Raw genomic sequence first — 57,671 nt, 5'->3', positions numbered from 1 at the left:
AGTAGATTCCGATTGCTAAAATATTTGTAGAAATTCATTTGAATTTCCTAAGCACTTTGTGCATATCTTATTTCATACTCAATGAAAANNGAAGTCAGCTCAAAACACTGCTTTGAGGTTGCAGATAAAACTGACGAAGTCAGTAACCATATATACGGTAAGGCGACGCTGACGTGGTTTGAAGAGATTTTCGAAGAGTATCAATCCATTATGAAAGTTTTGCCTCTTTCTTACCCTCTATACAAAAAAAGCCTATCACACAAGCTCTAAAGCTGGATATGATAGGTTTTTATATTTTTCTTAACGTACTGTGCGGATACGCATTGTGTTTGTGCGAACAGCTTCTCCTACTGGTACACCAGCAACGATAACGATATCATCGCCTGACTCAACGAGACCTGCTTCTACCGCTTTACGTTCAGCGATTTCGAACATATCGTCAGTTGATGATGGAGCATCTGTCAACATTGGGATAACACCCCAGTTCAACATCAAGCCACGTTCTGTCAATTCATCAAATGTCAATGCCAAGATGTCAGCATTTGGACGGTATTTAGAGATCAAACGTGCAGTGTGACCTGTCTTAGTAAGAGTTACAACCAATTTAATGTCCATTGAGTTAGTCGCATCTTTAACAGCAGAAGCCATTACTTCTGTCTTAGAGTTACGCTCAAATGAATCTGAATCCAAACGTCCGTATTCATTAAGAAGAGTTTGAGCGTTCTTGTCGATTGTAGCCATTGTAGTTACTGACTCGAGTGGGTATTTACCGTTTGCAGACTCACCTGATAGCATTGTAGCGTCAGTTCCGTCGATAACAGCGTTGAATACGTCTGATACTTCTGAACGAGTTGCACGTGGTTTTTCAGTCATTGTTTCAAGCATGTTTGTTGCAGTGATAACAACTTTACCTGCAGCATTGACTTTCTTGATAATCATTTTTTGGTAAACTGGAACCATTTCGAACGGTACTTCGATACCCATATCACCACGAGCAATCATGATACCATCAGCTGCTTCGATGATTTCATCCAAGTTATCGATACCTTGTTGGTTTTCGATTTTAGCGAACAATTGAACATGTCCGTTTCCAGTTTCTTCACAGATTGCACGAACTTCGTTCACGTCTTTTGCAGTACGTACGAATGAAATCGCGATGAAGTTGATACCTTGTTCAAGACCGAAACGGATATCGTCGTTATCGCGTTCAGCAAGAGCTGGGAAAGGAATTTTAGTGTTAGGGATGTTCACACCTTTTTGTTTAGCAATTACGCCATCATTTTCAACTTCAACTTCAAACTCACGAGTTGCGTCATCTTTAGCAACCACACGAAGACCAAGTTTACCATCGTCAACCAACACTTGACGACCAACTTCAACATCATCATAGATATCAAGAGCACCAGCAACGTTTAATGCAATCACTTCACGAGTTGATTTGATTCCTTGTTTAGTTGCAACACGGATTTTCTCACCAGTTTTGTATGAATACTCTTTAGCTTCACCTTCGAACAATTCTGTACGGATTTCAGGTCCTTTTGTATCAAGAAGGAAACCAACTTTTTTACCTGCAAGTTTTTCAGCAAGTTTAACAGTTGCCATACGCTCACCTTGTTCTTGGTGGTCACCGTGTGAGAAGTTGAAACGGAATGTGTTAGCACCAGCTTCAATCAATTTAGCAATGTTTTTAGCTGAAGCTTCAACATCAAGTTTTTCACCCCAGTATCCGTCATCACCGAATTTTTTACCACCACGGATTTCTACCGCAGGACCCAAAGTTGCAACGATTTTTACACGTTTGTTCATGATTTTTTGTGACTCCTTTATATATATGACCTTTTGGTCTTATTAACTAAATTATGAATTATGACAAGCAATTGTTCAATTGTGACAGGTCAAGATCAGCTTTGTGTGGATTATTTACAATAATCTTACCGTCTGCTGCCAAACTAAATAATGCTCCTTCTTCTGCAGTACCAAGAATTGGGTTTTCAACCATTTTTTCGTTACGAATACCTACCGCAACACCACCGATACCCTTTTTAAGAAGTTTAACGGCATGGGCACCCATACGTGACGCCAATACACGGTCACGCGCAGTTGGAGAACCACCACGTTGAATATGTCCAAGTTCTGTCACACGAAGATCGGTCGTATCTCCAGCTTCTTTTAGTTTTTGAGCAAATTCATCTGCTGACATCACACCCTCTGCCAAAACAATGATATTGTGTCTTTTACCACATTCATAGCCCGCTTTGATGCTTGCTACGATATCTTCAATCTTAAAGTCTTCTTCAGGGATGATGATTTCATCAGCACCAGTTGCGATACCCGCCCAAAGAGCGATATCACCAGCGTTACGCCCCATAACTTCGATGACAAAAGTACGACGGTGACTTAATGATGTATCACGAATCTTATCGATAGCGTCCATAGCAGTAGTAACCGCTGTGTCAAAACCGATTGTGAAGTCAGTACCAACGATATCGTTATCAATTGTACCTGGAAGACCGATAGCTGGGAAACCATGCTCAGTCAAACGCATAGCACCGTGGTAAGATCCGTCACCACCGATAACAACTACACCTTCAATGCCGTGTTTTTTCAATTGCTCAATCCCTTTAAGTTGCCCTTCAAGTTGAGCGAACTCTGGGTAACGAGCTGAGTGAAGGAAAGTACCACCACGAGAAATGATGTTTCCTACTGAAGCCGCATTTAAGGGATGAATTTCACCGGCAACCATACCAGCATATCCGTCATAGATACCAAACACTTCCATTCCTTCTGAAATTGCTTGACGAACAACTGCACGGATAGCAGCGTTCATACCAGGGGCGTCTCCACCACTAGTCAAAACAGCAATACGTTTCATATTGGTTTATGCTCCTTTTTCTTTTAACATTCTTCTTGATTATACCACATTTGATTTTAAAATTCTTCTATTTTCCGTATTTTTAGCGATAAATCGTTTTCATAACGATTTCATTCAATTTCGCTTCTAATTCATTGGATTTAGCTACAAAATGATGAGGGGAAACGATTGTTTTCTGTTCTTCTTCATACCTGATAATGACTGGGATTGGGCCCTTATACTGGTCTAAAATACGTGAAATTTCTTGATCCGAATCATGATTCTTCACCTGTATCCAAAAGCGTTCAGCAACTGCTTCTCTTATTTCTTGTGCAATCATTTGCAGACGGCCATCACGTGACTGGATTTTTCCTTTTATATAGTAGAAGGCTCCCTCTTTTATTTCCTGCCCAATCTGACGATATAAGTCTGAAAAGAGAGTAACATCCAATTTTTTTTTACTATCATCTACCTGTAAGAAAGCCATGTTTTCGCCCTTTTTGGTACGAATTACTTTTATTTTCTGAACTTCAACCAAAATAATAGCGTAGCTATTTTCTGACAAATTCCCAATTGGAGTAATCGGGTAAATAGCCTTATTTGCAATAGCTTGTAGGGGATGTTTGCTGACACCTATCCCTAAAAGCTCTTGTTCCATATAGAATTTTTCTTGTTCCGTCCAATCTTCCGATTCCTGCCAACTATAAATAGTATCTCCAAACAAACTTCCTAACTCTTTTACAAATTCAAATAGATTAACTAAATTATTGAATACTTTTTGACGATTTTTTTCAAATAAATCGAAAAGACCAACTTTTACCAAAGGTTCTAGCAGAGGAAGTTTCAGATAATTTTCAGGTAATTTAGCTATAAAATCTTCAATGTTAGAATAGGGTCTGTTTTCAAGAATCCATAGAGCCAGATCATTGCTGACTCCCTTAATCGATTTCAATCCTAGATAGATAGCCTTGTTGTCAATTTTATCGTGATAGGGAATGGTGTTGATGGACAGAGGCACCACTTCAAAGCCTGCTTCAAGTGCATCTATTAAGTAATCACTGTTGGCAGAATTCAACATGACCTGATAAAAAATGGCTGGGTAATGCGTTTTGAAATAAGCCAACTGGAAGGCCAAGGCTGAGTAGGCATAGGCATGTGACCTGTTAAAACCATAACCTGCAAACTTCTCCATGACATCAAAGACCTGCTCTGCCTTTTCCACAGTATGACCAGCATCTAATGAACCTTGAATAAAGGAAGCTCTCATCTCATGCATGGCAGAAGCATCCTTTTTCCCCATAGCTCGACGCAAAATATCGGCCTTCCCAAGACTAAATCCAGCAAATCGCTGGGCAACCTGCATAACCTGCTCCTGATAGAGCATAATGCCATAAGTTGGAGCCAAAATATCCTCCAGAGCTGGATCTAGAACAGTCACTTCTTCCTGCCCATGCTTTCTTGCCACAAAATTATTGATATAGTCACTAGCACCCGGTCGATTTAGAGAAGTAGTCGCGACGACATCTTCAAAACAGACAGGCTGAACACGTTTTAGCAGGCGAATAGCACCAGGTTGCTCAAATTGAAAAATACCTTTTGTATTGCCAGAAGCAAAAAGAGCTAACGTTTCTTTGTCTTCCAAATCAATTTCTTCTATTTTTAGATGAATACCTTCTGTTTCAGCAAGCAACTCTTGCATCTTCTGGACAAAGGTCAAATTTCGTAATCCCAGAAAGTCCATTTTCAAAAGTCCGCTAGCCTCAACTCCATGAGCATCATACTGAGTCAGTGGAATTTCATCACCGTGCTTTAGGGGGATGTAGTTGGTCAAATCTTGGTCACTAATTACAACACCAGCCGCATGGACAGAGGTTTGTCTTGGATAACCCTCTATCTTGCAAGCAATCTCAAAGGCTTTTTGGTATTCTAACTTACTATTAATTTGCTGACGAAACTGGAGGTTACCCTCATAAGCCGACTTGAGATTGTCACGAAAACTGATTTTCTTGGTAATTGCAGATAATTCATACTCTGGCACACCAAAACGTTTCAAGACATCTCGAAGAGCTTGCTTGGCCCCAAAGGTTGAAAAAGTAACGATTTGAGCCGCATGTTTACTACCATATTTATTGCCAACATACCTGATAAAATCTGGACGATAAATATCTGGGATATCAATATCAATATCAGGCATGGTATAGCGTTCACGATTAAGAAAGCGTTCAAAAATCAGATTTTTCTCTACTGGGTCAATCCCTGTGATGTCTAAGGCATAGGAAACCAAGCTACCTACTGCAGAACCCCGTCCCATTCCCATATAATAGCCATTCGAACGTCCAAAACGCAACAAATCCCAGACAACCAAGAAATAATCATCAAAGCCCATATCATGAATAACAGCCAATTCTTGGTTTAGACGTTCTTGATATTCTTTACTAGTCAACCCCTTCTGAACAAGCCCCAGTTCAGCACGCTCTCTCAACTCCTCTACTGCTGGTCTAGCTGGGTTAAAACGAGGCAGTTTCAGACTCGTATCCAAGTCGTAAGAAATGCCTGAAATCAGCTTTTCTAAATTGTCCAAGGCTTGCGGAAAACGTTCTAGGAATAATTTCTCTAAAGAACTTGCTGATATAAAGACATCTTGTCGTGAACGCAAGGGAACTTCTCTAAGTGGTAGATTTTCTTTAATCGCTGTTAAGACTTGCAAAACTTCTCTATCCCTACTTTCAAAAGCGTTGACCCGATAAAGGGGCAAAATAGGATGATGAAATTCGCTTGTCAGTGTTTCTGGATAAACTCCAATATAGTAATCACAGCCTAGTTCTAACGACTCCAGTCCATCAAAATAAGGCATAATGACCGCAATATCCTCCAGATACTGGGACAGGACTGACCAACTTTTCTCACCCTGCATCTTTGCTGTTGAAAGCTTCATCAACTGCTGATAGCCCACACTAGATAGAGCTAAAAAGCGCAAATTCACTTCCTGAGCATCCACAAATACAGTCATTTCAAGCCCTAGTAAAGGATGAATACCGTATTTTTTTGTAATCTCTAGAAAGTCGAAAGCACCGTAAAGATTATCAATATCCATCATGGCCAGATGAGTGTAGCCGTATTCTTTAGCTGCTCTCACATACTTGTCAATTGAAATGACGCTCTCCATAAAACTATAGACTGTTTTTGTATCTAGTTGTGCGATCAATTTACAATTCTCCTCTATCCTTCTCACTATATTATACCATTTTCAAAAAGAGAAAGAAAAGAACCTGAGATATGAAATCTCAAGTTCTTTGACTATTTGAATGAAAAACTGTATCTAAAGAGATTCGAAATTATTTTTCATCTTCTTTTTTCTTACGAGCTACCAATCCAAATCCACCCAAGGCTCCTAGAAGTCCAAATGTTGCTAAATCAGCATGATTTTTTGTACCAGTATTTGGAAGTTCATTTTGACCATTCATATACTGTGGTGTAGCAGGCTCTGCTGGTTGTTCTGGTGTCACTAGAGCTACTGGTTGTTCAGGAGTCTCAGGTGACACTGGAACAGGATTTGGTGCAGGATTAGGCTCTGGCTGAGGTGCTGGAGCTGGTTGTGGAATCGGAGTTGGAGTTGGACCTGGGTAAGGTCTTGGTTCCGGTTGTGATGCTGGTTTTGGTTTTGGCTCCGGTTTTGGTTCTGGCTTGAGTTTTGTATATTCCACAATCACTGTCACATCTTTTGTTGTTGGTGTAATTTGTACCGCATCCACTTTTGCTTTATTTGGAGCATTATAGTTTTTAACACTTGGAGATTCTACTGCATCCCAGCTTACTTCACTCCATTTTCCTTCAGTTATTGCTCCTGTAACTTTGTTTCTCACATTTGTTCGTGTGATGGTTGCTGTTTGTTTAACAGTTCTTGCAACTTCTTTTGTCTTATCCGCTGCATCTACATACTTGATAGTACGTGTAACTGTGTTACTTTCAACTATATTTTCTGTTCCTTGCGTATACTCAATTACTTCTGTCACATTTTCTGTTGTTGGTGTAATCTCTACTGCTTCCACTTTTGCTTTATTTGGTGCGTTATAGTTCTCAATTAATGGTGATTTCACCTCTATCCACGTTTGTTCTTTAACTACCCAAGCCTGATTTTCATCAGTCGTATCTACTATACCATCATTATTTGTATCATAACCTAGTATACTATTTGTAAGTGGATCCAATAACTTAGTTCTAGTTACAATTGCTTCTTGTGTAACAGCAGGCGCTTCTTGAATCAACTGTTGTGTATCTTGATCTTTATACTGAATTTTACGAATTACTTTCCTGTCTTCTGTCTTAGCTATATTTTCTAATACTTGTACAGTACGGACTATTGGAACTGCATATGCTCCTTGATTCGTAGTTATTTCAGTTGGTAACTTTCCATCAATTCCTTTAGTATCTAAAGCAGCATACGTATAAAAAATCTTCAATTCTTTATTTAAGTACTCTGGCTTGTTTAATGAAGCTTTTAAATCATCTAAACTTAAATTACGTTCTTTTATCACACCATTTTCAGTAATCATGGCACGAACATGTGTCTTATCCACACCAATTTTATCACCAGAACTTGTCATTCCTTTATCTTCTAATTCAAACGAATTACTTCCTAATTTATTAACAAATTCTGTATCTAGTATTGTCTTTCTAAGTTTAACAGCTGTTGATAAATCTCCAAAGCTCTTAAAGTAAGGACGAGTAGTTTCAATTTGGAATACTGATTTAGCTGGAGAAAATAATTGTTCTTTATTTGCACTATTATACATATAGTATTCAACATTCGTTACATGTGAAGATTCATCTAAACGTGTTTTCTCATCAGATAAATAATTATTATAATTAGAAATATTATTAGTAGTAATTGTCGCTGGATCTAAGTCTGACATACGATAAAGTCCTGTCAACTGAATTTGACCACCTACTCCTAAATTAATTCCAGTTGCTTGTTTTTCATAATTCTCAAGATTAGAATTAATATCATTCATAAAATGTGTAATCAAACGATTTCTCAAATCTTGGAAAGTATAACTACTCCAAAAAGATTTTACCGTTCCACCATTATTGACTTTTTCAAATATTTTTTGACTACCAACAACAGACTTTCCTCCTAAAAATCCCTCTCCAAGATTATCGAATCCAGCCTCTGTAATCCCTAATTTTGTAGTAGTATTAATATAAAATTCATCCGAACTTGTTTTTTCTATATTAGATTTTTCATTCATTTGTTTCCCAGAAGCAGATGTTGCCGTGAGATGAGCACGAGCTCCAGTTAAATAAGATCCATACCGATCTGGACTTCCACCTCTCATTGTTAACCATACATCATTTCTTTCTGTATTATAACGTGTTGGTATTACAAAATTATTTTTATTAGCAGGATCTAAAATATACTGGTCAACTGTACTATCTTCCCCATAACCTAAAAGATTATTCATCACTTCTAAGTCAGATACTGAACCTCTTGTCCAACCACTTCCCCAGTTTTTATCAACTTTTTTCCAAATATTTGGTTGTTCCCCAACTGCTAATCTTGAAAAAAGATTTGGAACTTTTACAGCATGTTTTTGTCCATTTTTTTGATAATAAATAATCTCATAAGGTAGTTCAAAGGTTGTCTGTTGTCCAGTTTTCTCAGTTGCATTTGCAGCATTCCCTCTTTTATCGGTTACTTTATGATGATAGGAATAACGATCTTCAGGAGAATACCCAAATTTCTTCCAAAATTCTAATACCGTAGTATCCTCTGAAAGATCATCTCCATAAGTATTCTTTAATCGTGTAAATTGATTGGCATTAACAATGTCTTTAACTTTTTTAGTTAAAGTTTCTCCCAAATTTATAGATGGATCGTTATAATAGTTTTTACCCGTTACTAAATAATGAGGAGTCGATTGAGTAACCGGTAATTCTTCACTAGCAATACTTGTTGGAGTTTCCTCGTCAGTTACAGAACGTTTTTTTCTTACTAGTTGCTTATTATCTTCTTCCAATTTATTTTTTGGTAATTGTGTTCCTTCTTCTCGAACTTCTTGTGTAGAGGATTCTCCTATATTTTTATGACTATTCTCTTGTAACTTTAACTCTTTATGATTTTGTTGTTCCAAAGCTGTTGATAAGTTATTTTCTTCTTTTACATTAGAATTTTCATTTGAAATCTTGCTTGCACTCTCAGAAGTAGAATTTTCTGCACTAGTTGTTATTTTAACTTCATCCGCTACTACAGGTGTTTCTATTCTACCAATACAGAACTGCCCTATCACAACAGAAACAATTCCTACACTCAACTTACGAATTGAATGCCTTTTCATTTTTTCTAACCTCATATTATCTCCTCCAATTCAGTACTTAGTAAAACATTAAATCAAAAGATTATCTGTTCACGTGTCTTTTTGCTTTATACATAGTTATCGCTTTCTATTTTTATTTTTGTAATCAATTGCATACAATTATACAGTATATATTATACTCCTCTCCTCCCTTAAAAGTCAATGAAATCAGCTTCTATTACTCATTTTTTTAAGCTTACGTAACTTCTCAAACATCTCACACTTAATTCCACCATAAAAATCCGTTTTAGACTAATTTCCACTTTGGTCAGGCAAGTGGAAGTTACTTTGAGAAGTTACCAGAAAAATTTCATCAGCGTACTAATTTACTTTTTATTCATTTGTGTTTTTGTCATTATTTTTTATATTTATACTATATTATATATAAAATAGAAAACATACAATATAAATCTCCTAGAATTTTTATATTATACCTATTATATCTATTGTTACACTGTTCTCTATGTTGAATTTAGTACTTTATTCATTTTTATTGGATTATTTCCTTTTGCAGTTAACAATTCCCTTTCTGCTTTTTTTTTGATATAATAACCTTAACTATCATTCTATATGGAGGTTCTATGCGTTTTAATCAATATAGTTATATCACTTTTCCAAAAGAAAATATCTTATCTGAACTAAAAAAATATGGCTTTGATTTACAAAACACAGCCAATCCCAAGGAATTACTGGAAACTTTTTTACGTCGCTTATTTTTCACTTATGAGAACACCGACTATCCACTCTCCTGCTTAGCTATAGATAAAGAAACTAACATATTAACTTTTTTCAAATCTGACAAAGACTTGACAGCAGATATTTTTTATACTGTCGCCTTTCAACTTTTAGGCTTTTCTTATTTGGTTGACTTCGAAGATAGTGAAGCGTTTCGTAAGGAGACTGGATTTCCTATTGTATACGGTGACATGATTGAAAATCTCTATCAGTTACTCAATACTCGCACCAAAAAGGGGAATACCCTGATTGATCAGCTGGTAAGCGACGGTCTTATCCCTGAGGATAATGGCTATCACTACTTTAACGGCAAGAGTTTGGCTACTTTTTCTAGCCATGATGTCATTCGTGAAGTCGTTTACGTTGAGTCTCGTGTCGATACTGACCAAAAAGGCTTACCAGATCTAGTCAAGGTCAGCATTATTCGTCCTCGTTATGATGGACAAATCCCTGCTATCATGACAGCCAGCCCTTATCATCAGGGAACAAATGACAAGGCAAGCGATAAGGCTCTCTACAAGATGGAGGCCGAGCTTGAGGTTAAACCTGCTCATAAGATTGAACTAGAGGAACCTCAACTCAATCTCGTCCAACCTCAAGGCCAAGCTGAGCTTGTGTCAGAAGCTGAGGAAAAGCTAAGTCACATCAACTCTAGCTATACACTCAACGACTACTTCCTTCCACGAGGTTTTGCCAATCTCTATGTGTCAGGTGTTGGTACCAAAGACTCTACTGGTTTCATGACTAATGGCGACTACCAACAAATTGAGGCTTATAAAAATGTCATCGACTGGCTTAATGGTCGTTGTCGTGCCTTCACTGACCATACACGTCAGCGTCAAGTCAAAGCTAACTGGTCAAATGGAAAAGTTGCCACAACTGGACTTTCCTATCTTGGAACCATGTCCAATGGGCTTGCGACTACAGGTGTCGATGGTTTAGAGGTTATCATTGCTGAGGCTGGCATTTCTTCATGGTACAACTACTACCGTGAAAACGGTCTGGTGACTAGCCCAGGTGGTTATCCAGGTGAGGACTTTGACTCCCTTGCTGAACTAACCTACTCTCGTAATCTCTTGGCTGGCGACTATATCCGTGGCAATGAAGCTCACCAAGCTGACTTAGAAAAAGTAAAAGAGCAACTGGATCGCAAGACCGGCGACTATAACCAGTTTTGGCATGATCGCAACTACCTGCTCAATGCCCATAAGGTAAAATCAGAGGTTGTCTTTACCCACGGTTCACAGGATTGGAATGTCAAACCACTTCATGTTTACCAGATGTTCCATGCCCTTCCTGCTCACATAAACAAGCATCTCTTTTTCCACAATGGCGCCCATGTGTACATGAACAACTGGCAGTCCATTGACTTCCGTGAATCCATGAATGCCTTATTAACCAAGAAATTATTGGGACAAGATACAGATTTTCAACTTCCGACCGTTATCTGGCAGGACAATACTGCTCCTCAGACTTGGTTATCTCTTGATAACTTTGGTGAGCAAGAAAACTTTGAAACCTTCTCACTCGGTCAAGAAGAACAGGTCATTCAAAACCAGTACTCAGATAAGGATTTTGAACGTTATGGTAAGACCTACCAGACCTTCAATACGGAACTCTATCAAGGGAAAACAAATCAAATTACTATTGACCTTCCTGCGACTAAGGATCTTCACTTGAACGGTCGTGCCCAACTTAATCTTCGTATCAAATCCAGTACAAATAAGGGGCTCTTATCTGCCCAACTGCTAGAATTTGGACAGAAGAAATACCTACAACCTTATCCAGCTATTATCAGTGCTAAAACCATTGATAATGGACGCTACCACATGTTGGAAAATCTCTGTGAATTACCATTTAGACCAAATGCACAACGAGTCATGACAAAAGGTTACCTTAATTTACAAAATAGAAATGATTTACTGTTAGTAGAGGATGTTACTGCAGATGAATGGATGGATGTGCAATTTGAACTGCAACCTACTATTTATAAGCTAAAAGAAGGAGATACTCTTCGTTTAGTCCTCTATACGACTGACTTTGAAATCACCATCCGTGACAATACCGACTACCACCTGACTGTCGACCTCTCTCAGTCCACGCTTACCATACCTTGCTAAAAGGAGTTACATTATTATGAATAAATCAGAACACCGCCACCAACTCATACGCGCTCTTGTCGCAAAAAACAAGATTCATACACAGGCTGAATTGCAGTCCCTTCTTGCTGAGAACGACATTCAAGTGACCCAGGCAACCCTCTCACGCGACATCAAAAATATGAACCTATCAAAAGATAACGCTTATTATGTTCTTAATAATGGTTCCATCTCAAAATGGGAAAAACGTTTGGAAAACTATATGGAAGATGCCCTCATCATGTTGCGACCTATTCAGCACCAAGTCCTACTCAAAACTCTTCCTGGTCTAGCACAATCGTTCGCTACAATTATTGATGCTCTTGATTTCCAATATATTATCGCAACCCTTTGTGGCGATGATGTCTGTCTCATCATCTGCGAAGATGCAGAAGCTGCTCAAAAGTGCTTTGAAGAACTGAAAAAATTCGCCCCACCATTTTTCTTTGAAGAATAATAAATGACTACAACTAACAATTATGCTTTAAAAAAAACTGGTAGAAAGTCTTTAACATCAGAAAACGCATAGTATCAAGTGTTGAAAACCCTTGATACTATGCGTTTTGCTTTATCCTAGGAAGATTTATACTCTTCGAAAATCTCTTCAATCTCCGTCAACATCGCCTTGCCGTGGGTATGGTTACTGACTTCGTCAGTTTCATCTACAACCTCAAAACAGTGTTTTGAGCAGCCTGCAGCTAGTTTCCTAGTTTGATCTTTGATTTTCATTGAGTATTAATAGACTTGTTTGGTATTTTGAAAACTATATCGTATAGGTGTCGTCATGGATCCTTTTAGCTGATTTAAGGATACGAAAGCACAATACTATGACTCAATTGAAATGTTAAAATTCAATTTCTGACCACCTAATCCTGCTTCAAATAGTTATCGAACAAGTTTTATGATAGCTACCTTGTTAGGATGCTCTTATTTTTTATCAGACAAAACAAAAGGATTAAGGAAGTGAATTTCCTTAATCCAATAGTCTCTTAAGCCTGACGTTGTCCGAAATCTGCAATCATCTGCTCCATTTCTTGTCGACTCGGAGTTGTCAGCATATAAAGGTAATCTCCTTGAAGTTCCGCAAAGGCCTCTGGCATGATTTTTTTAACCTTGAACTGCTGACTGTATTTGGCAAGCAAGTCCTCTTCTGAATAGACATAGTGAGCATTTGCACGACGTGATGTAGCCAAACAATACTGAGGTTCAAACTCTGACGCTGGGAACTCTTCTCCTGCGACTATAGCTGCGTAGCCACGATAGAGGTCCAAGGAATGAGCAAAATTATAAACATCGATAGTGAAACCACCTGCAGGACGGTTATTGTACTCGATGGCAATGTAATCATCCCCTTCACGGAAGAACTCAATATGGAAGAACCGTTCTTTCATACCAAATTCCTTGACAATTGCCTCACCATATTTACGTAATTTGGGATCCATATCCTTGAGCACGTAATAAGAATTGTCCATCTTATAAATCATGAGATCAAGCGGTGTATAGGCGTAGTCAAATGTTGTTGAGAAGACAATCTTTCCATCCTTGTCCACGAGCCCGTCAAAGGTACAGATTTCACTAGAAGTAACAAATTTTTCAAAGAAATAAACGGTCGAATGGTCCCATTCTTGCTTGAAGTGATTGATATCGTCTTCTGTTTCAAGCTTAAAGGTCGCGGCTGCTCCCACTCCATTGTCAGGTTTGGCAATCATTGGAAGGCCGATTTCGTTCACTGCTTTATCAACATCTGCTTCCGTCTTGATAACAGCTCCAGGGACCACGGGGACACCTGCTTTTTTGAAAAGTTTCTTCATTTCAGACTTAAATTTCGTCTTTTTGAGATCCTCTGGTTTGGCACCAAAAACATTGAATTGCTCACGAAGACTTGCATCTAACTCAAGCCAGTATTCATTATGAGACTCAATGCGATCAATTGGACCATGTTTATAGAAAAGGAAAGCAACTGCTCTCTTGACTTCATCTATATTTTCAAGATTATCTACACGGAAATACTCGGTCAGGCTATTGCGCAAGGACTCATCCAATTGCTCGTAAGGCTCCTGACCAATTCCCAAGACCGTGATGCCTTTATTGGCTAGCTCAATTGTAAACTGTTGAAAATTTTGTGGATAGTAGGGAGAAATAACAAGGTAATTCATAGGTAACTCCTTTTATAAATAGAGATTTCCAAGGAAATAAGGCATTTGTCTGCGCCACCATTCCCAGTCGTGGGCGACATCGTGTCCCCATTCAGCAAACCAGGCTGGAATTTGTTTCTGGTCAAAGGCTTCTTTGAGCTTGTAGAAAGATGGTAGACCGTCTTGTTCCCAAGCACCAAGACCCGTACACAGCACAATCTCTGCCTGACGATAACGGTCAATAAACCAGCCGTCGTTCTGGTTCCAGATATAATCTACTGGCGAGTTTTGGTAAATAGCATCGTCATTGTAGTAATCGCCGACAAAGAAACGTGCGTCGTAAACGCCACTGAGAGCTATCACCTTGGTAAAGACATCTGGATGCTGAAGGAAGAAATTGAGTGCATGGTAGGCGCCCATTGAGCAACCTGTCGTCATCATTCCATCAAACCAACCCGTCTTGTGCTTAATAAAAGGAATGGCCTCCTCAATCACATAGCGCTCATAGGCGCGATGCATCTCCGCTTGGTCGTGACCGTTTTTCCAAGTGGCCAACCAGCTCTCACTGTCTACACTGGATAGGGTAAAGAACTGAACACGGCCTTCCTCGATAAAGGAGGCACAGGCATCAATCATGCCAAAATCATAGTATTCGTTGTGACTACCACCTGATGAAGCAAAGACCACAACTGGAATCCCAGCATGTCCATAACGGTTGAGGTACATTTCACGGTTGAGATGGCCACTCCAGTGGCTAAGATGTTCAATATGCATATTTTCTCCTTTCTTACTTTACCAGTTTTCTGCAAAAAAACTCAGACAGTCTGGTAAATTCTCCGACCAAGGGATTTCACTATGGATGGCACCAGACTGAACTTTTAAGACAAGATTGCCCAAGTGTACCCCACCTGCTATCAAATCATGGTAATAGCGAAGAGACGAATCGATATATGCTTGTTTGATATTACCAGCCATCAGGGTCTTGTCCGTATCATCTGCTTCTTCAGTTCCAACATAGATAAAGATACGCTGGTCAGGCGATAGTTTCTTGCGTTCAATATAGCGATTAAAGGCTTCTTGATGGAGCCAGTTAGCAGATGAAAAGACCCCGAGACATCCAATTTGATCTTGGTATTCCAAACCGATAAACTGGGTAATATTACCGCCTAGTGAGGAGCCAATCATAGCCGTATGCTGGCGGTCAGCTTTGGTACGGTAGGTCTCATCGATAAAAGGTTTGACCACCTCCATGACAAACTCGGCATACTCCACACCATTACCGCCAAACTGCTGCCCCGGAATAGGAGATTCTTGGAACTTCCAAGCCGCATACTCATTCATCCGCCCCATACCATCATTGTCAATGGCGACGACAATCATGCGACTGATATCAGGATTACGCTTAATAGCTGGGATAATCTTCCATGAATGGCCAATGAAAGACTCCTTGCTATAAAAAACATTTTGCCCGTCATGAAAGTAAACAACAGGATAGGAACGATCCGTGTCTTTCTCATAATCTTTAGGCAGAAGAACACGTACACGGCGTTCCTTACCTGTATAAGGAACCTTGAGTTTGTGTTCTTTCATTTTTAAATAAAAGTAGGATTGATTCATTATCAGAAAACTCTCTATATTCAAAATTTTATTTTATTATATCACAATTATAGAAAAAAAGTCAGTTTTTCTTCCGTTTTTGGGATTAAAAACTAACTTTTTCATTTATTTTTCTAAATTCTTTTGGATTTTCTGATTAGAGCAAATTATCAATCAAGTCATCGACTTCATCTTTTTCAGCTTGAGGTGTAATCTCAGTAATCATGATTCCAGCCACTGCTCGCTCAACCAAACCTTCAACATCCATACGTTTTTCATACTGTTCTGCATTTTTAATCTTAGGATTGGTCTTAGGACGGTCAGGTGCAAAAATGGTACAACAGTCTTCAAAAGGCTGGATAGAAATTTCAAAGGTGTCAATTTCCTGAGCAATGTCAATGATTTCCAACTTATCCATTGTCACAACTGGACGGATGATGGGAGTGTTGGTAACTGCATTGATAGCCTGCATGCTCTCCAAGGTTTGGCTGGCTACTTGACCTAGGCTTTCCCCATTGATGATAACTAAACCATTTCGTACCTCACGAATACGATCTGTAATACGCATCATAAAACGTCGTGTCAAGGTCATGAGGTAGGCTTCTGGCGCTTTAGCCTTGATTTCCTCTTGAATCTCTGTAAAAGGAACCTCGATAAACTGGATATTTCCACCAAACTTGGTCAATTTTCGAGTCAAATCTTGGGCTTTTTTTAGGGCACCAGGACTAGTGTAAGGTGGGCTGGCAAAATGAACAGCTTCAATATCCACTCCACGCTTAAGAGCAAGATAACCTGCTACAGGTGAGTCAATCCCTCCTGACAACATGAGCATCCCTTTACCTGAAGTTCCAACTGGCAAACCACCAGCCCCACGAATAGTTTCATAAGAAAGATAGGCTGCTTCTTCACGGATTTCCACCTGAAGATTGATGTCAGGACTTTTCATTCGAGCTTGCACATTTGGAATGGCTTCGAAAACAGCTCCTCCAAGTGTTTGATTGAGTTGACGACTATCCAACTCAAAGTTGTGGTCGCTACGCTTGCTAGAAATTTTAAAGGTCATACCATCCTTGTAGATGTCCTGCATAATCTCTTGGACAGCAGACTTCAGAACTTCTACAGATTTTTCAACCTTATAAACAGGGGAAAAGTTTTGAATTCCAAAAACTTGTTTGAGCGATTCTGCTACTGCTGTGTAATCTGCTCCATTGAGGTAAGCGTGGGCACGGTCGCGATCTGCTGTTACCTTAACTTGGGGATAGATAGACAAAACGTCTGAAATATTATTACGAAGTTTATTGATGAAACGCATACGGTTTTTACCCTTGGTTGACAGCTCACCGTAGCGAATCATAATTTCTGAGTACTGCATAAATGCTCCTATCTTACTTTTCTAGTTTGATTATAAATTAATTTTAGCTTGGTCAAAAACTGCTCGACCTGACTCATATCATTTTCAAGGTCTAGGCTTAGACGCACAGCTGACTGGGCCTTATCTTTATCCACTCCCATAGCAATCAAGGTACCTGCAGGTTTCCCTGCCTTGGACGAACAAGCAGAGGTCGTTGAGATGAAAATATCATAGTCTTCAAAAGCGTGAACGATGACTTCACCACGAACACCCTTGATTCCAAAAGTCAGGATATGAGGGGCAAAGTCTTCCTCATCTGAAAAGACAAAAATATCCGGATAGTCCAGAAGTGCTTGACGAATCACTGCCTTCATCTGTCCAGTCTTGCTTGTAAAGAAATCTAGCTTCTCCATAGACAAACGAAGGGCCTTGGCTGTCGCTGCAATTCCTGCCACATTTTCAGTTGTCGAACGATAATCACGCTCCTGACCACCACCTGTTAAAAGAGGCGTAATCTTCTTGCCAGACTTGATATAGACAAAACCAACACCACGAACCCCGTGGAACTTGTGACTAGAGAAAGTCGCAAAATCCACTCGTTCTGTCAGATACTTTTCAGTCGGAATCTTGGCAAGCGCCTGAACCGCATCAACGTGGAAGGAAATAGTCGGCTTGTCTGCTAACAGTTCTGAAATAGCTTGAATAGGTTGAATCGAGCCAATTTCATTGTTCACAGCCATGATAGAAACAAGGGTCGTATCAGGTCGTATCAAATCTGCCAGCGCCTCAACATCCACAAATCCTTTCTCATCTACCGGAGCAAAATCCACTTCAAATTCTTGACTTTTCAACCAAAGAGCTGATTCCTTGACTGCCGGATGTTCAATGGCTGATACAATGATGTGCTTTCCAAACTGAGCCTTTTCAAAGGCCACACCCTTGATGACCCAGTTATCTCCTTCTGTCCCACCAGAAGTAAAGAAGATTTCATCGCTTTTCTTACCGATTAAATCTGCAATCTGTTGCCGAGAAGCATCTAAGATTCGTGTTGCCTGGTCTCCCAAACGATGGAGACTAGATGGATTTCCTAAAATTTTTGAAGCGACCTGCATATAGGTTTCAAGTGCTTCAGGATAGGGCTTGGTCGTCGCCGAATTATCAAAGTAAATCATGTTTTCTCACGCTTTCTAAAATAACTCCTTCTATTGTATCATGAAACGGAGCCTGCGACAAGAAAGGGCAATTCCTCTTTTTTTAAGATTTTTTTAAAGAAATGCGGTATAATAAATTTTAATTAAAGGAGAGAATGCATGTCTAATTATCGTAGAACTTCAAAACCAAAAACAGAACACATCAAAAAAGGCTTTACAGTCTTTCAAAAAATCGTTGCGACTATCGCTAGTATCCTTGGCTTAATTACCGCAAGTATCACTATCATGAACGCCTTGGATAATAACAAAAATACTAAAAAAGAACCTACGACAACCCAGACGACAACCATTGTCAAAGAAATTCAAAAAGAATCCCCTAAGGAAAACACTAGTCCCAATAAAGAAACTAACACCACTCAAGAAAAAACACAGCAAGAGGAAACACCAAAAGCCAGCGTCAAGGAAGAGAAAAAAGAAGAGCAGAAAACATCAACTCAGGATTCTTCTGCTCCTGCTCCAAGTAAACCTGCTACTGAAAATGAAAAACAGTCCAATAATACACCAACTTCGGAAAATAAAACTAATCAATAATCACTAAAATAGCTTCCCTCCAAACTTGGAAAGAAGCTATTTTTTATTGTTGCAATACTTTTCTTGGTTTGGTACCTTCAGCTGGACCGATGACACCTGCCATCTCAAGCTCTTCCATGAGGCGGGTCGCACGGTTAAATCCAACTGATAAACGACGCTGAATCATAGATGCGCTAGCTTTCTGGGTTTCGATCACCAAAGCCTTGGCTTCTTCAAAGAGCGGATCACCACCAGATTCACCATCTGAAAATTCTCCTTCATTTTCAGAAACCTCACCGGGATCAAAACTCTCATCGTAGTCCGCATCTGCTTGAACCTTAATGAAGTTTACGATGCGCTCGACATCATCATCCGAGATAAAGGAGCCTTGGAGACGAACTGGATGATTTTCATCAATTGGTTTAAAAAGCATATCTCCACGTCCAAGCAGTTTTTCCGCTCCATTTTCATCCAAGATGGTGCGCGAGTCTGTACCTGATGATACCGCAAAAGCCACTCGAGATGGGACATTAGCCTTGATCAGACCAGAGATGACATCAACTGATGGACGCTGGGTTGCAAGAATCATGTGGATACCTGCAGCCCGCGCCTTCTGCCCAAGACGAATGATGGCATCTTCCACTTCCTTGCTGGCAACCATCATGAGGTCAGCCAACTCATCCACAATCACGACAATGAGCGGTAGCGGAATTTGCTTGTACTCAGACTGGACATTGAACTCTTCTACCTTGGCATTAAAACCTGCAATATTCCGAACTCCCACCTTGGCAAAGAGTTCATAACGATTTTCCATTTCATCCACGACCTTTTGCAAAGCCTTGCTGGCCTTACGTGGATTGGTCACGACTGGAATCAAGAGGTGGGGAATATCATTGTAAACAGACAACTCAACCATCTTGGGATCGACCATCATAAATTTAACTTGGTCAGGTCTCGCCTTCATGAGGATGCTAGCGATAATGCCGTTAACAGCTACTGACTTCCCTGAACCCGTTGAACCTGCAACTAGCAAGTGGGGCATTTTAGAAAGGTCAAAAGCTCTTGCAGTGCCATTAACCGCCTTTCCTAGAGGAATTTCCAAGAGATTTTCTGCTTTCGTTTGAGATTGTTCCCATAGTTCGCGGAAAGAAACTGTCGCAATTTCAGAGTTGGGTACTTCGATTCCGACTAGAGATTTCCCTGGGATAGGTGCTTCGATTCGGACATCCTTGGCCGCCAAGGCTAGAGCGAGGTCATCTGCTAGATTGGAAATGCGGTTGACCCGTACTCCAACTGCTGGCTTGACTTCATACTTGGTCACTGATGGCCCAATTTCAGCCCGTTCAACTGTTACCTTGATACCAAAGCTAGCAAAGGTTTCTTCTAGGATTTTGATATTTTCCCGGACGATTTTCTTCTCTTTAGACTGATCCTTGGGTTTATCTGGGGCAAAGAGTTGTAAGCTTGGAAGTTTGTATTCGAGGGCTTCCTTGGCTGAAAAATCGACCTGAACATCTTCGTCATCAGAGCCATCTTCCTGCTCAGGGAATTCAAGTTCGGCTTGAGGCAGGATGATTTCTGGTTCCACCCAGTCTTCTTCTGGAACAGGAGGAACGTCAAGCACAACATCTGCTGTCAGAATTTCACCCGTTTCCATATCAATAGGAGGCAAATCGAGTAAGGCCTTTTCGGTCTCTTCTTGTTCTAATCTAGCCTCTTCCTCAGCCTTTTGGCGAGCTTTTTCTTCTTGTTTGACAAAGCGTTCCTCTTTTCGACGCTCATGTCCTTCCCACCATTTAGCAAAGCCTCTACTGAAAAATTCAGCAATATCGTAAACAGACCAAGGACTGACTAGGAGGGCACCCACTAAAATCAAGATAGAACCAATAAAGTAAGTGCCGATATTTGAAAAGAGAAAGGAGGTTGGAATATAAAGAGCGACACCAATCAAGCCCCCTCCAGCAAAACTGGTCGTTCGAAAACCAGTTAAATCCGTCACAACCTGCGCCATGGTTCCTTTTAGGACCGACTTGTCCAAACCATATTTCCAAACTAAATAGGTTTCAAAAATCAAGAGCAAACCTGCAAATATTGTAAAAAATCCTGATAAGAGTCCTTCCTGTTTTCGTATCCACTTGAAAAAGAAGAGGTGGAGCAGGATACCAAATATTGCCAGATAAGCTAAGCTACCCACCAGCAAGCGAATTAAATTGTAAAGAGTGATACCTGCAGCCCCTAATTTGAAGGCTGCGAAAATCAATAAAAGTGCGATTCCCAACGAAATCAACATTCGTTGAATCGCTTCTTTTCTTTCGACTTCTGCTTTAGACGGTCTCCGTCTTGTTTTACTTGTATTCTTGTTTGCCATTCTTCTATTATACCATATTTCACAGGCATTTCGGAAAGAGAAAAAGACTGCACCAAACGGTACAATCTTTTCATTTTTCTATTTTTTATGCTTGTGGTTTGCGTAGGTAACCATAGACCACACCACTTACGATTGCTCCTACCAGGACAGCAACGAGGTAAAGGAGAGCATTTGAAGTAAGGGCGATAACGAAAATTCCTCCGTGTGGTGCCATGAGTTTGATACCAGTAAGACCAACAAGACCTCCTGCTACTGCTGAACCAAGGATAAAGCTTGGGATAGCACGAGCTGGGTCAGCGGCACCAAATGGAATTGCTCCCTCAGTGATAAATGACAAGCCCATGATGATGTTTGTCAAACCAGAGTTGCGTTCTTCCTTAGTAAATTTGTCTTTAAAGAGAAGAGTTGCAACAAAGATTGCAAGTGGTGGCACCATTCCTCCAGCCATAACTGCTGCCATGGCTACAGAACCACCTGAAGAAACAGTCGCTGCAAGCGTACCTGTACCAAAGACATAGGCAGCTTTGTTAACTGGTCCACCCATGTCAACAGCCATCATTCCACCAAGGACGATACCGAGAAGGACAGCTGAACCACCTCCAAGACCGCCTAGGAAGTCATTCATAGCAGTGTTGATTGCTGCCATCGGGATGTTAACAGCTAGCATGACAAATCCTGTCAAGATTGTCCCAAGAAGTGGCAAGAGAAGGATTGATTTAGCACCTTCAAGTGAACGTGGAACTTTGACATATTTCTTGATAGCAAGAACCAAAGCACCTGCGATAAATCCACCAACAAGGGCACCTAGGAAACCAGATGAGACACCTGCAAGAGTTGAAGTTGCTTCACCACCTGCGGCATAAGGGATTTTACCAAAGGCAAAACCTTCTTTGGCAATAGCACCAGCCACGAAACCTGCTACCAAACCTGGTTTTTCAGCGATAGAGTAGGCAACATAACCTGCAAAGACTGGAAGCATCAAGCCAAAGGCTGCACCACCAATTTTCATGAACATAGAAGCTAGTTCATGGTAGGAACCAAGACTACCAAGATTTTCATTTGGAACACCCAAAGCACCGTCAATCAAGAAGGCAAGGGCAATCATGATACCTCCACCGATAACGAATGGCAACATTTGAGATACACCACTCATCAAGTGTTTGTAGAAGGCACCACCAAGACTTTGTTTTTCGTTAGAGGCTGTTGCAGCTTTTGCACCGTTTGCAGCACGGTAGATTTCAGCATCCCCAGAAAGAGCCATGTTGATCAACTCTTCTGTCTTACGGATACCGTCAGCAACTGGACGATTGATCAATGCTTTACCATCGAAACGATCCATTTCAACTGCCTTGTCTGCTGCGATGATAACAGCTTTAGCCTTACGAATGTCTTCCGCAGTTAGTTGGTTACCAACACCACTGGCACCGTTGGTTTCGACCTTAATTCCAACACCCATTTCAGCAGCCACTTTTTGAAGAGCTTCTTGGGCCATGTAAGTGTGGGCAATACCTGTTGTACAAGCTGTAACAGCTGCGATAAAGTCACCAGTTTCATTGGCAGGCGCTTGAACAGGCTCTTCAGTTTTTTCTGAAGCTTGGTCAAAAAGTTCAATGACTTGGTCAGCTGATGTTGCTTGACGAAGTTTGTCAGCAAAACCGTCTTTCATCAAGTATTGAGACAATTCTGCCAAGGCTGCCAAGTGGGTATCATTGGCACCTTCTGGAGCTGCAATCATAAAAAAGAGGTCGGTTGGTTGCCCATCTAAACTTTCGTAATTAACACCCTTGTTTGACTTAGCAAAGAGAACTGTCGCTTCTTTGACAGCAGCGTTTTTGCTGTGAGGCATTGCGATACCATCTCCTAAACCAGTAGAAGTCAAGGCTTCACGCGCCAAAATGCCTTCTTTAAAGGTTTCAAAATCTGTCACATAACCGTGCTCTGTCAAACTTTTAATCATCTCTTCAATGACAGCTGTTTTTTCAGTTGCCTGCAAATCCAGCAACATAACATCTTTTCTCAATAGGTCTTGAATTTTCATCGTTTTTCTACCTCAACTTTTTCATATGTTTCTTTAATAAATTCTGCTGTTGCCAAATCATCTGAGAAGGTGGTTGCCGTTCCGCAAGCCACTCCCCATTTGAAGGATTCTACTGCGTCTTTTGATTTGACAAATTCACCTGTGAATCCGGCAACCATAGAATCACCAGCTCCGACTGAATTTTTGACTGTCCCTTTGATTGGTTTAGCAAAGTAAGCTCCCTCAGATGTGACAAGAAGGGCACCGTCACCAGCCATAGAGATAATGACGTTTTGAGCACCTTTAGCCAGTAACTCTCGAGCATATTTCTCAATTTGGTCCAAACTGTCAAGTTTAACCCCAAAGATAGCTCCAAGTTCATGATTATTTGGTTTAACCAATAGTGGCTGGTAGTCCAAACTATCAATCAAGGTCTGTCCTTCAAAGTCACAAACCACTTGCGCACCAGTCTTGCGTGTCAAGGCAATCAAATCCTTGTAGATGACATTGCCTAGATTTTTAGCACTTGAACCAGCAAAGACAACTGTATCTTCTGCTGTCAGACTTGAAAGAATGGCTTTTAACTCTTCAAGTTGTTCGGGCTCAACAGTTGGACCCGTTCCGTTGATTTCTGTTTCTTGGTCTGCTTTGATTTTAACATTGATACGAGTATCTTCTGCCACTTGGACAAAACGTGTCTCGATTTCTTCCTTTGCCAAAGTATCTGTGATAAATTTACCAGTAAAGCCACCGATAAATCCCGTCGCTGTATTGGGAATACCCAAGCGTTTCAAGACACGACTGACATTGATTCCTTTCCCACCAGCAAACTTATCATCACTGTCCATACGATTGACACTACCGACTTGGACTTGGTCCAAACGAACGATATAGTCAATGGATGGATTGAGTGTGACTGTATAAATCATACTTCTATTACCTCCGTTTTCTCCTTAATAACCTGCAAGAGATCATGCCCTTGACTTGTGATAACAATAGCGCGTTTGAGTGGTGCTACCTTTGCAAAGCAAGTTTGTCCAATCTTAGACGAATCCACCAAGACATAGGTCTGTTTGGCATTCTCTAAAATAGCACGCTTCACAGCTCCCTCCTCCATATCAGGAGTTGTATAATAGCCATCGTCCACACCATTCATCCCGATAAAGGCACGGTCAAAGTGCAATTGGTTAATCTGGTTAAGAGCAACGCCCCCGATGCTCGCATCTGTCGCCATCTTGACACTTCCTCCAACCATGACAGTTGGAATCTGCTTTTCAACCAACTGAGCTGCATGGTGAATGGAGTTGGTCACAACTGTAACATTCTTATTGACCAATTCATGAATTAAAAAGGCTGTCGTTGTTCCAGCATCGATAAAGATGACATCTTGTTCCTTGATAAGAGAGGCTGCTTTCTGAGCCAGCAACTTCTTCTCTTGAAGGTTTTTGACAGATTTTTCTTGAATGGTTTCTTCTTCCTGCAAGGAATGAGGCAATTCTGCTCCACCATGCACGCGACGAAGCTTGTTTTCTGCTTCCAATTCATCCAAGTCTCTTCGAACCGTTGATTCTGAGGTCTCTAGCAAACTAACTAATTTTTCTAGAGAAATTACATGATGTTGATTTAACTCCTCTAAAATCAGTTGCTTCCGCTCTGTTTTTAACACCGAATCACCTCCTGTTATCGTTTACACTATTCATTCTATCACACTTTCTTTTAAAGTCAAGCATTTTTTATCATTTTCTTTCAAATTCTATCATTTTTCTTATTTTCAGAATTTTTATTGCAAGATAAGAGCCTTTATGGTAGACTATTTGAGTAAGTATTGGAAGATTACTCAAGAGGCTTAAGAGGCCGTGTTGGAAACGCGGTAGGCGTGTAACAGCGTGCGTGGGTTCGAATCCCATGTCTTCCGTTTATTTTAAAAAAGATACCCAAGAAATCTTGGGTATCTTTTTTCTTATATGCTTGTTTTATAACTCGGGTGAATTTCTTAGAAAATATCAAATAACAATTTCACATTGAGAATTGTTAAGATAATGGAAACAATATAACCAAGGATGGTATTCCATTTAGCATTGGTAAATTCGCCCATCAGTGATTTCTTAGAAGTTAAATAAATCAAAGGGAAGATTGAAAACGGAAGAGCGATTGAAAGAAAGACCTGTGAATAGACCAATAACTGATCCAAGGTTTTTTCCTGATGACCAAACAGAACTGCAACTATCATGACAGGTAGCAAGGCAAAGAGGCGAGTCGCCAAACGAATGAACCATTGAGGCAATCTCATATGCAAGAAACCTTCCATAACGATTTGTCCAGTCAAGGTACCCGTAATTGTCGAATTCTGACCACTGGCTAATAAAGCCAAGGCAAACAAGGTTGATAAGGTCGAGCTAGCTATAGCTCCTGCAATAGTAGAATCCTGCAAGGCATTATACATTTGAGAGAAGGCAGAAATCTCGGATGCATGGCCGAAAAAGAGAGCCGCTCCTAAGATCAAAAGAAGGGAGTTAACGACAAAGGCCAAGGATAACTCGAGATTAGAATCCCAGGTCATAAAGCGTACGGCTTTTCGAACATCATTTTTGTCCTTGTGATTGATTTTACGAGTCTGTGACAAGGATGAATGCAAATAGAGGTTATGAGGCATAACAGTTGCTCCTACGATCCCTAGTGCCAAGGTTAATTGACTTTCATGCCCTGGCAAAGGACTTTTAAATAAGGTTGCATTCGGTAGATAACCCTCAACGATTCCTTGGAAGCTTGGATGTGACAAGGCTACAAGATAGGTAAAAATTGCTAGAATGGTTAAAATCAGTGTTGTCACAATAGCTTCAATCTTCTTAAAGCCAAATTTCATCAGAAGCAATAAGAGAAAAACATCCAACACGGTCAAGAGGATGGCTATCATAATCGGAATCTTAAAGAGAAGATTGAGAGCAATCGCTGAACCTAGAACTTCTGCCAGATCTGTCGCCATCAAGGCTAATTCTAAAATCACCCATAGACTATAACGAAGCCATTTAGGTGAATGATGAGCCGTTGCTTGAGCCAGGTCCATCTGGGTTACAATACCAAGCTTTCCTGCCATCTGCTGAAGTTGCATGGCAATGAGAGATGAAATCAAGATAACAAACAAGAGACTATACTTATAGGAAGCACCACCGACTACACTGGTAATCCAGTTTCCTGGATCCATATAACCAACTGCGACAAGAGCACCCGGACCTAAAAAGGCCTTTAAATTTTGCCAGAAATGATTGTTATTTGGAGTATCGATAGATTGATTAATCTCAGAGAGTGACACTTTTTTATGAGAAGACATAGATACTTACCTCTTTCTAAACCTACTTTTTCATTATTTTCTATTAGAGAAAAATAAGATTGACTTTAAACTATTAAAACAATGAAAACTATATGAAAAACATTTAGTTTTTTCATTATTTTTCTTAAGGCACCTTAATTATAACAGAAAATATGATAAAAACTTAAGAAAATTCAGGACTTGATTTAATATTTAGGATACAACAAAATGTTGTATCTTTTTTTGCAAAAGAATACCAAGGAATACCAAAGATAAAAATAAAAAACGTTGATTTAACAACGTTTTACCAAGGAATGCAAAAGAATGCAAAGGAATAATGGAGCCGGTGGGAGTCGAACCCACGTCCAAACACCTGCCAACATATTTGTCTACAACCATAGGTTATGTATTATTTTAACAATCCCTCGACACATAACTCAAGCCTAGAAACTGCGAGTCTATCAATCTCTTATCAAGCCGCTAGACAAGACTTAATCGTATCTCGCTAATAATAAGACCTGTCATTGAACACGAGCAATCCAAATCGGGTCACGCCTGCTGGTTTTTAGGCAGCTAGAGCGTAAGAAGTGTTATTTTTTGCAGTTATATTTAACTGAGCGTTTACGTCGCCACACGAGTCGCAAAATATGCCTCATAATGCCTGTCGAATCCGTAACGACCCCAAAAGACAATAAAACCATTATACCTTATCTAACTCAAAAATGCAAAAAGGAAATCACTTACCTAAAAAAGATACTATTCGAGAAATTTAGCAAACTGGGAGACTAACTACAACTTTCTCAGTGCATAACTTTACGATTGTGAATAGAACTTACGAAATCCAATTAACACATACCTAAGATAAAGCTATCTGTTTTGAAGAAATTCACTAAGAAAATTATTCTAAAATACTTTCAGATGAGAATTTTCCTACTCTCTTTATTTCAATTCATTTGAGTTTAAAAACTATAAAATCAATCCTTATATTATTCGGACTACGTTTTACTTGTTGTGCTAAAATAAATAAATTTCATTCAAACTTTAATAGACTATGAAAACCAGTGGAACTTACCCTGACACGGAATTCCACTGGTTTTTCGATTTTTATCAGATTAACTTCTACTATTCTTAGCTGTGAAAATTAGTTTAGGACTTTAACTTATTTTCAATCTTCTAATCTAAAGGCCACTTCCAGTAAAGAAAAATCAGGGTTCTCCTGACTTTTACTTAGCTAATTCTCTTTCTCGTTCTTTCATTATTTTATGATTTTCATACAAACGGGATAAGAACTTAGAAATTTCTTTTAAGATAGAATAGGTTGGCACTGCGACAATCATTCCAACTACACCATAGATATTGCTTGACAACAAAAGTAAAACTAAAATCGTGATTGGATGAACCTTCATAACACTTCCTACGATTCGAGGATATAAGATATTACCATCTACCTGCTGAACAACAAGCATATAAATCACTGCAATCAGCATTCTATGGGGATCAGTGAATATATTTGCGATGATCATAGGAATCAGACCAATACTTGGCCCCACATAAGGAATTAAATTGGCTACACCAGAAAAAATAGCAAAAACTAAAGCATATTTTAAACCAATAATACTATAGCCAATATAAGCTAAACAACCTATAATGATTGCGTCAATCGAAACTCCACTAATATAGCGAGCAATCGTCGCATTCAAATTCTTTAAGAGGCCTGCAATATGCAAACGATCCCTCTTTAGAATCGTTCTTTCAAGCATGGGCAAGAATTTATGTCCATCTAGTAAGAAATAAACCAAAAAAACTGGAGTCATAATCAAAATCAAAACAGTACTGATAAGAGCTGACAAGACGCTCCCCACACTATTTGATACGCTATTTAGGATCTTTTGAAGAATATCAACATAGGATAAGTTTAACTGCTGAATTGTAGCTTCTACATCCAAATTCTGGAGCGCAGGGTAATTAGATAAGTCTATGATTAAGTCTTGTACTCGACTATAAATAGTTTGACTAGATATAATCAAGCTAGATAACTGATTAATCAAAATAGGTAAGAGATAGACAACACCTATGACCATTCCCCAGACCAAAGCACACAAGGTAATTAAAATACCAAGTAAACGATTGAGTTTACAGACTTTATTTAAGAAAGTAACAATAGGGTTTGTCAAATAATAAAGAAAGCCCCCTAATAAAAATGGAATCATAATTGTATTAAGCACGCTAACAAAAGGGTTAATCAAAGACCCCATCTGTCTCCATAGGTAAAAGATGAGGGTTAAGAGTAAAATTTCTGTGGTCCAAAAAAATAATTTATTTCTACGAAACATGAGTTACCTCCCTCACTCTATTTTACCATATTTTCAAAAAGCTTAACGGATGAATTATTAAAGCAAGAATATTTTTTTTCTTTATGATAGAATAAGACTACTATGAAAAAAATATTTTTAACTTTATTAACTGTCTCCCTTTTAGGAGGTGCTTCTACTGCTGTTGCTCAAGATTTTACCATTGCCGCTAAACATGCGATTGCTGTTGAGGCAAATACTGGTAAAATTCTCTATGAGAAGGATGCAACGCAACCTGTCGAAATTGCTTCCATAACAAAATTGATTACTGTTTATCTGGTCTATGAAGCTCTGGAAAAGGGAAGTATTACCCTCTCCACTCCTGTAGATATTTCTGACTATCCTTATCAATTGACAACAAATTCTGAAGCCAGTAATGTTCCTATGGAGGCCCGTAATTATACTGTCGAAGAGTTGCTTGAAGCAACCCTGGTATCTAGTGCCAACAGCGCCGCTATTGCCCTAGCTGAGAAAATTGCTGGCTCTGAAAAAAACTTCGTTGATATGATGCGGGCCAAACTCCTGGAATGGGGAATCAAAGATGCCACGGTTGTCAATACAACTGGTCTGAACAACGAAACTCTCGGAGATAACATTTACCCAGGGTCTAATAAAGATGATGAAAATAAGCTCAGTGCTTATGATGTCGCTATCGTTGCCCGCAACCTCATCAAAAAATACCCACAAGTCTTGGAAATCACCAAAAAACCTTCTTCTACTTTTGCTGGAATGACAATTACTTCAACCAACTACATGTTAGAAGGTATGCCTGCTTACCGTGGTGGTTTTGATGGGCTAAAAACAGGAACAACAGATAAGGCTGGAGAGTCTTTTGTTGGTACTACTGTCGAAAAAGGCATGAGAGTCATCACAGTTGTTTTAAATGCAGACCATCAAGACAATAATCCCTACGCTCGGTTTACAGCTACATCTTCCCTAATGGATTATATTTCTTCTACATTTACACTTCGCAAAATCGTTCAGCAAGGCGATGCCTATCAAGATAGCAAAGCCCCTGTACAAGATGGAAAAGAAGATACGGTCACTGCAGTGGCCCCAGAGGATATCTATCTAATTGAGCGTATTGGGAATCAATCTTCCCAATCTGTTCAATTCACACCTGATTCCAAAGCAATCCCAGCACCACTTGAAGCTGGAACAGTGGTTGGCCATCTGACTTACGAAGACAAGGACTTGATCGGTCAAGGTTACATTACCACAGAACGTCCTAGTTTTGAAATGGTAGCAGAAAAGAATGTTGAAAAAGCCTTCTTCTTAAAAGTTTGGTGGAATCAGTTTATCCGATTTGTTAATGAGAAATTATAAAAAAATCGCGGTTTAAAATCGCGATTTTTTATTACAAATTCATCTTCAAGATCCTTGATTGGGGGTAAATCTAAAAACAAATTTTAACCGACTGATCCTTCCATTTCATAGCTAATCAAGCGGTTTAGCTCAACAGCATATTCCATTGGAAGCTCTTTTGTGAAGGGTTCTACAAATCCCATAACAATCATCTCAGTTGCCTCAGATTCTGACAATCCACGGCTCATGAGATAATAGAGTTGTTCTTCAGAAATCTTAGATACCTTAGCTTCGTGTTCCAAAGCTACTTGCGAGTTGTGAATTTCATTAAACGGAATGGTATCTGATGCTGACAAGTCATCCATGATAATGGTATCACACTCGATGTGAGAAACAGACTTCTTAGAGTTTTTGTTAAAGGTTACCTGTCCACGGTAGTCAACCTTTCCTCCGCCTTTAGCAATGGATTTAGACACAATAGACGAGCTAGTATGTGGAGCATTGTGGATCATCTTAGCACCCGTATCTTGGTGTTGCCCAGCATTGGCAAAGGCAATCGAAAGCATGGTACCACGCGCCCCTTCTCCATCAAGGTAAACAGATGGATATTTCATGGTTGTTTTAGCACCCAAGTTACCATCAATCCACTCAACAGTGGCATCCTTTTGAGCTTTAGCACGTTTGGTTACCAAGTTATAGACGTTATCAGACCAGTTTTGGATAGTCGTATAACGCATATAAGCTCCATCCAAGGCAAAGATTTCTACGATGGCCGCATGCAAGCTGTTACTTGAATAAGTTGGCGCTGTACATCCTTCTACGTAATGGACACTTGCTCCCTCATCAACGATAATCAAGGTACGTTCAAACTGACCAGTATTTTCGTTGTTGATACGGAAGTAAGTTTGAAGTGGAATATCTACCTTTACACCTTTTGGTACGTAGATAAAGGTTCCACCAGACCATACTGCTGAGTTGAGGGCAGCTAATTTGTTATCTGTTGGCGGTACCAACTTGGCAAAGTATTGTTTAAACAAGTCTGGGTATTCCTTGAGGGCAGAATCTGTATCTGTAAAGATAATCCCCAATTTCTGGAACTCTTCCTTCATGTTGTGGTAAACCACTTCTGACTCATACTGGGCAGAGGCACCTGCTAGATAGGCACGCTCAGCTTCCGGAATCCCAATACGTTCAAAGGTTTCTTTGATTTTTTCAGGAACGTCATCCCAAGAACGGGCTGGCTTATCAGATGGTTTTTGGTAGTAGATCAAGTCATCAAAGTCAATCTCTGACAAGTCTGCTCCCCAAGTTTGCATAGGCATTTTTTTGAAGGTTTCATAAGACTTCAAACGGAATTCTAACATCCACTCAGGTTCTCCCTTAGCAGCTGATAGTTCACGAATGACATCTTCATTCAATCCTTTTCCTGTCGATAGGACAGGCTCTACATCATCATGGAAACCAAATTTATATTCACCAAGGTCAATTGGTTTTGGTTCTACTCTTTCTTCAGCCATAATATCCTTTCTTTCATTCTTCATTTCTACTGATTCATAAGACAAAAGAAACTTGTCTTAGTTGTTTTCTTGATTTTCGATTGTTTTCTTAAGGGCGTTCCAAGCTAGGGTTGCACATTTGATTCGTTGCGGAAATTTGGCAACACCTGACAAAAAAGCTGCATCGCCTAGTTGGTCTTGGCGTTCATCTTTTTGTCCTTGAACCATTTCAGAAAAAATAGTCGCAAGTTCTAAAATTTCTTGCTTGGTCTTGCCCAAAACAGCATCTGTCATCATGCTTGCAGAGGCAGTTGAGATGGTACAACCTGAGTTTAGAAAAGCGATATTTTCCAAACAGTCATCTGCATCAAACTTGACAGAGAGATTGATGACATCGCCACAGGTCGGATTGTTGAGACTGATTTGTTCAGCATCTTCCAACTTTCCTTGATGATGTGGATTTTTCGAATGGTCCGCTACCACTGCCATATAAAGGCTATCTAGTTTAGAAAGTGCCATTGAAAAACTCCTTTGTCTTTTGTAAGGCATCGACTAGCTTGTCGCAATCTTCCTTGGTATTGTAGATATAAAAACTTGCACGAGCTGTTGCTGGAACATCCAAATACTGGAGCAAGGGTTGCGCACAGTGGTGACCCGCACGAACTGCCACACCTTCATAATCCAAAGCCGTTGCAAGGTCGTGAGGATGAAGGTCGCCTAGGTTAAAAGCAATGACACCTGAACGTTGAGCCAAGTCCTGTGAACCATAAATGGTCAGTCCTTCAATTGCCTGCAATTTTGGAAATACGTAGGCGATCAATTCCTGTTCATGGGCTTCAATGACATCCATACCAATCTTTTCCAGATAATCCACTGCGGCAGCAAGTCCGATTGCACCAGCCATGTTAGGAGTTCCAGCCTCGAATTTCCAAGGCAATTCCTTCCAACTAGCAGATTGTTCATAAACGAAATCAATCATCTCACCACCAAATTCAAGGGGTGACATTTGCTCCAGATACTTTTCTTTGCCGTAAAGAACACCGATACCAGTTGGACCAGCCATCTTGTGACCTGAAAAGGCAAAGAAGTCCACACCCAAGTCCTGAACATCAATCTTCATATGAGGCGTAGATTGAGCACCATCCACCACCATGATGGCTCCAACTTGGTGGGCTATTTGAGTGATTTCCTTGATAGGATTAACCACTCCAAGAACATTTGAGGCATGAGCTAGGGAGACAAATTTCACCTTATCAGTCAATTTAACTCGCAAGTCATCCATATCCAAGGCACCGTCCCTGAGATAAACATAGACAAGCTCTGCCCCAGTCTTACGGCAGGCTTCCTGCCATGGAATGATATTGGAATGGTGTTCCATGACAGAAATCAAAACTTGATCTCCCTCAGTCAGAATCTCCTCAGCAAAGCGAGCTACCCAGTTAAGACTGGTTGTCGTTCCTCTGGTAAAGAGAACTTCCTTTGTAGAGTCTGCATTGATAAACTTACGAATGGTTTCACGAGCCGCCTCATAAGAAGCTGTCGCCCTTTCTGCCAAGGTATGAACACCACGGTGAACATTGGCATTGTCCTTCTCATAGTAGCGGTTAATCGTTTCAAGAACAGCTAGTGGTTTTTGTGTCGTTGCAGCATTGTCTAAATAGACCAATGGCTCATCGTTGACAATCTGGTCTAAAATTGGAAAATCCTTGCGAATCGCTTCTACATCTAACATAGGCTACCCCTTAGCGTTTTGACAATTTTTCTTCGATAGTCGCAATCATTTCATCACGAACTTCCTTGACTGGAATCTCAACGATAACGGAGCCAAGGAAACCACGGACAACCAAACGTTCTGCAGTTGCCTTATCCAAGCCACGGCTCATGAGGTAGTACATATCTTCTGGATCCACCTGACCGATAGAAGCCGCGTGTCCTGCAGTAACATCATTTTCATCAATCAAAAGAATTGGGTTAGCATCTGAACGCGCTTGGTCTGAAAGCATGAGAACACGACTTTCTTGTTGCGCATCTGCTCCCTTAGCACCCTTGATGATGTGACCGATACCATTGAAAGTCAAAGTTGCTTTTTCAAGAATAACCCCATGTTGAAGGATATTTCCAATTGAGTTGCAACCATAGTTGGTTACACGAGTATCAATCCCTTGTACCTGACGGCCACTTGAAAGAGCTACAACCTTGAGATCTGCATGGCTACCATTTCCAATCAAGTCGCTATCAAAGTCAGCAACAACATTCCCTTCGTTCATGACACCAATCGCCCAGTCAATACTTGCATCGTTGCCTAATTTACCACGACGGCTAATGTAAGCAGTGACGTTTTCACCTAGACGGTCAATCGCAGCAAACTTCACTTGAGCACCAGAACGTGCAATCACTTCGACAGTGATGTTTGCAGTTGCTTTTGTACTTCCTTCACCACGTGACTCTAAACGCTCCAGATAACTAATCTTAGAATTTTTACCAGCGATAATCATAATATGCTTGTTAAACGGTACATCGCTATCGCTGTCTTGGTAGAAAATACCTTCGATTGGTTCTTTAATCTCAACATTATCAGGAATATAGAGGACAGCACCACTATTGAAATAAGCTGTATGGTAGGCTGCCAACTTATCATCGTCATACTTGACAGATGACATGAATAATTCCTCAACAAGCTCTGGAATTTCTTCTAAAGCTGAATGGAAGTCTGTAAAGACGACACCCTGTTGAGCCAACTCAACTGGAATTTGCTCAAAAACAGTTTGCGTTCCTACTTGCACCAACTTCAAGTGGTTATCTAAAGTTGTGAAATCTGGAACATTTACTGATGGCTCGCTTTCTGTAATCGTTCCATCACCCAGATTCCAACGGTGGAATTTGACACGCTCAATAACTGGTAATTCCAAAGTCTCAATCTTGTCAAAAGCTTTTTGACGGAGGTCAGCCAACCAGCTTGGTTCAGCGTGCATTTCTGAAAAAAGTTTAATATTTTCTTTAGTCATTTACTTCTCCTAAAAGATACGAGGGAATTACAATTCTTCCTTGTAGTCGTAGCCAAGTTCTTCAGCTAGTTTTGCGTATCCTTCACGCTCCAAACGCGCAGCCAATTCTGGACCACCAGAAAGGACAACACGACCTTCCATCATGACGTGTACCACGTCTGGTGTGATGTAGTTCAAAAGACGTTGGTAGTGAGTGATAATCATAGCACCAAAGTCTTCACCACGCATAGCATTGACACCTTTTGATACGACTTTAAGAGCGTCAATATCAAGACCAGAGTCAATCTCATCCAAAAGGGCAAAAGTTGGTTCCAACATCAAAAGTTGAAGAATTTCATTTCGTTTTTTCTCACCACCAGAGAAACCTTCATTGAGATAACGTTCAGCCATTTCTTCTTTCATGTTGAGCAATTCCATTTTCTCGTCCAACTTAGTGATAAACTCACGAACTGAAATCTTTTCATCATCTTCTTTACCAGCATTCATAGCGGCACGAAGAAACTCAGCATTGGTAATTCCAGGAATTTCAGATGGGTATTGCATAGCAAGGAAAAGTCCCATACGCGCACGCTCATCCACTTCCAACTCAAGGATGTTTACGCCATCAAACAAAACTTCACCTTTGGTTACTTCATAGTTTGGATTTCCCATGATAGCGGCAGAAAGAGTCGATTTACCTGTACCATTTGGTCCCATGATAGCGGCAATTTCTCCTGTTTTCAGGGTCAGGTTCACCCCTTTTAAAATTTCTTTTCCTTCAATCTCAACGTGAAGATCTTTGATTTCTAATACTGACATGATAGTTCCTTTCTTTTTCAAGACCTTTACAGTGCTTACTAGAAACATACTAGTTGTCTCTAGAAAATACGGTAATACTCAATGAAAATCAAAGAGCAAACTAGGAAGCTAGCCGCAGGTTGCTCAAAGTACCGCTTTGAGGTTGCAGATAAAGCTGACGTGGTTTGAAGAGATTTTCGAAGAGTATAAAAGGTCAATAAATATACTTTTATAGTATAACAAAAAAAAGCCTAAAAGGCTTTGATTTTGTCTGGAAGCTGAGGGCTAGTCTTTCCTATTAAAATGCTGATCGATGACATCAACGATTTTGCCCATCACATAACTGACACGAAAATTTCTGAAGAGTAAAATTGCCCAAAAGGCTGCCATAATATAGCGGCCAGTCATCCAGGCTTCATTGAAAAAATAGGTCTCAGCAGCTGTAAACAGCGCCATAATAATAAATTGTTGTTTATTCATAAATTTATTGTATCATGAAATCTTTCTTTAGTCTTCCTCTACCTTCACTTTATCAGCCAAAAATTCAAATCCTTCTGGAATCAGACTTTCTTCTGCTTCTTTTTCAGTTTGAGAAGATTTGGCTTTGGCTGAAAAGGCTGCGCGAACTTCTTTCCATTCCTCCATGGAAATAGCTAAAATCTCAGGTGAAAAACCTGCTGCCTGACTGAGGATGTTGCCAAACATAGTGTTGAGATTGTCCCGTTTCATGGTTTGACCAGCATTAAAGTTAGACTCAAAAGCAAGAATTGCATGGTGTTCATTGGCCGCAACCGGTTGAGAACCAACCAGCAAAGCCTTATCCGGCCCACCTAGACTTTCAATTACCTCTCCCCAGGCATTCTGCAAGCGAATCAGGTTTTGACGTGCCAAATCAGGATTTTCGACAGCCTCTTGTAAGATAGATTGCACTTTATTGCGATCTACACGATAGACTGTTTTGCCCGTAGCTGGACGACTAGGAGCTGGACTTGTTGGCTTGGATACAGTTCCCACATTTGCGAGTTCTTGTTTGAGACGTGTCACTTCCTGTCTCAGCGTAGCAATTTCATGTTCAACTGCCCCAGAAAGAGCTAGTTCAGGCTTAATCTCTGCTAAACGGATGGTCATCATCTCAGCATAAATCTTGGGCTGCAAACTAGACTTAATATCTGCTAAACTCACTGTCGCTAAGCGAATCATTTCAAACAGATTTTCCTGAGGAAGTGCCAAATTTTCTACAAAGACTGGACTATGATGAGTATTTTCTCCCCCTGTTTGAACAATTAACAAGTCTCTTAAATAGTGCAAAAGGTCGGTCACAAAACGGGTCATGCTCTTACCATTATCAAAAAGAAGATTCAAGCAAGACAAAGCTTTGGGAACATCCTGTTGAGACAAGGCAGCCACATAATCATCCAAGGCTGATAGGCTAATGGTGCCAGTAATTTCTTCAGAGATGGCAGTCGTCAATTCATTTCCCTGTGTCAAACTCAGGGCTTGATCCAAAATAGACAAGGCGTCCCGCATTCCACCTTCCGCTCGTCTGGCAATGATTTCCACAGCCTCTGGTTCAGAACTGATATTTTCTTTTTCTAAGATATAGTGGATATGTTCCTTAATATCCTGTGTCTTAATTGATTTAAACTCAAAACGTTGCACACGGGATAAAATAGTAGCAGGAATCTTGTGCAATTCAGTAGTGGCCAAAATAAAGACTACATTCTGTGTTGGCTCTTCCAGCGTCTTTAGGAGGGCATTAAAAGCCCCTGTAGACAGCATGTGAACCTCATCTATGATATAAACCTTATAACGAGCAAGACTAGGGGCATAGGTAGATTTATCACGAATTTCACGGATTTCATCCACCCCATTATTAGAGGCCGCATCCATTTCAATGACATCTTCTAAACTACCATCCGTCACTGCCTGACAAATATAGCAGTTATTGCAAGGTTCGCCACCCACTTGATTGGGACAGTTCATAGCCTTAGCAAAAATCTTAGCTACACTGGTTTTTCCTGTTCCCCGTGGACCAGAAAAAAGATAGGCATGACTTATTTTCTCTTGCTCTACTGCTTGTTTAAGAGTCTTAGCCACAACTTCTTGACCAACCAACTGGGAGAAGTTTTGACTTCTATATTTTCGATAAAGTGCTTGATACATTAAGATTTTTCCTCAAACATTGTAAAGTCCCATTCCGTCTTTTCAAGCAAAATCGCGACAAATTGTTCCAAATAATCTCGATCCATAGCATCGTAATCCTCAATCTCTGAAGAATCCAGATCCAGAACTCCAAGTAACTGACCATTCTTCATCATCGGCACCACAATTTCACTTTTAGCTAGACTGTCACAAGAAATATAGTTGGGATAGGTCGTCACATCTCCAACAATAACAGTTTCCTGAAAGTGAGCTGCCTCACCACAAACACCCTTGCCTAGTGCAATACGGATGCAGGAAACACCTCCTTGGAAGGGACCTAAAACCAATTCCTTTCCATCGAACAAATAAAAACCTGCAAATACGGTATTAGGAAAACGTGATTTTATGAGAGCACTGGCGTTGGAAAGATTAGCCAAAACATTGGTTTCGCCTTCCAATAGGAAGGACAATTCTTCATTTAACATTTGATAACGTGATTGTTTTTCTGATTTTAACATAGAACTATTATATCAAAAAAGGAGCCGAGACAAAAGAAAAATCCCTTGTTTAGTAAACAAAGGATTTTGTGAATTTTCAATTTGATTAAAGTTCGATATCACCAAATAAATCAGCCATTGAGAATCCTGTTTGTGTTTCTGGAAGTTCAAAATCACGTTTTTCTTGACGTTTTGGACGACGTGGACGAGCAGCACGTTTTTCTTCTTTTTGTCCTTCTTCTTGAGCTGGACGCTCTTCAAGAGCTTTAATAGAAAGTGATACGCGCTCTGCATCTGAGTTAACTTCAAGAACTTTAACTTGAACTTCTTGACCTACTTTAAGAGCTTCTTTTGGATTTTCAATACGTTTGTGTGAAATTTGTGATACGTGAACAAGTCCATCAATACCTGGCAATACTTCAACAAATGCACCGAAGTCAGTCAAACGTTTAACTGTTCCTTCTACTACATCACCTTTAGCCAATTTTTGCTCAACGCCATCCCATGGTCCAGGTGTTGTTGCTTTAAGTGAAAGTGATACACGTCCTTCTTCTTCGTTAAGATCAAGGATTTTCACTTCAATTTCTTCACCAACAGTTACAACTGATTTTGGTGATACGTTACGTTCATGTGACAATTCAGTCAAGTGAACCAATCCATCAACACCACCAAGGTCGATGAAAGCACCAAAGCTTGTGATACGGGCAACTTTACCAGCTACAACATCACCAACAGCCAATTTACCGAATACTTCAGCGCGAGCTGCTGCTGTAGCTGCTTCAACAACTTCACGACGTGAAAGGATGAAGCGGTTTTCTTTAGCGTCAACTTCTTTGATTTTAGCATCAAATTCTTGACCTACAAAACGCTCAGTGTTACGTACGAAACGAGTATCCAACATTGAAGCTGGGATAAATCCACGAACACCTTCAAATTCTACTGAAAGTCCACCTTTAACGGCACGAGTTCCTTTAACAGTAACAACTTCTTCTTCGCGACCAACAAGTTTGTCCCATGCTTTGCGAGCTTCAAGGCGTTTTTTAGATACAAGGTATGTAACTGTATCAGTATCTTTACCAACTACTTGACGAAGTACAAGAACATCCAATACTTCTCCTACTTTAACAAAGTCATTGATATCTGCATCGCGATCGTTTGTCAATTCGCGAAGAGTCAAGACACCTTCAACACCAGTTCCAGAGATTGCAACGTTAGCTTGAGTCGCATCAACTGTCAATACTTCAGCACTAACAACATCACCAGTCTCAACTTGGCTAACGCTATTTAGCAAATCTTCAAATTCGTTCATCTAAAAAATCCTCCAACAATCAAGTTTTTCTTAAACTTGACATACTTATAATTTTTTTCCTAAGCACCCGCAAGGACATGTTCATATCATTCACGTCTTTCAATTATAAAAATAAAATACCCTAAGATATTTTGCTTTTTATCTTGATTATTACCTAAGAACTGGGGTAGCTGGATTCGAACCAACGCATGAGGGAGTCAAAGTCCCTTGCCTTACCGCTTGGCTATACCCCATTGATAAAATGGAGAGAGAGGGATTCGAACCCCCGAACCCGAAGGAGCGGATTTACAGTCCGCCGCGTTTAGCCTCTTCGCTATCTCTCCTACAATCAACATGGACTATTATATCATGAAAATTTCAAAAAAACAAGACTTATTTTGCTAAATTATAATTTTCAATCAAAATTTCCACAGCTTTTTCCAATTTTTTATAAAAACTATCGACATTCCCATTCTTTATGATGGCAAATTGTCCATCTAATTCGGCAATTTCTCCGATAACTTTTTTACCAATGGTCAAGGTATAACCTTCAAAACTGTCTTTTCCTACATTAACCTTGGCATCTGCTACTTGAATTTCGATTTTTTTATCTTTCTTACTCATTTCATACCTCTCTTCACTTTTTCTATTTTACAAGAAAATCCTAAAACTAGCAAGAAAAAACTCTATATCAGGCTTGTCTGACATAGAGTTTTATGTAAACAACCTCAATCAATTTAGCATAGCTAATAGTTAGTAAACAAGCATAATTGACTATCCTTTTTAGGTTATCAGTGAGTCTCACCACCTACTAACTGCAAATCCTTATCTTTGTAGTCTACAATAGCTTCAATAGCTACCTCTATGCCTCTTACAATATCACATAGACTCATTCCTGCAGTATTCGGCTTATTTACTACTTGTTCCATCATATATGGAATATGCATGAAACCTGCTCTCATATTAGGGAATTTTTTATCCACTAAATAAAGAGCTTGGTACATCAAATGATTGCAAACAAAGGTTCCTGCACTATTGGATACAACTGCCGGAAGTCCCTGTTTTTTAATAGCTTGTACCATCGCTTTGATAGGTAAACTACTAAAATAGGCCGATGCTCCATCAATACGAATCGGTGTATCAATTGGTTGATTGCCTTCGTTATCAGGTATGCGAGCATCATCTTGATTAATAGCCACTCGTTCAGGTGTTAAACCTGTCCTGCCGCCTGCTTGTCCAATACAAAGTACAGCATCTGGTTGATATCGTAATATTTCTGCCTCTAAAACTTCTGACGACTTATAAAAAACCGTTGGAATTTCTACCCAGCGAACTTCGGCCCCATTAATCTCAGATGGTAATAATTTTACAGCCTCCAAAGCTGGATTAATCTTTTCACCTCCAAAAGGATTAAAACCTGTAACCAATATTTTCATTTTATTTTCCTTTACTAAAATGCGAGAAAGTACATTAAGAATATGTGAATAACAATCATTACTAGCGCAACACCTGCTTGAGCCTTTATAACGCCATTCTGATCTTTCATATCCATCAATGCTGCTGGTAGAGCGTTAAAATTAGCAGCCATTGGGGTCAATAAGGTCCCACAATAACCTGCTGTCATGGCAAGAGCACCAGCCACAATTGGATTAGCTCCCAGAGCAAATACAAAGGGAACTCCAACACCTGCTGTAATAACGGTGAATGCTGCAAAAGCATTTCCCATAATCATTGTGAATAGAACCATTCCAAGAACATAGGCCAAAACTCCTATAAAGCGACTATCTGAAGGAACAATACCGCTAATCAGATGAGAGATAACATCACCAACACCTGCTACAGTAAAAATAGCCCCCAAAGCCCCTAATAATTGGGGAACAATCCCACTTGTTGAAACTTGCTGAGTCATTCGATTATTTTCTGATAACAAACTCTTAGGGTGACTATTGGTAATCACAAGAACAGAAATTGTAGCAAATAAGGCGGCAAGGCTAATCGAAATCTTGCTAAATTCTGGAATCATTTGCGCTAAGACCAACGCAAGTATTGCCATCAGCATAACTGGAATAAAAATTTTATTTTTCAATCTGTTAGATTCAATATTGGCTTTCATTTCATCTAAGGATGGCAAGGTTCCGATACGGACTTGCTTAAACAATGTTAACAGCGATAATATGATTACAATAATACCAATACTCATATTTGGCATATAGGAACCACCTATAAACGTAATAGCCAATAGAGTCCAAAATGCAGATGTTCCAAATCGGACTGGGTTTGTTTTATCTTTATAACTACAATAGGCTGTATGGAGAAATTGACAACCAATCACAATATAGGTCAACTCTAATAGTTGCTTTGCCAACTCTGTCATTTTTGTTCTCCTCCCCTAGTCTTTTCTGATGTCAATTTTTTATCAAATAAATAATTATAAATCCCCACTACAATAAGTGTTATAACAGCAACAATAATAGATGCAGAAGCAATCCCTGCATAATTACTTTCATAGCCTAACTGATCTAATGTTCCCCCTATCAAGAGGACTCCCCCAGCACCTACAAACGTATTTTGAGCAAAGAAATTTCCAAAATTTTCATTTGCAGCCGCACGCGCTTTTATTGCCTCATCTTCAACCTCTGTTAACTTTCTACCTAATTGAGACTCTGCTGCTGCTTCTCCCATAGGTTGAACCAAAGGTCTGACAAACTGAGGGTGTCCTCCTAGACGAATTGAAAAGAAACCAGCTAACTCTCGAATAAAGAAATAAACTGTATAGAAGTTTCCAACTGTCAGACCTTTAATCTTTCGAATCAAATCAATTGATCGTTGCTTGAGTCCAAAGGTTTCTGACAGCCCCACAAGAGGCAAGGTAACCATAAAAATCGTGAGCACTCGCTGATTGCTAAATTCTTTTCCCAAAATCTCCAAAAATTCAACAAGAGAAACACCTGAAACTAAAGCTGTAACCAAACCAGCTAAGACTACTGTTGCAATTGTATCAAACTTTAAAATAAAACCCACAACAATGATTGCTATTCCTATTAGTTTAATCCACTCCATATCAAACTCCTTTATATTCAAAATGACAGTATTTTTTAAATTTTATCAAAAGCAATACCATTCCTTATTTAATGTGTTTTTCTAGTTCTTTTTGATATTTGCTATTGGATTCCAATTTTTCTTTTTGCCATTTTTTAAGAGCTTCGTCATATTCTTTTGTTGTAACAATATCTTTTTGCAATTTCATTCCTTTAAAGATATATGGATCCCCCTTAATACCAACTTGTGAGTATGGTTTTGAGAATGGTACTACGTTACTTACAACTGGAGAACCACCAGATGAGGCTGTTGGCATCAATAATGAACTATCTGTCAACCAAGCTTGAGCTTTGGCATATTTTTCATATCTCTTCTCTAAGTCAGTGGTCTCAGAAACAGCATCTTCTAACAATTTCTTATATTGATCCAAACCAAGTTTAGCGACAACATCCTTATCTTTTCCTTTCGTAATACCAAGGTGTTTCATGGCAGAACCAGATTTTGGATCCATAATATTCAAGTAAGATGCTGGATCTTGATAGCTTGGAGCCCATCCTGTACTGTTCAAATCATAGTCTTTTTGAGAAGGAACACGCGCTTGTGATGTAATCGTTTCTTTTTCATTATCTGTCATTTGAAGTACATCGATGACAACATTTTCAGCACCAAGAGTTGATTCAATAGACTGTTTGAAAGAGTTGCTTTGTTGAACGGCGATAGTATCTGTTTGTTCAACCGGGACATCCAAGTGAATTGGGAAGGTTACCCCTTTAGATTCCAAGTCTTTCTTAGCTTTTTCGAAAGCAGCTTTAGCCTTGTCAGGGTTGTAGATAGAATCCTTACCGTCAACTAGCTCAACACCTTTCCATTGGTCACCATAGTTCACCAACTCTGCTTGGGCGATTTGACCAAAGTTCTTACCACCTGCTTGTACGAAGTTATCTGGAACAAGGCTGTTACGAATAATCTTGTCCGCACCATCTTCACCGTTTAGCTGGGCAGCATACGAATGACGGTTGAAGGCAAAGTTGATAGCCTGACGGAAGTCCTTATTGAGCATCGCTTCTTTTGTAGAAGTCTTTTGCTCTTCGCTTGTTTTCGCAGTTTTATTGTATGACTGACGATTTACGTTAAAGGTGAAGTAATAACTGCTTGAGTCCTGTGGGCTATAAGTGATTTTATCTCCGTATTCTTCCAAAGTTGAAGCAAAGTTTGAGCTGCTTGGGAAGAGACGGGCTGTCGTATAAGCACCAGAGGAGAAGCTACGGATCAAAGACTCCTGATCTGAACCATCGTAGTAGGTCAATTTAATCTTCTCAATTTTAACATTTTCTTTATCCCAGTAATTTGGATTTTTTTCATATTCAATCAACGATTTAGAAGTCAATGTTTTTAAGAAATAAGGACCATTGTAGAGAATACCTGCTGGGCTAACCTCTCCGTAATTCTTTCCTGATGCCTTTAAAAACTCTTCATTTACAGGCAACATCGTTGCTGTAGTCACTTTTGAATTCCAGAAACTTTCTGGCGCATTCAATGTATACTCAACTGTATAGTCATCCAAAGCTTTAACACCAACTGTAGAGAAATCATTGGTTTCACCAGTCATATAGGCGTCCAAGCCTTTGATTGAATTTTGGATGAGAGAGACACCGTCTGACTTACCATCAGCGACGTGTTTTAGTCCTGTCACAAAGTCATGGGCTGTTACTTCTGCGTATTCTTCGCCTTCTGATGTGTACCATTTCACTCCTTTACGAAGTTTATAGGTATAAGTCAATCCATCTTTTGAGACAGACCAATCCTCAGCCAAAGAAGGAATAACATTACCATATTTATCATTTTCCATCAAACCATCAATGACATTCCCGATAATATCTGTTGTGGATGTACGCGTTGCTATACTGTAGTCCAAGGATGCTGGATCCACTGCATATACATAAGAAAATGTTGTCGGAGCATCTGCTTCTTTATCAGCTTTTCCACAGGCTGCTAAAAGAGCTGTTGTGCTTAGGATAAGTCCTGTTGTTAAAATCCACTTTTTTGATTTCATAAAAATCTCCTTTAATATATTTTTAATCTACTTTTACAATCCAACCTTCTGGCGCTGGAATATCACCAAACTGAATTCCTGTCAATTCATCATAGAGTTTACGAGTCACAGGTCCTACTTTTGTTTCACTATAAAATACATGGAAATCATCACCGTGCTGAATACCTCCAATTGGAGAAATAACCGCTGCTGTACCACAGGCACCAGCCTCTACAAAACGGTCAAGGTTATCAATTGGGACATCCCCCTCAATAGGAGTCAAGCCCAAGCGGTGTTCTGCTAAATAAAGTAAGGAATACTTGGTAATAGATGGCAAGATAGATGGACTCAATGGTGTTACAAATTCATTATCAGCTGTAATTCCAAAGAAGTTAGCTGAACCGACTTCTTCAATCTTTGTATGAGTTGAAGGGTCTAGGTAGATAACATCTGAGAAATGACGTGATTTAGCCAATTTCCCTGGCAAGAGACTGGCAGCATAGTTCCCACCAACCTTAGCCGCACCTGTACCATTTGGAGCGGCACGGTCGTATTCATCCTGAATCAAGAAGTTGGTTGGGACCAAACCACCCTTAAAGTAATTTCCAACTGGCATAGCAAAGATGGTGAAAATATACTCTTCTGCTGGTTTTACCCCGATAATATCTCCGACACCAATCAAAAGAGGGCGAAGATAGAGGGTTCCACCTGTTCCGTATGGTGGTACGTATTCTTCATTCGCACGGACAACTGCTTTACAAGCTTCTACAAACATTTCTGTTGGAACTTGTGGCATCAAGAGACGGTCACATGTCCGTTGCAGGCGTTTGGCATTTTCATCAGGACGGAACAGTTGAACACTGCCATCCTTAGTACGATAAGCTTTCAAACCTTCAAATGCTTGTTGACCATAGTGAAGACTTGGAGAAGACTCTGAAATATGCAAAGTTGCATCCTCTGTAAGCTCTCCTTGATTCCATTGTCCATTTTTAAAATGAGCAATATAGCGATAAGGTAATTTCATATAGGAGAAACCAAGGTTTTCCCAATCAATCGTTACTGTCATATTCCACTCCTTATTCTAAAAACCTATTTCTTATATTCTACACTATTTTTCTAAAATAGCAAGTATATTTTGTAATTTTCAGAAAATTTCTTCAATAAAAAGAACCAGCTCTTAGAACTGATTCTTCATTTCACTTATTTAGCTTCAGTAAATACTTCTTTAAGATAAGCATCAAAAACTTCTTCATCAGAAATCGTGTCAGAGATGAAGCTACCGTTACTTGTGCGTTCTGACAAGTTCAAGTCTTGCAATCGGCTTTCATAGATTGTTCCTTTGTTGGATTGAACAAGCAGAGTTTGGTCGTTCTCGTCCACTTCTGTACTAAAGAGGTCACCAACGAAATCTTGTTCTGCAACTGCTCCTGCTAAGAAGACACGATGTGGTTTATTTTTCAACTCACGCAAAACTTGTAAACCACGTTTGGCACGGCTGGTTGCTGGAATTTCGTCAATAGAAACACGTTTCAAACTTCCACGCTGAGTCAAGAGGTAGAAGGACGAGGTATTACAGATAAAGGTCGATTGGAGGACATCATCTTCTTTCAAGTTCATAGCCTTGACCCCTGCCGCCTTGGCACCGACAACTGGAACCTCTTCGATGTTGAAACGAAGGGCATAACCATTTTGGCTAATCAAGACAACATCATCTAGTTTAATCGGAGCCACTGCTACAATCTGGTCTGTATCGTCTTTGAGCTTAGCATACTTAACTGACTTAGACTTGTAGGTCCGCCACGGAGTGAATTCTTTTCGTTCTACACGCTTGATTTGACCGAGACGAGTCGCTGCAAAATAAGTTGTCGCATCATCAAACTGATCCACTACTTCAACATAAAGGATTTCTTCGTTAGTTTCAAAGTTTGTAATGGTCTGGCTCAGATGCTCGCCGATGTCCTTCCAACGAATATCTGCCAATTCATGGATTGGTCGATAAATGACATTTCCAAGGGTCGTGAACATCAAAAGATGCTGGGTGGTCTTGGCAGATTGAACAAAGATTAAACGGTCATCATCACGTTTGCCAATTTCTTCCAGAGTGGAAGCTGCAAAGGAACGTGGGCTGGTACGCTTGATATAACCTGCCTTGGTCACGCTGACGTAGGTATCTTCCTCGGCGATCAGACTAGCTGTATCAATCTCGATTGCTTTCGCAGTGTCTTCTAAAGTACTCAAACGTGGAGTCGCAAATTTCTTCTTGACCTCACGAAGTTCTTTCTTCATGAGATTGTACATGGTCCGTTCATCACCGATAATCGCCGCAAGCATAGCAATCTTTTCACGAAGTTCTGCTTCTTCTTCCTGCAAGACAACTACGTCTGTATTGGTCAAACGGTACAGTTGCAAGGTTACGATAGCCTCAGCCTGCTCTTCTGTAAAGTCATAGCTGACCTCAAGGTTTTCCTTGGCGTCCGCCTTATTCTCAGAAGCGCGGATAAGGGCAATGACTTCGTCCAAAATCGAAATCACGCGAATCAAACCTTCTACGATATGGAGACGTTTCTCTGCCTTTTCCTTGTCAAAGCGTGAACGCGCCAAAATCACTTCACGACGATGTGCGATGTAGCTAGACAAAATTGGAACGATCCCAACCTGACGAGGCGTGAAATTGTCAATCGCCACCATGTTAAAGTTGTAGTTGATTTGCAGGTCGGTGTACTTAAATAGGTAGTTGAGAACAAGCTCCGTATTGGCGTCTTTCTTAAGTTCGATAGCGATACGAAGACCATCACGGTCAGACTCATCACGAACCTCAGCAATACCAGCTACCTTATTATTGACACGAACATCATCGATTTTTTTGACCAGATTAGCCTTGTTGATTTCATAAGGAATCTCAGTAATAACAATTTGTTCCTTACCACCTTTTAGCTTTTCAATTTCAGTCTTGGAACGAACAACCACGCGCCCTTTTCCTGTTTCATAGGCTTTCTTAATTTCATCACGCCCTTGGATGATGGCTCCAGTCGGAAAATCTGGTCCAGGCAAGAATTCCATGAGTTTATCCACCTTGGCTGTCGGGTGGTCAATCATGTAAACCGTCGCATCAATAACCTCAGCTAAATTATGAGGTGGAATGTCTGTGGCATAACCAGCCGAAATACCAGTAGAACCATTGACCAAGAGGTTTGGAAAGGCTGCTGGTAAGACTGTCGGTTCTTTCTCTGTATCATCAAAGTTCCATGCAAAAGGAACAGTCTTTTTATCGATGTCTTGAAGAAGGTAGCCAGCAATTTCAGACAAACGCGCTTCGGTATAACGCATAGCCGCAGGCGGATCCCCGTCCATAGAACCGTTGTTACCATGCATTTCAACTAGAATCTCACGATTTTTCCAGTCCTGAGACATACGAACCATGGCATCATAGATAGAACTATCACCGTGTGGGTGGAAATTCCCCATGATATTCCCGACAGACTTGGCCGACTTACGGTAGCTCTTGTCAAAGGTATTGCCATCCTTATTCATCGAATAAAGAATACGGCGCTGAACCGGCTTCAATCCATCACGAATATCTGGCAAAGCCCGGTCTTGAATAATGTACTTGGAGTAGCGCCCAAAACGCTCTCCCATAATGTCCTCCAGGGACATGTTTTGAATGTTAGACATAATAATTCTCTTTTTAGTGTTTTATTGTAAAGTAAATCTATATTTTATAAATTTAACTGTTTCTTTGTAGGTAGTAAGAAAAGAAGAGCAATCCTACTAATCCTAGAATGAATAAAAGATTAATTTTAATAACAAATAAGCTAAGTAGGGTATTAATTAGGCCGTGAAAAATGGCGCAAAAAAGGACCGACTTAGTCTTTTTGAAAACAGCTGCTAGAAGAATACTGAGATAAATTGCAAATAGACTGAATAATATAAAAGGCATACCACTTTGGGAACTTCCAATCACAAACCATAAAGGTATATGCCATATTGCCCAAATACAACCTGTTATCAAACCGGAAATCCAAAAGGAGAATCTAGTTTCCAAAGTTGGTTGCAAGATGCCTCGCCATCCCAATTCTTCTTCGCCACCATAAACACAGACTGCACTCAAAAAAACAACAAACAAATTTCCTAGTGGAAAAGCCGGATTAAGCTCCGTAGATGAGAAAGCAATGACACCTGTTTGCACGAAAATTAGTAAAAGAAATAACAAAATATATTTCTTTGAGTCCCCTAAGATAAAAGAGACTATGCTTTTAATGGATTTTTGAGGCAAACAAGAAATGGCTGCAATGGTAGGACCGAAACCTCCTAGTAAATGGAGAAAAACTCCTAGTGGACTTGTTAGACTTAAGAGGCTCATTTGCGTCAGAAAAGCGAGCAATCCCCAACCAAATCCCCAAGAAATGAGAAAACTAATCAGTAAAAATTTTGTTATCTTATTATTTTGTAAATGTTTCATTTTTTTCGAGTCTCTCCTCAGCATACTGAATCATCTTCTCAGCTACTTCTTTATCGTAGTCAAAATCCATCTTTTGAGCAAGGGACTGAGCCTCTTGGTGGAAAAGTTGCATCGTAGCAAACAAAGACTGAGTGATTTTGTCACTATTTGAGAAATCAAGTAGACTTGAGAATTCATTCTCTTTCTGAGCAGGCAAATAGTTAAAGATGTACTTATAATTTTTACCGATGTCAACTGCTCCCCTATCACTTGCAACCTGCCAAGCCAAGATCTTCAGGAGTTCTTGTTGGCAAATCCCGTAAAGATGGTCAGTGACATAGAAAACTTGCTTGCGACAGATTCCCTTGACCACATAGGCGGAAACCCACCAAAATTCATTGCAGGCTTTTTCAAAATCTATCTCACTAGCTGGATGCGTCCAGAAACGCTGAGGACTGGGAGAATAAAACTCAAACAAACCCTTAGGATCCTCTAGCACCGTGAAATCCGCTTCGCTTTCTACCCACTCCTGGATATGATCTTTGGGGCAAAGGGTCAAATCAATCCGGTTACCATCTTCAAAGAGCATGAGATAGAGACGACGGTTGCCTAGGATATTATGCTACTCAATGATACGTGTTCCAAACTGGTCCAACCAAGCAAGATTACTCGTCAGATTATCTAAGTCGTCCACGACATATACAACATCATAGTCTTGAAACTCGTCTTTTGGTGCTTTTGTATCGGTTCGCGAACCAGACATGGCGACAGCCTCGACTTTTAGACTTTTTGCGGTTTGTAAAATTAAATCAAACATCTCGGTTTCAGTTCTCATGGGAATACCTGCCTTTTTAGTAAAAACTCTTGATTCTGTATAGGACATGTCTATAAAGCGGACTGTCTGCTGGAACTTTTTCATTATCAAATTCTTTGACAAATTCCATGCCTACCTTTTGCATGACTTTTTGCGAAGGGAGATTGAGTAAGGATGTAAAGGAGTAAACTTCTGACAAGCCAGCTTGCTGGAAAGCGAAGTCTAGACAGGCTTGGGCAACCTCTGTCGCATAACCACTATTCCAAAACTCTTTTCGCAAACGCCAGCCGATTTCTACAGCTTCTTTTCCAGCAAAAATCCGTAAATCCGAATGGTGCAGACCTACCAAGCCGATAAACTCCTGATTGTCTAAGTCACTCAGGGACAAACTTTTTACTTCATTTACTTTTTTCATTTTTCTTTTTGAATATTTTTGTGCCAGTCTCTCCCATGAGACAGGCAAACTGACTTTTTTTCTGTCAGTCACTTTTTTGAAAATAAATCGCTGGCAAGTTTTTAGTCAACAATTTTTAATTTATTTCTTGATTGTGAAAAATGCAGATTATCTGAATAAAATATTCTTTCAATACCTTTATTAGGAGTACTAACTGAATAGTTTAAATAATATAGTTCAGAACGATATTCTTCGTACATCTTTTCTATACTTTTATGAATATCATAAGTTAATATCCATTTTTTATCTTTCATATAATCCTTGATTGTTTTTGATAACCTAGAATGATCATCATGGTTATAAAAATTTGTATATAAACCTGGTCCTTTAGTATAATAAGGTGGATCAAAAAAAGTAAATGAATTTTTTGTTTTAGAAATTGACCTTTTAATAAACTGCTCAGCATCCATATTAAAAAGTTTAATCTGTTTTTTATGCTTAGATATTTCAAGAATTTTGTTTATTATATCTGATTTACTGAATCGACAATCTAGTTTGTATTTTCCATTCTGATTTTTACCACCAATAACCCCAGCTTTTATAATACCAGATCTATTTGTTCTATTAAGAAATAAAGTTGAAAAACCCAGAAGTAGTAAATCAGAAACATTTTTTTTATTATCTTGAATTGATTTCTGAATTTTCCACTCATCTATTGTTATGTCAGTATTTTCTATTTTATCAATCAACTCTTCAGTCAAATAAAGAACAGAGTACCAAAATGCATAGATAGATTTATCATAATCATTTACAATAATCTTTTCTACATCTCCAAGTAGCAAAAGTTTCATAGCAACTCCCGCTCCTCCCATATAAGGCTCAATATAAGTATGGCAATTATTTTCTTTAATCAATTCTTTAACGAATTCATAAACCTGAGTTTTCCCCCCAGGGTATCTTAATGGCGTATAGGTCTTACCTGACATATCATCACCTCATCTCTTATTGATAAAATTATACCCCTTTTTTAAGTAACTTCCAAATTATAATCTAGGAAGTTTAACATTATCAGCTACATAGTTAAACGCTTTTTCAAATTGTACCTGAAATTCTTGAACTTTTTCAGGATTATTTTTTGCCCAATATTTGACTGGATTATTGTTGTACTTCCAATGAACTTTTTCTTTATTAAACCATTTTTTCCACACTTTTCTTTCAGCTATATTCTTAAACTCTCCATTAACTTGTTTATATTCCGATTCATAAGTTCCATTCTTAATTGATTGAATAACTTGGTAAATTGGATTATTCATAAAAACACTATGATTATAATTCTTTGCTATTTTCCAATAATCTGAGTTATTATCATCAAGAATATCAAAAATAAATTCCTCTGGATTACATTGAAGGTCATTAGTAGGCAAAGTAATAAAATTTCTATAATCGTTTATATTTGCTTCAACATCTCCATCTAAGCAAACTATCGAATTCTTAGAAAATTCTGTTACTTTAGATTTATACAAGTGTATATAATTGGTACATGATAAAGTTGTATTTGACATGAAGTGTAATGAATTTTTAATTGAATGGTTATTACTATTCTTCAAAGAATGTATTAAGCCTTCAAAAACATATTGAGCCTCAGCATCTTCAAAATAAATCTTAATACTATCAGTAATTTTCTGTTCATTAGCTTGTGCCAACAACATATTTTTAAAATCAATTAAATATTTCATCTCTGATAACGTAGTTGTTGAATTGTCTTCAGAACTAATATCGGAGGAAAATAGTTTTATATCATGATTAGTACGTTGGTTCGATATTTTCAGTTTTTCACAATGTTCCAATAAAGTCAACGAATGTGAAGTGGCAAAAATTTGCACGTCAAAACTTCTTGCTTTTTGAAAGAGTATATCTAATAATTTATTCTGAGCGGCTGGATATAATGTCGCATCTATTTCATCAATAAGTAATATCCCACCCTTGTAATCATTAGGAAAATCATTTTTTAATTTCTTAAATGAATACAAAGCTAATAAAATTTGCCCAATATTATCTTCCCCTGATGAAATCATTTCAATAGTCATCTCTTCATCAATAAATGATGCTGTTTTCTTATTATTCAGATTTGTTTCAGTTGCAGTAAGATTGTCTGTATATTTTTTTAAAAGTATTGACTGATAAAGATTATGTATTTCTTTCTTATCCTGCGATGATAAATTGATTTGCAAGTCACTCATTTTAGTGGATCTGACTAACGGTGTTAATCTTTCCAGGCCTAAATAAATTACTGGATGGACATAATTGGATGATTTCCCGTCTTTTCTCCTAGTAACTAGACGAGGAAGTTTTTTGTTATGGTTCGTACTCTCAATTTTAAAACTATCTTTATTGCTCAATGTAACTTTAGCATGTTCTATATTTCTAACATCATTTGGAGATAATTTAAAATGCTCTGCAGATGTGGACTCAAAATCATCCCCAAAATAAGTTAGTAATTTTTTATATTGCACAACTTTAGGGTCATTTTCTGAAAGTCTCTTTATATCTTTTTTATTAAGTTTTTTTACATCTCCAGAAATAAAAGGAATAACATTATTGTGATAAGAGAAACCTTGGGCAATCATTCCTAATATAGTTGATTTCCCTGTACCATTCTTCCCTGAAATAATATTTACATATTTTGACGGCTTGAACGATACTTTTTTAATTACTCTAAAATCTTTAATTTCTAATTCTTCAATGTACATTTTATTATTTTTCGATGATACCATTTTTAAAAACTCTTTCTTTTAAATATAATTACACAATATTTTAAAACACCGTCGCTTCTTCCAACGTAAACTTGACATTATCCTCAATCCATTTACGGCGTGGTTCGACCTTGTCGCCCATGAGGACATTGACGCGGCGTTCTGCGCGTGCTAGATCTTCGATAGTGACACGGATAAGGGTACGAGTTTCTGGGTTCATGGTTGTTTCCCAGAGCTGGTCAGCGTTCATCTCTCCAAGCCCCTTGTAGCGTTGGAGTGTTGCGCCTTTACCGAACTGCTTGCGGAGTTCTTCAAGTTCTCCGTCTGTCCATGCGTAGGCCACTTCTTCTTTCTTGCCTTTTCCTTTGGACATCTTGTAAAGAGGCGGAAGGGCAATATAGACATGGCCTGCCTCAACTAACGGACGCATGTAACGGTAGAAAAATGTCAAGAGCAAGGTCTGGATATGGGCACCGTCTGTGTCCGCATCGGTCATGATAATGATCTTGTCATAGTTGGCATCTTCAAGGGAGAAGTCTGCTCCGACACCCGCACCAATAGTATAAATCATGGTATTGATTTCTTCATTTTTGAGGATATCCGCCATCTTGGCCTTGGCTGTATTGATAACCTTACCACGAAGAGGTAGAATAGCCTGGAACTTGCGATCACGGCCTTGTTTAGCAGAACCTCCGGCAGAATCTCCCTCAACTAGATAGAGTTCATTCTTAGCTGGATTCTTAGACTGGGCTGGGGTCAATTTCCCAGACAGCAAGCCCTTATCTTTCTTATTTTTCTTCCCATTTCGGCTCTCATCACGCGCCTTACGTGCTGCTTCACGAGCATCACGAGCCTTGATAGCCTTGCGGATGAGGTTAGAAGCCAGTTCCCCATTTTCCATAAGGAAGAAGGTCAACTTATCCGCCACAATGCCATCCACAACGGGACGAGCAAGAGGGCTTCCTAGCTTGTCCTTGGTCTGACCCTCAAACTGCAAATGTTCTTCAGGGACTAGAATAGAGAGGACAGCCGCTAGCCCCTCACGATAGTCTGATCCTTCAAGGTTTTTATCTTTTTCCTTAAGAAGACCTGTCTTACGCGCGTAGTCGTTCATAACCTTGGTAATGGCAGACTTGAGTCCTGTTTCATGCGTCCCACCGTCCTTGGTGCGAACGTTATTAACAAAGGACAGAATGTTATCTGAAAATCCATCATTGTACTGGAGAGCTACTTCCACTTGGAAACCGTTGTCTTCACCTTCAAAGTAAAGGACTGGCGTCAAGGTTTCCTTGTCTTCGTTCAGATAAGAAACAAAGTCCTGCACCCCGTTCTCATAATGAAACTCAATCGCTTCATCTGTTCGCTTATCTGTCAGAGACAAGGTCACATTTTTCAAGAGAAAGGCTGACTCATTGAGACGTTCTGAAATGGTATTGTACTTGAAGTCTGTCGTAGAAAAGATCGTCGCATCAGGCATGAAGGTAACCTTGGTACCTGTCTTAGACTTAGGCGCTGTACCGATTTTCTTCAAAGTCGTAACAGGTTTGCCACCATTTTCAAAACGTTGCTTGTAAACTGCGCCATCACGGGTGATTTCAACTTCTAGCCAGCTAGAAAGGGCATTAACAACGGAAGAACCCACCCCGTGAAGTCCACCTGATGTCTTGTAGCCACCCTGACCGAATTTTCCTCCGGCATGAAGAATGGTAAAGATAACTTCAACAGTTGGAATCCCCATAGCGTGCATACCTGTCGGCATCCCACGTCCATGGTCTTGCACAGTCAAACTCCCGTCTTTATTGATGGTGACATCAATACGGTCACCAAACCCAGACAAGGCTTCATCGACTGCATTATCAACGATTTCCCAAACTAGGTGATGGAGACCAGCGCCATCGGTCGATCCGATATACATCCCTGGACGTTTACGGACCGCATCCAACCCTTCTAGCACCTGAATGGCATCATCATTATAATTGTTAATATTGATTTCCTTTTTTGACACAAGGAACCTCCTATTCGTTCATCTTTACTATTCTACAGGTTTTCCAAGGATTTTGCAAAATTTTTCTTTCTCCGATGTGACAATTTCAGAAGAGATTCTCTGCCTTTCTTCTCTATTTCATGATATAATAGGAGTATGATTACAATAGTTTTATTAATCCTAGCCTATCTGCTGGGTTCGATTCCGTCTGGTCTCTGGATTGGACAAGTATTTTTTCAAATCAATCTGCGCGAACATGGTTCTGGTAACACTGGAACGACCAATACCTTCCGCATTTTAGGTAAAAAAGCTGGTATGGCAACCTTTGTCATTGACTTTTTCAAAGGAACCCTAGCAACGCTTCTTCCGATTATTTTTCATCTGCAAGGTGTTTCACCTCTTATCTTTGGACTTTTGGCTGTTATTGGTCATACTTTCCCTATCTTTGCAGAATTTAAGGGTGGTAAGGCTGTCGCAACCAGTGCGGGAGTGATTTTCGGATTTGCGCCTGTTTTCTGTCTCTACCTTGCAGTTGTTTTCTTTGGAACCCTCTATCTTGGTAGCATGATTTCACTATCTAGTGTTACAGCATCTATCGCGGCTGTCATCGGAGTTCTACTCTTTCCACTTTTTGGTTTTATCCTGAGCAATTATGATCCTCTCTTCATCGCTATTATCCTAGCACTGGCTAGTTTGATTATCATTCGGCATAAGGATAATATCACACGTATCAAAAATAAAACTGAAAATCTTGTTCCTTGGGGATTAAACTTAACTCATCAAAATTCTAAAAAATAAACGCCAGTTTGAACAGAACTGACGTTTTTTGTATGCTTATTTTGATTTGATATAGTTGATACCATCTGCTTTTGGTGCGACTGCTTTTCCAAAGAAGGCTGCCAAGACAAGAATTGTCAAAACATAAGGTGCGATTTGAAGATAAACCGCAGGCACTCCTTGTAGGAATGGCAATTGAGATCCGATAACAGCCAAACTTTGTGAAAGTCCAAAGAAGAGACTAGATAGCATGGCTCCGATTGGATTCCATTTTCCAAAAATCATCGCAGCAAGGGCGATAAATCCAGGTCCAACAATAGTTGTCACTGAGAAGTTAACTGAGATTGATTGAGCATAAATCGCTCCGCCAATTCCACCTAGGAAACCTGAAATAATAACCCCTAAATATCTCATCTTGTAGACATTGATTCCCAAAGTATCTGCTGCTTGAGGATGTTCACCGACAGAGCGGAGACGAAGACCAAAGCGAGTCTTAAAGAGGATAAACCAAGCAAGGAATGAGAAGGCAATCGCGATATAACCAAGCAGACTAGTTGACTTGAAAAAGATATCACCAATCACTGGGATATTTGCTAAGACTGGGAAATCAAAGCGTCCAAAAGTCTGACTTAGGTTGTCGGTTTGTCCTTTATTATAAAGAACTTTCACCAAGAAAACAGCCAAGGCTGGCGCCATCAAGTTCAATACCGTACCGCTGACAACATGGTCTGCACGGAAATGAACCGTCGCTGCTGCGTGGATGATAGAGAAGAGACCTCCAACCAATCCTGCAACTAGCAAGGATAGCCATGGAGTTGCTGCGCCAAATTGTTCTGCAAATTCAAGGTTAAAGACAACTCCAGAAAAGGCACCCATAACCATAATTCCTTCAAGGCCGACGTTTACCACACCACCACGTTCAGAGAAAACACCACCAATACTTGTAAAGATGAGGGGTGCTGAGTAAATCAGCATAGAAGACACCAAGAGGGTGAGCAAGGTTGTAATAGACATCTTTACTTACCTCCTTTAACTTGTTTTTTCGGTTTGACAAAGCGTTCGATAAGGTAATGAACACTGACAAAGAAGATAATAGACGCTGTTACAATGCTGACAAGCTCAGACGGTACCTGCGCCGCATTCATACCAGGGGCTCCAACTTGGAGAACACCAAATAGGAAGGCTGCAAAGAGAATACCGATTGGTGAGTTGGCTGCAAGCAGACTAACCGCCATCCCGTTAAACCCAACAGCCAATGACGCCCCTTGAACATAGACGTTCTGGAAGGTTCCAAGTCCTTCAACAGCTCCACCAAGACCTGCCAAGGCACCTGAAATAATCATTGATAGGATAATAGTTCGTTTTGCAGAAATACCAGCGTATTCCGATGCGTGTGGATTAAGACCAACCGCACGAATTTCAAAACCAAGAGTTGTTTTCTTGAGCATGAACCAAATAACTGCAACGGCAATAATGGCAAAGAAAATACCAATATTCATCCGTGAGTTACCAGTCAACTCAGCCAACCAAGGTGTCTGATAGGTTGCATTAGCCCCAACACGAATGGTCGAATCTGTACTTTGCATGAAGTCTTTAGGGAAAGCATGGATAAAGGCATTTCCTACATACAAAACGATGTAGTTCATCATGATAGTTACGATAACCTCTGACGTCCCTAGATAGGCTCTAAGAATACCCGGAATCGCGCCGACAATTCCTCCCGCAATCAAGGCAATCACGATGGTTGCTAGAATCATCAAGGGACGTGGCATATCTGGATGCGACAGGGCAAACCAACCACTAAGAATCCAACCTGCCAAAGCCTGACCAGGAAGACCGACGTTAAAGAAACCTGCTCGACTAGCGACGGCAAAGCCAAGACCAATTAAGACCAAAGGCCCCATGGCACGGAAGATTTCCCCAATCCCACGTAAACTACCAAAGGCTGTATAGAACAATTCTTCGTAGCCCCAAATAGCATCATAACCAAAGATCCACATGACAATG

43 protein-coding genes, 3 tRNA genes, 1 other RNA gene and 1 pseudogene (1 of these 48 running past the window's edge) are annotated in these 57,671 nt (G+C 39.7%); 6 read left to right on the top strand and 42 right to left on the bottom strand.

The window, feature by feature from the left end:
- Positions 1-300 precede the first annotated feature (300 nt).
- From pyk to HT728_RS03825, 4 genes are all read right to left on the bottom strand, one after another.
- Positions 301-1,806 (bottom strand): pyruvate kinase, encoded by a 1,506-nt coding sequence (gene pyk, locus HT728_RS03840; protein WP_050224194.1) that lies wholly within the window; start codon positions 1,804-1,806, stop codon positions 301-303.
- A 58-nt stretch (positions 1,807-1,864) separates the two neighbouring features.
- Positions 1,865-2,872 carry a 6-phosphofructokinase gene (pfkA, locus tag HT728_RS03835; protein ID WP_000820871.1) on the bottom strand — a complete coding sequence of 336 codons (1,008 nt, stop codon included), beginning with the start codon at positions 2,870-2,872 and terminating at the stop codon, positions 1,865-1,867.
- An 82-nt stretch (positions 2,873-2,954) separates the two neighbouring features.
- Complete coding sequence (locus HT728_RS03830; RefSeq protein ID WP_173233869.1) at positions 2,955-6,056, bottom strand: DNA polymerase III subunit alpha; 3,102 nt, start codon at positions 6,054-6,056, stop codon at positions 2,955-2,957.
- 130 nt (positions 6,057-6,186) lie between these two features.
- A complete protein-coding gene (locus tag HT728_RS03825; RefSeq protein WP_173233867.1) occupies positions 6,187-9,201 on the bottom strand; it encodes an LPXTG cell wall anchor domain-containing protein in 3,015 nt (1,004 codons plus the stop codon).
- 584 nt (positions 9,202-9,785) lie between these two features.
- On the opposite strand from HT728_RS03825, the gene HT728_RS03820 reads away from it, so the two are divergent.
- Together HT728_RS03820 and HT728_RS03815 are read left to right on the top strand one after the other, a co-directional pair.
- A complete protein-coding gene (locus HT728_RS03820) occupies positions 9,786-12,059 on the top strand; it encodes a Xaa-Pro dipeptidyl-peptidase (RefSeq protein ID WP_173233865.1) in 2,274 nt (757 codons plus the stop codon).
- Positions 12,060-12,075: 16 nt separating this feature from the next.
- The gene (locus tag HT728_RS03815; protein ID WP_173233863.1) at positions 12,076-12,534 is read left to right on the top strand and encodes an arginine repressor; all 459 of its coding nucleotides are present in this window, start codon (positions 12,076-12,078) and stop codon (positions 12,532-12,534) included.
- Positions 12,535-13,066: 532 nt separating this feature from the next.
- Here HT728_RS03815 and HT728_RS03810 read toward each other — a convergent pair.
- The 5 genes from HT728_RS03810 to HT728_RS03790 all read right to left on the bottom strand — a co-directional run bounded on the left by HT728_RS03810 (position 13,067) and on the right by HT728_RS03790 (position 18,331).
- Positions 13,067-14,233 (bottom strand): ATP-grasp domain-containing protein, encoded by a 1,167-nt coding sequence (locus HT728_RS03810; protein ID WP_173233861.1) that lies wholly within the window; start codon positions 14,231-14,233, stop codon positions 13,067-13,069.
- Positions 14,234-14,245: 12 nt separating this feature from the next.
- Positions 14,246-14,986 carry an esterase family protein gene (locus tag HT728_RS03805; protein ID WP_173233859.1) on the bottom strand — a complete coding sequence of 247 codons (741 nt, stop codon included), beginning with the start codon at positions 14,984-14,986 and terminating at the stop codon, positions 14,246-14,248.
- 18 nt (positions 14,987-15,004) lie between these two features.
- Positions 15,005-15,829: an alpha/beta hydrolase gene (locus tag HT728_RS03800; RefSeq protein WP_173233857.1), complete on the bottom strand. Its 825-nt coding sequence runs from the start codon at positions 15,827-15,829 to the stop codon at positions 15,005-15,007.
- Positions 15,830-15,965: 136 nt separating this feature from the next.
- Positions 15,966-17,180 carry a tRNA uracil 4-sulfurtransferase ThiI gene (gene thiI / locus HT728_RS03795; RefSeq protein WP_173233855.1) on the bottom strand — a complete coding sequence of 405 codons (1,215 nt, stop codon included), beginning with the start codon at positions 17,178-17,180 and terminating at the stop codon, positions 15,966-15,968.
- 8 nt (positions 17,181-17,188) lie between these two features.
- Positions 17,189-18,331 carry a cysteine desulfurase family protein gene (locus HT728_RS03790; protein ID WP_173233853.1) on the bottom strand — a complete coding sequence of 381 codons (1,143 nt, stop codon included), beginning with the start codon at positions 18,329-18,331 and terminating at the stop codon, positions 17,189-17,191.
- Between the two features lie 138 nt (positions 18,332-18,469).
- On the opposite strand from HT728_RS03790, the gene HT728_RS03785 reads away from it, so the two are divergent.
- Entirely contained in the window at positions 18,470-18,901 is a 432-nt protein-coding gene (locus HT728_RS03785) for a DUF6556 family protein (RefSeq protein ID WP_173233851.1), read from the top strand.
- Between the two features lie 43 nt (positions 18,902-18,944).
- Here the strand turns inward: HT728_RS03785 and HT728_RS03780 are convergent, their stop codons facing one another.
- The 4 genes from HT728_RS03780 to HT728_RS03765 all read right to left on the bottom strand — a co-directional run bounded on the left by HT728_RS03780 (position 18,945) and on the right by HT728_RS03765 (position 24,931).
- The gene (locus HT728_RS03780; protein WP_345890028.1) at positions 18,945-21,248 is read right to left on the bottom strand and encodes a DNA translocase FtsK; all 2,304 of its coding nucleotides are present in this window, start codon (positions 21,246-21,248) and stop codon (positions 18,945-18,947) included.
- Positions 21,249-21,333: 85 nt separating this feature from the next.
- Entirely contained in the window at positions 21,334-23,286 is a 1,953-nt protein-coding gene (locus tag HT728_RS03775) for a fructose-specific PTS transporter subunit EIIC (protein WP_173233847.1), read from the bottom strand.
- Complete coding sequence (gene pfkB / locus HT728_RS03770) at positions 23,283-24,194, bottom strand: 1-phosphofructokinase (protein ID WP_173233845.1); 912 nt, start codon at positions 24,192-24,194, stop codon at positions 23,283-23,285. The genes HT728_RS03775 and pfkB overlap by 4 nt, the downstream gene beginning before the upstream one ends.
- Positions 24,191-24,931, bottom strand: a complete 741-nt coding sequence (locus HT728_RS03765; RefSeq protein ID WP_173217557.1) for a DeoR family transcriptional regulator — start codon at positions 24,929-24,931, stop codon at positions 24,191-24,193. Before HT728_RS03765 ends, pfkB begins: the two co-directional genes overlap by 4 nt.
- A gap of 161 nt (positions 24,932-25,092) precedes the next feature.
- Here HT728_RS03765 and HT728_RS03760 point away from each other — a divergent pair.
- Positions 25,093-25,180: transfer RNA gene (locus HT728_RS03760), tRNA-Ser, on the top strand.
- Positions 25,181-25,258: 78 nt separating this feature from the next.
- Here HT728_RS03760 and HT728_RS03755 read toward each other — a convergent pair.
- From HT728_RS03755 to cozE, 3 genes are all read right to left on the bottom strand, one after another.
- Positions 25,259-26,593: an Nramp family divalent metal transporter gene (locus HT728_RS03755; protein ID WP_155459215.1), complete on the bottom strand. Its 1,335-nt coding sequence runs from the start codon at positions 26,591-26,593 to the stop codon at positions 25,259-25,261.
- Between the two features lie 314 nt (positions 26,594-26,907).
- Positions 26,908-27,255, bottom strand: a transfer-messenger RNA (tmRNA) gene (ssrA, locus tag HT728_RS03750).
- Between the two features lie 540 nt (positions 27,256-27,795).
- The gene (gene cozE, locus HT728_RS03745; protein ID WP_164225969.1) at positions 27,796-28,905 is read right to left on the bottom strand and encodes a cell elongation protein CozE; all 1,110 of its coding nucleotides are present in this window, start codon (positions 28,903-28,905) and stop codon (positions 27,796-27,798) included.
- A gap of 102 nt (positions 28,906-29,007) precedes the next feature.
- Between cozE and pbp3 the strand changes: the two genes are divergently transcribed.
- A complete protein-coding gene (gene pbp3 / locus HT728_RS03740) occupies positions 29,008-30,249 on the top strand; it encodes a D-alanyl-D-alanine carboxypeptidase PBP3 (protein ID WP_173217559.1) in 1,242 nt (413 codons plus the stop codon).
- An 83-nt stretch (positions 30,250-30,332) separates the two neighbouring features.
- Here the strand turns inward: pbp3 and sufB are convergent, their stop codons facing one another.
- The 24 genes and pseudogenes from sufB to parE all read right to left on the bottom strand — a co-directional run bounded on the left by sufB (position 30,333) and on the right by parE (position 54,908).
- Positions 30,333-31,745 carry a Fe-S cluster assembly protein SufB gene (sufB, locus tag HT728_RS03735; protein ID WP_000797050.1) on the bottom strand — a complete coding sequence of 471 codons (1,413 nt, stop codon included), beginning with the start codon at positions 31,743-31,745 and terminating at the stop codon, positions 30,333-30,335.
- Positions 31,746-31,802: 57 nt separating this feature from the next.
- Entirely contained in the window at positions 31,803-32,243 is a 441-nt protein-coding gene (gene sufU, locus HT728_RS03730; protein WP_173214244.1) for a Fe-S cluster assembly sulfur transfer protein SufU, read from the bottom strand.
- Positions 32,230-33,456, bottom strand: a complete 1,227-nt coding sequence (locus tag HT728_RS03725; RefSeq protein ID WP_173233843.1) for a cysteine desulfurase — start codon at positions 33,454-33,456, stop codon at positions 32,230-32,232. The genes sufU and HT728_RS03725 overlap by 14 nt, the downstream gene beginning before the upstream one ends.
- Before the next feature lie 10 nt (positions 33,457-33,466).
- Entirely contained in the window at positions 33,467-34,729 is a 1,263-nt protein-coding gene (sufD, locus tag HT728_RS03720; protein ID WP_101514360.1) for a Fe-S cluster assembly protein SufD, read from the bottom strand.
- A gap of 27 nt (positions 34,730-34,756) precedes the next feature.
- Positions 34,757-35,527 (bottom strand): Fe-S cluster assembly ATPase SufC, encoded by a 771-nt coding sequence (sufC, locus tag HT728_RS03715; protein ID WP_024478459.1) that lies wholly within the window; start codon positions 35,525-35,527, stop codon positions 34,757-34,759.
- A gap of 264 nt (positions 35,528-35,791) precedes the next feature.
- Positions 35,792-35,986: a DUF3272 domain-containing protein gene (locus HT728_RS03710; protein ID WP_001041547.1), complete on the bottom strand. Its 195-nt coding sequence runs from the start codon at positions 35,984-35,986 to the stop codon at positions 35,792-35,794.
- Positions 35,987-36,013: 27 nt separating this feature from the next.
- On the bottom strand, positions 36,014-37,669 hold the full coding sequence (dnaX, locus tag HT728_RS03705) for a DNA polymerase III subunit gamma/tau (RefSeq protein WP_050222942.1): 1,656 nt from the start codon (positions 37,667-37,669) through the stop codon (positions 36,014-36,016).
- On the bottom strand, positions 37,669-38,166 hold the full coding sequence (locus HT728_RS03700) for a GAF domain-containing protein (RefSeq protein WP_120007857.1): 498 nt from the start codon (positions 38,164-38,166) through the stop codon (positions 37,669-37,671). The genes dnaX and HT728_RS03700 overlap by 1 nt, the downstream gene beginning before the upstream one ends.
- An 85-nt stretch (positions 38,167-38,251) precedes the next feature.
- Complete coding sequence (gene rpsA / locus HT728_RS03695; RefSeq protein WP_173233841.1) at positions 38,252-39,454, bottom strand: 30S ribosomal protein S1; 1,203 nt, start codon at positions 39,452-39,454, stop codon at positions 38,252-38,254.
- Between the two features lie 161 nt (positions 39,455-39,615).
- Positions 39,616-39,687: transfer RNA gene (locus HT728_RS03690), tRNA-Gln, on the bottom strand.
- A gap of 9 nt (positions 39,688-39,696) precedes the next feature.
- Positions 39,697-39,777 (bottom strand) — tRNA-Tyr (locus HT728_RS03685).
- Between the two features lie 49 nt (positions 39,778-39,826).
- Positions 39,827-40,057, bottom strand: coding sequence for a DUF2969 domain-containing protein (locus HT728_RS03680; protein WP_000037113.1), 231 nt, complete (start codon positions 40,055-40,057; stop codon positions 39,827-39,829).
- 167 nt (positions 40,058-40,224) lie between these two features.
- On the bottom strand, positions 40,225-40,869 hold the full coding sequence (gene pcp, locus HT728_RS03675; RefSeq protein WP_000699369.1) for a pyroglutamyl-peptidase I: 645 nt from the start codon (positions 40,867-40,869) through the stop codon (positions 40,225-40,227).
- 14 nt (positions 40,870-40,883) lie between these two features.
- Positions 40,884-41,807 (bottom strand): DUF979 domain-containing protein, encoded by a 924-nt coding sequence (locus HT728_RS03670; protein WP_120007861.1) that lies wholly within the window; start codon positions 41,805-41,807, stop codon positions 40,884-40,886.
- Positions 41,804-42,493 (bottom strand): DUF969 domain-containing protein, encoded by a 690-nt coding sequence (locus HT728_RS03665; RefSeq protein WP_057487179.1) that lies wholly within the window; start codon positions 42,491-42,493, stop codon positions 41,804-41,806. Before HT728_RS03665 ends, HT728_RS03670 begins: the two co-directional genes overlap by 4 nt.
- Before the next feature lie 64 nt (positions 42,494-42,557).
- Positions 42,558-44,525 (bottom strand): peptide ABC transporter substrate-binding protein, encoded by a 1,968-nt coding sequence (locus HT728_RS03660; RefSeq protein ID WP_173217567.1) that lies wholly within the window; start codon positions 44,523-44,525, stop codon positions 42,558-42,560.
- Between the two features lie 22 nt (positions 44,526-44,547).
- A complete protein-coding gene (locus tag HT728_RS03655; protein ID WP_173233839.1) occupies positions 44,548-45,570 on the bottom strand; it encodes a branched-chain amino acid aminotransferase in 1,023 nt (340 codons plus the stop codon).
- A gap of 134 nt (positions 45,571-45,704) precedes the next feature.
- Positions 45,705-48,176 (bottom strand): DNA topoisomerase IV subunit A, encoded by a 2,472-nt coding sequence (gene parC / locus HT728_RS03650; protein WP_173233837.1) that lies wholly within the window; start codon positions 48,174-48,176, stop codon positions 45,705-45,707.
- A gap of 52 nt (positions 48,177-48,228) precedes the next feature.
- Positions 48,229-48,963 carry a type II CAAX endopeptidase family protein gene (locus HT728_RS03645; RefSeq protein WP_173233835.1) on the bottom strand — a complete coding sequence of 245 codons (735 nt, stop codon included), beginning with the start codon at positions 48,961-48,963 and terminating at the stop codon, positions 48,229-48,231.
- Positions 48,944-49,777: pseudogene (locus HT728_RS03640) on the bottom strand (aminoglycoside 6-adenylyltransferase). Before HT728_RS03640 ends, HT728_RS03645 begins: the two are co-directional and overlap by 20 nt.
- 16 nt (positions 49,778-49,793) lie before the next feature.
- Positions 49,794-50,243 (bottom strand): GNAT family N-acetyltransferase, encoded by a 450-nt coding sequence (locus HT728_RS03635; protein ID WP_049477639.1) that lies wholly within the window; start codon positions 50,241-50,243, stop codon positions 49,794-49,796.
- A 29-nt stretch (positions 50,244-50,272) separates the two neighbouring features.
- Positions 50,273-51,136, bottom strand: a complete 864-nt coding sequence (locus tag HT728_RS03630) for a DNA adenine methylase (RefSeq protein ID WP_172934308.1) — start codon at positions 51,134-51,136, stop codon at positions 50,273-50,275.
- A 57-nt stretch (positions 51,137-51,193) separates the two neighbouring features.
- On the bottom strand, positions 51,194-52,924 hold the full coding sequence (locus HT728_RS03625) for an AAA family ATPase (RefSeq protein WP_240153427.1): 1,731 nt from the start codon (positions 52,922-52,924) through the stop codon (positions 51,194-51,196).
- Positions 52,925-52,964: 40 nt separating this feature from the next.
- Positions 52,965-54,908 carry a DNA topoisomerase IV subunit B gene (gene parE / locus HT728_RS03620; protein ID WP_054392735.1) on the bottom strand — a complete coding sequence of 648 codons (1,944 nt, stop codon included), beginning with the start codon at positions 54,906-54,908 and terminating at the stop codon, positions 52,965-52,967.
- Positions 54,909-55,043: 135 nt separating this feature from the next.
- Here parE and plsY point away from each other — a divergent pair, with 135 nt between their 5' ends.
- Positions 55,044-55,685 carry a glycerol-3-phosphate 1-O-acyltransferase PlsY gene (plsY, locus tag HT728_RS03615; RefSeq protein WP_173233833.1) on the top strand — a complete coding sequence of 214 codons (642 nt, stop codon included), beginning with the start codon at positions 55,044-55,046 and terminating at the stop codon, positions 55,683-55,685.
- A 36-nt stretch (positions 55,686-55,721) separates the two neighbouring features.
- Here the strand turns inward: plsY and HT728_RS03610 are convergent, their stop codons facing one another.
- On the bottom strand, positions 55,722-56,678 hold the full coding sequence (locus HT728_RS03610; RefSeq protein WP_000029122.1) for an ABC transporter permease: 957 nt from the start codon (positions 56,676-56,678) through the stop codon (positions 55,722-55,724).
- A gap of 2 nt (positions 56,679-56,680) precedes the next feature.
- Positions 56,681-57,671 carry the 3' portion of an ABC transporter permease gene (locus tag HT728_RS03605; RefSeq protein ID WP_023942990.1) on the bottom strand. 68 nt of this gene lie beyond the right edge of the window, so 991 of the gene's 1,059 nt are visible here — the last part of the coding sequence; the start codon falls outside the window, past its right edge; it ends in the stop codon at positions 56,681-56,683.

It is taken from the genome of Streptococcus sp. 544, assembly GCF_013277385.1.
Lineage (GTDB): Bacteria > Bacillota > Bacilli > Lactobacillales > Streptococcaceae > Streptococcus > Streptococcus mitis_BA.
Note: the sequence above shows the minus strand (reverse complement) of the source record. Positions and strands in the feature narration are given on the sequence as shown.

Coding starts and splice junctions, on each gene's coding strand:
- HT728_RS03625 (WP_240153427.1), bottom strand. CDS start 52,924: ATGGTATCATCGAAAAATAATAAAATGTACATTGAAGAATTAGAAATT.
- HT728_RS03780 (WP_345890028.1), bottom strand. CDS start 21,248: ATGGCAAACAAGAATACAAGTAAAACAAGACGGAGACCGTCTAAAGCA.
- HT728_RS03725 (WP_173233843.1), bottom strand. CDS start 33,456: ATGTTAGATGTAGAAGCGATTCGCAAGGATTTTCCAATTTTAGACCAG.
- HT728_RS03755 (WP_155459215.1), bottom strand. CDS start 26,593: ATGTCTTCTCATAAAAAAGTGTCACTCTCTGAGATTAATCAATCTATC.
- sufU (WP_173214244.1), bottom strand. CDS start 32,243: ATGGCACTTTCTAAACTAGATAGCCTTTATATGGCAGTGGTAGCGGAC.
- rpsA (WP_173233841.1), bottom strand. CDS start 39,454: ATGAACGAATTTGAAGATTTGCTAAATAGCGTTAGCCAAGTTGAGACT.
- pcp (WP_000699369.1), bottom strand. CDS start 40,869: ATGAAAATATTGGTTACAGGTTTTAATCCTTTTGGAGGTGAAAAGATT.
- pyk (WP_050224194.1), bottom strand. CDS start 1,806: ATGAACAAACGTGTAAAAATCGTTGCAACTTTGGGTCCTGCGGTAGAA.
- HT728_RS03815 (WP_173233863.1), top strand. CDS start 12,076: ATGAATAAATCAGAACACCGCCACCAACTCATACGCGCTCTTGTCGCA.
- HT728_RS03610 (WP_000029122.1), bottom strand. CDS start 56,678: ATGTCTATTACAACCTTGCTCACCCTCTTGGTGTCTTCTATGCTGATT.
- pfkA (WP_000820871.1), bottom strand. CDS start 2,872: ATGAAACGTATTGCTGTTTTGACTAGTGGTGGAGACGCCCCTGGTATG.
- HT728_RS03805 (WP_173233859.1), bottom strand. CDS start 14,986: ATGCATATTGAACATCTTAGCCACTGGAGTGGCCATCTCAACCGTGAA.
- cozE (WP_164225969.1), bottom strand. CDS start 28,905: ATGTTTCGTAGAAATAAATTATTTTTTTGGACCACAGAAATTTTACTC.
- HT728_RS03680 (WP_000037113.1), bottom strand. CDS start 40,057: ATGAGTAAGAAAGATAAAAAAATCGAAATTCAAGTAGCAGATGCCAAG.
- HT728_RS03710 (WP_001041547.1), bottom strand. CDS start 35,986: ATGAATAAACAACAATTTATTATTATGGCGCTGTTTACAGCTGCTGAG.
- HT728_RS03665 (WP_057487179.1), bottom strand. CDS start 42,493: ATGGAGTGGATTAAACTAATAGGAATAGCAATCATTGTTGTGGGTTTT.
- HT728_RS03775 (WP_173233847.1), bottom strand. CDS start 23,286: ATGAAAATTCAAGACCTATTGAGAAAAGATGTTATGTTGCTGGATTTG.
- HT728_RS03660 (WP_173217567.1), bottom strand. CDS start 44,525: ATGAAATCAAAAAAGTGGATTTTAACAACAGGACTTATCCTAAGCACA.
- HT728_RS03800 (WP_173233857.1), bottom strand. CDS start 15,829: ATGAATCAATCCTACTTTTATTTAAAAATGAAAGAACACAAACTCAAG.
- HT728_RS03810 (WP_173233861.1), bottom strand. CDS start 14,233: ATGAATTACCTTGTTATTTCTCCCTACTATCCACAAAATTTTCAACAG.
- HT728_RS03670 (WP_120007861.1), bottom strand. CDS start 41,807: ATGACAGAGTTGGCAAAGCAACTATTAGAGTTGACCTATATTGTGATT.
- HT728_RS03700 (WP_120007857.1), bottom strand. CDS start 38,166: ATGTTAAAATCAGAAAAACAATCACGTTATCAAATGTTAAATGAAGAA.
- HT728_RS03630 (WP_172934308.1), bottom strand. CDS start 51,136: ATGTCAGGTAAGACCTATACGCCATTAAGATACCCTGGGGGGAAAACT.
- plsY (WP_173233833.1), top strand. CDS start 55,044: ATGATTACAATAGTTTTATTAATCCTAGCCTATCTGCTGGGTTCGATT.
- HT728_RS03820 (WP_173233865.1), top strand. CDS start 9,786: ATGCGTTTTAATCAATATAGTTATATCACTTTTCCAAAAGAAAATATC.
- HT728_RS03790 (WP_173233853.1), bottom strand. CDS start 18,331: ATGATTTACTTTGATAATTCGGCGACGACCAAGCCCTATCCTGAAGCA.
- sufC (WP_024478459.1), bottom strand. CDS start 35,527: ATGTCAGTATTAGAAATCAAAGATCTTCACGTTGAGATTGAAGGAAAA.
- pbp3 (WP_173217559.1), top strand. CDS start 29,008: ATGAAAAAAATATTTTTAACTTTATTAACTGTCTCCCTTTTAGGAGGT.
- HT728_RS03785 (WP_173233851.1), top strand. CDS start 18,470: ATGTCTAATTATCGTAGAACTTCAAAACCAAAAACAGAACACATCAAA.
- dnaX (WP_050222942.1), bottom strand. CDS start 37,669: ATGTATCAAGCACTTTATCGAAAATATAGAAGTCAAAACTTCTCCCAG.
- parC (WP_173233837.1), bottom strand. CDS start 48,176: ATGTCTAACATTCAAAACATGTCCCTGGAGGACATTATGGGAGAGCGT.
- HT728_RS03655 (WP_173233839.1), bottom strand. CDS start 45,570: ATGACAGTAACGATTGATTGGGAAAACCTTGGTTTCTCCTATATGAAA.
- HT728_RS03645 (WP_173233835.1), bottom strand. CDS start 48,963: ATGAAACATTTACAAAATAATAAGATAACAAAATTTTTACTGATTAGT.
- pfkB (WP_173233845.1), bottom strand. CDS start 24,194: ATGATTTATACAGTCACACTCAATCCATCCATTGACTATATCGTTCGT.
- HT728_RS03825 (WP_173233867.1), bottom strand. CDS start 9,201: ATGAGGTTAGAAAAAATGAAAAGGCATTCAATTCGTAAGTTGAGTGTA.
- sufB (WP_000797050.1), bottom strand. CDS start 31,745: ATGGCTGAAGAAAGAGTAGAACCAAAACCAATTGACCTTGGTGAATAT.
- thiI (WP_173233855.1), bottom strand. CDS start 17,180: ATGCAGTACTCAGAAATTATGATTCGCTACGGTGAGCTGTCAACCAAG.
- sufD (WP_101514360.1), bottom strand. CDS start 34,729: ATGACTAAAGAAAATATTAAACTTTTTTCAGAAATGCACGCTGAACCA.